Raw genomic sequence first — 57,277 nt, forward strand, 5'->3', positions numbered from 1 at the left:
AGGAAATCCTGCGCAAATACAATGTGCCGGTTCCGCGCGGTATCCCCGCATTCTCGGTTGAAGAAGCGCTGAAGGCAGCGGAACAGCTCGGCGGCCCGGTCTGGGTCGTCAAGGCGCAGATCCACGCCGGCGGTCGCGGCAAGGGTGGTGGCGTGAAGGTGGCCAAGAGCCTGGACGAGGTGAAGACCTACGCCAGCAACATCCTCGGCATGCAGCTGGTCACGCACCAGACCGGTCCGGAAGGCAAGAAGGTCAACCGCCTGCTGATCGAAGAAGGCGCCGACATCAAGAAGGAACTGTATGTGAGCCTGGTCGTGGACCGCGTCTCGCAACAGGTCGCGCTGATGGCTTCCAGCGAAGGCGGCATGGACATCGAGGAAGTCGCTGCCCACAGCCCGGAAAAGATCCACACGCTGATCATCGATCCGGCCGTCGGCCTGACCGATGCCGACGCTGACGACATCGCCCGCAAGATCGGCGTGCCCGACGCGAGCGTTGCGCAGGCGCGCCAGGCCCTGCAGGGTCTGTACAAGGCATTCTGGGATACCGATGCCTCGCTGGCTGAAATCAACCCGATGATCCTGACCGGCGACGGCAAGGTGATCGCGCTGGACGCCAAGTTCAACTTCGATTCGAACGCCCTGTTCCGTCATCCGGAAATCGTCGCCTACCGCGACCTGGACGAAGAAGATCCGGCTGAGATCGAAGCGTCGAAGTTCGACCTGGCCTACATCTCGCTGGACGGCAACATCGGCTGCCTGGTGAACGGCGCCGGCCTGGCCATGGCGACCATGGACACCATCAAGCTGTTCGGCGGCGAGCCGGCCAACTTCCTCGACGTGGGCGGCGGCGCCACCACCGAGAAGGTGACCGAGGCGTTCAAGCTGATGCTGAAGAACCCGAACGTGCAGGCCATCCTGGTCAACATCTTCGGCGGCATCATGCGCTGCGACGTGATCGCCGAAGGCGTGATCTCGGCTTCCAAGGCCGTGTCGCTGTCGGTGCCGCTGGTGGTCCGCATGAAGGGCACCAACGAAGATCTGGGCAAGAAGATGCTGGCCGAATCGGGTCTGCCGATCATCGCGGCCGACACCATGGAAGAAGCCGCCCAGAAGGTCGTGGCCGCTGCCGCCGGCAAGTAAGTACCACACGGGGAAGTCAGTCATCGTCGTCCCCGCGCAGGCGGGGACCCAGCGTCTTCACGGCTACCATGCGCGACGCCTACTACGTGTATATGCTGGCAAGCCAGCGCAACGGAACGTTGTACACCGGCGTCACCTCGGATCTGCTCAAGCGGGTCTGGCAGCACAAGGAAGGCCTGGCTGACGGTTTCACCAAGCAGCACGGCGTCAAGCAGTTGGTCTGGTACGAGGTGCATTCGTCCGCGGAAGCGGCGATCACCCGGGAGAAGCAGATCAAGAAATGGCGCCGCGACTGGAAGGTGAAGCTGATCGAGGACGGCAACCCCTACTGGAACGACTTGTACACCGGCCTAACCGCTTAAAGACACTGGGTCCCCGCCTTCGCGGGGACGACAGAGAGGAACCGCAAATGAGTATCCTGATCAACAAAGACACCAAGGTCATCACCCAAGGTATTACCGGCAAGACCGGCCAGTTCCACACCCGTGGCTGCCGCGACTATGCGAACGGCAAGAACTGCTTCGTGGCTGGCGTGAATCCGAAGAAGGCCGGCGAGGACTTCGAGGGCATTCCCATCTACGCGAACGTCAAGGAAGCGAAGGAACAGACCGGCGCGACCGTGTCGGTCATCTACGTGCCGCCCGCTGGCGCCGCTGCCGCGATCTGGGAAGCCGTCGAGGCCGACCTGGACCTGGTGGTCTGCATTACCGAAGGCATTCCTGTCCGCGACATGATGGAAGTCAAGGACAAGATGCGCAAGCAGAACAAGAAGACCCTGCTGCTGGGACCGAACTGCCCGGGCCTGATCACCCCGGACGAAATCAAGATCGGCATCATGCCGGGCCACATCCACAAGAAGGGCCGCATCGGCGTGGTGTCGCGCTCGGGCACGCTGACCTATGAAGCCGTCGGTCAGCTGACCGCCCTGGGCCTGGGCCAGTCGTCGGCCGTGGGCATCGGTGGTGACCCGATCAACGGTCTGAAGCACATCGACGTGATGAAGATGTTCAACGACGATCCGGATACGGATGCGGTCGTGATGATCGGCGAGATCGGCGGTCCGGACGAGGCGAATGCCGCCTACTGGATCAAGGAAAACATGAAGAAGCCGGTGGTCGGCTTTATCGCCGGCGTGACGGCGCCCCCGGGCAAGCGCATGGGCCACGCTGGCGCGCTGATCTCGGGCGGTGCCGACACGGCCCAGGCCAAGCTGGAAATCATGGAATCCTGCGGCATCAAGGTGACCAAGAACCCGTCGGAGATGGGTCGCCTGCTGAAGTCGATCCTGTAATCGACTGACGCGCTCCTCCGCGCCGGCTTCGGCCGGATCGGCAATGAAGCCCCCGCTCTGTGCGGGGGCTTTGTCGTTTCTGCGCCACCGTGGAGCGGTCAGACGGCGACTACGTCATTTACGAAAGGTTCAATCGATTTTTTGAAATGGAATCGAAAGGTTGGCGGAGTACAAGACCATGTCTTGGGGGCCAGACAGGTGAAAGCACGCAGTCGCCGCGCCGCAGCCCGCGCAGATCGCGCCCCTGCCAACACAAGACATCGAGGAGCCATACGTGGAATTGCTGTCGTCCACTTCATTCTGGATCGCCCTGGGATCCATCATCCTGACCAATATCATCCTGTCCGGCGACAACGCGGTGGTCATCGCGCTCGCCTCGCGCAACCTGCCGCCCGCGCAGCAGAAGCGCGCGATCTTCTGGGGCAGTGCCGCCGCCATCATCCTGCGGGTGGTGCTGACGGTTGCCGCGGTCAAGCTGCTGACGCTGCCGTACCTGAAGATCGTCGGTGCGGTGCTGCTGGTCTACATCGGGGTGCAGCTGCTGACCGGCGATGACGACGAGGAAGGCCACGACGCCAAGGACAATATCTGGGGCGCGATCCGCACCATCCTGATCGCCGACCTGGTGATGTCGCTGGACAACGTGGTGGCAGTCGCCGCTGCCGCGCAGAAGGGGCCGGAAGGCAGCCAGCTGCCGCTGCTGGTGATCGGCCTGGGCCTGTCGATTCCGCTGATCGTGTTCGGCAGCACGCTGCTGCTGAAGGTGATGGAGCGCTTCCCCGTCATCATCGTGCTGGGCGCAGCGCTGCTGGGCTACCTGGCCGGCGAGATGCTGGTCAGCGATCCGGTCGATGCCGCCTGGTTCGAAGTCCACGTGCCGCATGCCCACCTGGTGTTCGGCCTGATCGGTGCGGCGCTGGTGGTCGTGATCGGCAAGCTGCTGAAGAAGCGTAACGCACAGCTCGCCTGAGCGGCGCAGCCGTCCGCCGGCATCGCGCGGGCGGCGGTCAAAAAAAAGCCGGCGTCCCCCGAGGACGCCGGCTTTTTTGTTGGCAGCGACAGCGCCGCTACGCCAGTTGCACCTGCGCAATGGCGCCGTCCTCCCGATGCGCCACGATGGCGACCTTCGCGCGCTGCAGCTCCTGCAGCCGCTGGGGCGAGAGGGCGAAGCTGTCGGCCAGCTCGTCCTGGCGCAGGGCCGGCAATGGCCGCCGGCGGTCCATGCCGGAGAAGCGGTGCTGGTTGTATCGTGCCCAGGCCAGCAGCACCACGCCGTTGATGGCCGCGACCACGGCATAGACGGTCAGGGTGCCCATGGTCGGCAGCATCGCTTCCCAGAAGGGCACGCCCGGCCCGCGCACCTCGGCGTGCCGCAGCACGGCCGCCAGGCCGGTGACGCACAGGTACACGAAGCCGAGCCAGGCCAGCGCGGTGAGCAGGGCGTCGAGCAGCCAGCCCGGGCGCGAACGACGCGAATGAATGATCAGGTCTTGCGGATTCATGACTTACCTCGCGGAGTGGATGCCGCGATCGGGACTGGTCCAGCGTGCCCGTTCGCGGCGGGACTTGAGCATGACCTTGGGAAACGCCAGCAGGGTGCTGAGCATGCCGACCATCCAGAACGCCAGCGGATACCAGATGATCCAGACCATGGAGCGGCCCAGCCGCGGCTCGTAGCGCCGGTCGATCGCCGCGCTGATGGCGAACTGCAGCACGCAGACGGCGGCCAGCACCATGCCGGTGAAGCCGGGCGGGGCCAGCTTCTCGATGCGGATATTGGCGGGCAGTTCGACAAACAGGCCCAGCGTCCACAGTAGCAGCGACATCGCGAAGGTGAAGGCCCAGGCCGCCGACAGGCAGTACTCGGCCAGCAGCGGCCACAACCGCCGGTGGCGCCAGTTCCAGATCGATCGCACGTTCTTCAGGAAGACCTCGGCGCCGCCCTGCGCCCAGCGCAGCCGTTGCTTCCACAGCCCGCGCAGCGTCTCGGGCATCAGGATCCAGCACAGCGCACGCGGCTCGTAGAAGATCGACCAGTGATCGCGCTGCAGCTTCCAGCTGATGTCGATGTCCTCGGTGATCATGTCCAGGCTCCAGTAGCCCACCCGATCCAGCGCACGGCGGCGGAAGGCGGCGACCACGCCCGATACGGTGAACACCTGGCCGTAGACGCGCTGGGTGCGCTTGATCAGGCCGATGATCGAGGAGAATTCGCCGACCTGGATGCGCCCGATCAGCGTCGAGCGGGTACGGATGCGCGGGTTGCCCGTCACGGCGCCGACGCGGGGGTTGTCCACCATCGGTGCGACCAGATACGCGGCGGCGTCGGGGTCGAGCACGGCGTCGCCGTCGATGCAGACCAGATACTCGCCGCGCGCCGCCAGGGCGCCCATGCGCAGCGCCATGGCCTTGCCCTGGTTATGGGCCAGATGAACCACCCGCAGCCGCGAATGCCGTGCCGCCAGGGTATCGAGCAGCGCGGCGGTGCCATCGCGCGAGCCGTCGTTGATGGCGATTACTTCGAAGTTGGCATAGCGCTGGCCAAGCGCGGCGAGCAGCGTTTCCTCGCCGTGTTGCTCCTCGTTGTAGCAGGGCACCAGGATGGAAATGAACGGTTCGCCGTTGACGGGCGGCGGTGTGCGGGTTTCATCCCAGCGCCACTTTCGCTCCCAGTGCCACCAGAAGTAGATGCCGCCCGCCATCCACAGCCCCGACATGAAGAGCGGATAGAAGAAGACGAACGCCAGCAGGATTTCGCCGGTGGCGACCATGGCCAGCCCGAAGGGCAGGCCTAGCGCCACGCACAGAATGAAGAAGGCAAAGAGACGGTCGATCATGGCGCGGGGTACCAGTCGTTGGACAGCGCGGGCAGGATGGTCTCCAGGCGCGGCTGATTCTGATGGAAGTCGTCCGGGTAGTGGCCGAAGTTGCGGGCGCCGCGGCGCTGCAGGCGTTGCATCCAGCCGGCCAGCACCGCGCTGTCCACCGGCGGGGCGCCTTCGGCGCGCCAGTCGCGGCTCTGCAGTTCGAAAACGGTGCGGTCCAGTGCGCCGGGACGGCGCGCCACGGCATCGACCACTGCGTCGAGCCAGGCGTTTTCGCGGCCAGCGGGCACGTTCTCCATCCACGGCATTGCCATCGGGGCGGTCCAGTCGTAGGCGCCGAGGAAGTCGTCCAGGTTCTGCGCGAACCACGCTTCGCTTTCCGGCTGCAGGATCGGCGCGGCGAAGATGTTGCGCGCGGTCTTGATCTTCGGGCCGCGTACCTTGCGTACGCGCGCCGTCAGTTCACTGGTGAAGTCCACCAGGGCGCGGCTCTTGAAGCGAGTCCAGCGCTGCATGGCGGCGGGATCCGCCCGCAGCGCCTCGATGCTGCCGGGCAGGCCGGCCTGGCGGTACGCGGCCAGCGCGCCGGCACTGGCGTCCTCGAAGTCGCTCAGCAGCGCATCGTCGTGGAACAGGATGCCGTCGAAGGCGGCGTGGCGCGCCAGGTCCTCGTACAGGTCGCCGATCCGTGCACGGGCGACCGGATCGAATGGCGACAGGCGCCGGTACTGTTTCGGGTCCACGCTGGTCTGCCCGCTGGCCGGGTCCCAGCGCGTCACGCGCGCGATCGACGGGTCCAGATCGAAGCTGAGCACCGGCATCCACGCATAGACCGCAACGTCGGCACGCCGGGCCAGCTGCCATGCCACCCGGTTGAACAGGTCCGCGCGCATCGGCAGATGGCGGTTGGGAAAGTACAGCGAGCGGATCAGTCCGTCGCCGTCGGGGTCGGCGAAAGCCTGCAGGAAGACCGTGTTGATCTTCATCTCGAAGATCCGCTGCACGAGCTTGTCCAGGTTGCGTTCGAGCTGCGCCGGATCGGGATCGTAGACGTAGTCCAGATCGACATGGGCCAGGCGCATGGTGGGCAGGGCCTGCATATCGACCACCGAGCGCGCGAAGCTGCGCAAGCCGGGATCGTTGGCGACCAGCAGGCGCTGTGCCGACATCAGCCGGTCGACCGTGGCCAGACCGTCCTCCAGCGTGAAGGCCAGGCGATAGCCGTTCTCGCCGATGATCCGCAGCGAGGTGCCGCCTTCCGCCCCGTAGGGCCAGACCCAGGCGCGCACCGGTTTGCCGGTCGCGCGCTCGATCTTCGCGGTGATGCGCTTGACGTCGGCGCCGATCCGTTGCTCGAACGCGGCCTCCGACTCGTAGCGGCCAGTGGTGGGGTCGAACAGACGGGACGACGCGGCCGGCTGGGTGTTGCCCTGGGGATTGGCGACGATGCCGTAGTGCAGGTCATCGGTATGGGCGGCGATTTCGACCAGACCGCTTGCCGCGATCTCGCCCACCTGCTGCCAGGTCAGGAATCGCTCGCGCGCGGTCGGTGCCCCGCCGAAGTCCACCGGCTTGCCCTCGGGCGCGTCCAGCCACGCGCCGACGGGCGCCAGCACGGCGGGCCAGCGGTACGCCTTGAGGATTGGCAGCACGCGCGTGTAGAAGCTGCGGTAGCCGTCGTCGAAGGTGAGCAGCACCGCGCGCTCGGGCAGCGGCGCGCCGCCTTGTTGCGCGGCAAGGATCTGATCGACCGAGACGGCCTGGTAGCCGTTCTCGCGCAGCCAGGCAAGCTGGGCGATCAGATGGTCGGTGCGCACGCTCAGGTAAGCCTGGTCGGCGTCGGCGTCCTCGACATCGTGGTAGCCGAGCACCGCGACGTGATTGCGCGGCCAGGGCTGTTCGGCCCGCTCCACCGGGCGCTCGGCCGGTGCGGTGAAGCGCGGGATGTCCTTGGCGCAGGCGCCAAGCAGGAATGTTGCGCACAGCAGCAGCCACAGCAGCAGGGACCGCCATGCGGCGAGGGACCCGCGCGGCGCCTGCCGGCGACGCGGGGACGAGCAGCACCAATACGGGCGCAGCGTTGTCGCATTCATGACAAGCCTCCGTTCAGAATCGATAAGTCAGGTCGAACACGATGCGCAGTTCGCGCTCGCGCCGGCCGTCGTAGGGGCGGCTGGTGCCGGTCACCGTGGCGCCGACATCGAACACGTCGCTGGTGCGAAAGCGCTGGCCGTAGCCGAGCAGCAGGATCGCGCCGGTGCCGTAGTCGCGCTGGCTGTAGGTACCGGCGCCGGCGAGGAACTGCTGTTCCCAGGCGGTTTCGTAATGGCGATAGAGTGTGTGCGTCAGCCGCAGCGAAGGCAGCACCGTCAGGTCCGCGCGCGGGTTGAAGTACGGTGTGTCGTTGCGGTTGTTGCGCGAGGTCCAGACATCGAGCAGCAGGTCGCCTTTCAGATGGGGAGCGGTATAGACGCGCTGGAAGCCGGTGATGCCGGCCTCCAGCCGGTCGTTGCCGTCGCTGAAGCGCGAGGGCGCCACGGTCAGCATCCATTCGGCGCGCTCGCTGTGGCGCCAGCGTGCATACGCCGATACCGTGTCGGCGTAGATCCCCTGATTGAGCGCGCGCAGCGGCGTGCCGGTCGAGCGGATTGCAGCCGAGGAGCCGACCTGCAGCCGGTCGCCAAGGTCGTATTCCGCCGACAGCCTGGCACCGGGCTTGCCGCCCTGTCCGTAGAAGTGCGTCGACACTTCCCCTTCAACCGTCAGGTCGCGCACGCGCCATTGCGCACCGGCACGGGCCCAGGTGTAGTCCACCGAGCCTTCCTGGAAGCGGCCGGTCGCATATCCCACACCGGCGAAGGCGCGCCAGTCATAGGCGATCGGCGGGCTGTAGAGGATGGACTCGATGCCGAAGTTGCCGTTGCCGACCACCGCGCTGTCGTTGGCCAGACCGCGGTAGCCCTCGATGCGCAGTTCCGACTTGTTGTGCACGCGCCATTCCCGGTCCAGCCGCTGCGCGGAGAGGTCCTCGGGGAAGCGCGCCATGGTGTCGTCGCGCATCAGCTGTGCCTGGCGCCATTCCTGCAGCTCCAGCGCGGCATGTCCCTGCTGTACCTCGACCGACAGGCTGCGCGGCGACAGCGCTTCGGCCAGCTTCAATTCGTTCTCCGCGGCGCGCGGCCAATTGCGGGCGCGATAGACGTCGGCGAGCGCGGCGCGCAGCCCGGTGTGCCCCGGCGCCTTGCGCACCATCTCTTCCAGCCGCTGCTGGGCCTGGACCGTGTCGTCGGCTTGGCGCCGGGCCTGCGCCGCCACCATCTCGGCCTGCAGCCACAGGTCGCTACGCTGGCGCATCGGCTGACCGCGCGTCCACAGCCACGGACGCTGCTCGTCGCGCGCCTGGCGCACGGTGTCGCCAGCCGGGTCGAACGCCTCCGCTTCCGCGAACGCGTAGTACAGGCCGGTCTGCGTCTCCAGCCGCTCCTCGTTGTCGCCGCCGGCCGGCTGGGCATCGAGCACTTGCCGATACAGCGCTTCGGCGCGCTCGGGCTGGCGCAGATACAGATAGGCCGAGGCGACATTGGCCAGCGCATACGCCGGCACCTCGTTGCCCTCCGCCAGCAGCGCCTCGTAGCTGTCGACCAATTCCCGCATCCGCATGCGGGCATGCAGCGCGGCGAGGCGGTCGATGCGCGCACGGCGCAGCAGCGGCGCCCCGCCAGCGCCCATGTCGCGCAGCTGAGGCAGCAGCCGGTCGTAGTTGGCGAGCGCGCGGTCGGCAATCACGAAGCGTTCGGCCTCGCGCCGCGTCGGCATGCGGGCCAGGCGTACCTGCTCGGCGACGGCATCCAGTTGCAGTTCCAGCAGGGTTGGCGCTTCGAACAGGCCCGGTCGCTCCTTCGCCAGCCGCAGGGCGGGCTCGGGAAGACCGGCGCGCTGCAGTGCCCGCACGTACTCGCGCACCACGTCGTCGCGCTGTGGCGCAAGCGAGTGCGCCTGATCGGCTTCGAACAGCGCGTCGTACGGCTGCGCGGCGCGCGTGTAGGCGTAGACGAGCGCCAGGCGCGCGTCTGCGTCGGCCGGCCGGGCCTCCACCTGTTGCTTGCCCAGCGCGACGGCTTCGGCAGCATGGCCGCTGTCGGCCAGCACCAGTATCTCGCCGAGCGCAAAATCGGCGCGGTCCGGGAAGCGCGCCCGGCCTTCTCGATAGCGGGCCAGCGCATCGTCCCAGCGGGCGCTGTCGCGATAGGCGCGCGCAACGGCGGCCAGCGCCGGGGCAGGCGCATCGGACGGCTGGCCCATGGCGTCCCAGGCCTGCAACACCTCGTCGGATCGGCCAGCCCATCCCGCGATGACAATGCGGTCCCATGCCGCCCGGCGGTCTCCGGGATTTGACGCAAGACGCTCGCGCAGCGCCGCGAGCGCACTGTCGTGGTCGCCGGCACGGGCGCGCTGGATCCAGGTGTCGTAGGTCGGATCGGCATGCGCGATGCCGGGCAGGCAGCACAGCGCCGCCGCAACGCCGGCCGCCAGACTGCCGGCGAGCCTTGCGGCCGGCCGGTCGGCCGCATGCCGGCGCGTATTGAGTGAGTCCATTGAAAGCTCCGCAGCCGTCTCTCGAGGAGATGGCCGAACGCTCTCCGCCCGTGTTCGACACGAGGGAGGATGGTTATCGGCTGGAACGCGCGGCACGAGGGCACGGTACCCGGGGCCGTCCGGCCGGCGGGTCGCCGGAGCCGGGTCGGCAGGGGCCCGGCGGGCACCGAAGAACCGCACCGGAAGGCCATTGATCGGACGTAATGGCGTCGTGCTGCCGCAACCCGCTCGCTGGCGGGATGCGGTGCCGCAATAAGCCGCAAAGTGTAGCGAGCGGAGAAATTCGAATTGTTAATGATCTAAAACGGGGAATTGCCGCAATGGAGCCGCCTGAAAAACGCAATGCGGCAATGGCGCGGCGCTTCAATATCGCTGTGCTGGCGGGGATTTGCCCTTGTTTCAAGGGCCAGCGCGGGCGCGGACAACCCTCACCCGATGTCGATTGGATTGCGCAAATTCGCCCGCCATTGCCTTGCGCGTCGTTGTTTTCCAATTGCAAAAAATTGCAAAGGACGGAGTACGGACGCTGCAAGCGGATAAGCCAATTCTCAAACGGCGAGAAGCGAAAAATGCCGGTGCTTTCGTGATGTCGGTTCGCCGAGCACGCCAGCAGACTGGCAATGCAGTCGCCCCCGTCTTTACGCCTTCCGTCTCCTGGTCAGCAATCGCGAGGTTCCATGCCTTCTTTCCAGAACGCCACCTACTTGCCGGCGGCGCTTGCGCGCGGGTTCCAGCAGGGCTTTACGCTGCTCGAACTGATGATCGTGGTCGCGATCATCGGCGTTCTCGCCGCCATTGCGGTGCCGCAGTACCAGGACTACGTCGCCCGCTCGCAGGTCGCGCGCGCCGTCGGCGAGCTGTCGGCCTACCGCGCCGCGTTCGAAGACCGGCTCAATCAGGGGGATGCGACTGTGGACCGCGATGCGCTGGGCTATACCAGCTCGAGCCTGTATCCAGATCCCGCCTTTCCGGTTGCGCTCGCCGAATCGGGGGCCTTGCAATGGTCGGTGACGCTTGGCGCGGCATCGTCGCCGGCGGTGTCCGGATCGATCATTACCGTGGCCCGCGCGGCGGACGGGCAGTGGTCCTGCTCCATCGCGCCGGGGCCTCGCCTGAAGGACAGGCATGTGCCGAAAAGCTGTCCGCTGCGCGCGGGCTGATCCGCCCCTGCAGCTGTGCTGCGGGCAAAGGGCGAACGCATGCTGCCGGGGCGGGCGCTACGCTATCATGCGCGTTTGTCCCGACCCTGCCCGTCATGCCGTTGCGCAGATCCTCTTTCCTCGCGCCGCTTCTGGTTCTGTCGATCTGCGTGCCGCTGCTGGTTTCCCACCACACTCTGCCGCTGTCCACCTTCTACGGGGAGTGGGCGTCCGCGCTCGGTTTCGTGCTCGTCGTGGCGCTGACGCTCGCGGTCAGCCGGCACGAAGAACAAGCTGGGACGGGCGGCTTTCCGCTGGTGGCGCTGGTTCCGCTGTGGCTGATCGTGATGACCATGGTGGGCTGGGCCTGGCGCGGGCACGACATCACGGGCAGCGCAGCAATGACCGCCATCGCGCTGCTGCTCGCCACCGCCGTCATGATGGCCGGGTATCGCCTGCGCAGCGCCATGTCGGCGCAGGCCGCAATGGATACGGTTGCCACCGCGTTGCTGGTAGCCGGGCTGCTGGGCACGGTCGCCCAATGGGTGCAGGTGTTTCGCCTCGAACCCTACAGCTGGCAACTGGTGTCCGAGTATTTCTACGACAGCAATCGCCGCCTGTGGGGCAACCTGAACCAGCCCAATCATCAGGCGACCGTGCACGGCCTCGCGCTCGCCGCGTCGGTGTGGCTCGTCAGCCGGGGCAAGCTGCGTGTCACCCCCTGGCTGGTCGCCGTGGCGCTGATCGAAACCGGCGTGGTGTTGTCTGGTTCGCGCACCGGCGTGCTGCATGTCGGCATTGCCGCGCTGTACGCGCTGGTCGCGGCCTGGCAAGCCCGCAAAGCGCCGCGCTGGGCGGCTTTGATGGCCCGCCCTGTCGGCCTTGTATTTGCGGCCGCCGCCCTGGTCTCGCTACTGATGCTGATGCAGCCCGCCATCCGCAATGCCGGCCAGGTGCTCGGCTGGCAGCTGTTCGACACGGTCGCGCAATTGCAGGCGGCCGACCAGACCTCCGCCCGGCAAGCCCTGTGGGGACATGCGTGGGCCATGTTCCGTGCGCACCCCTGGCTGGGGGTGGGTTGGGGCGAGTTTGGCTGGGCGCAGTTCCAGCAGCTCGACCGGCTCGGCATCACCGTGGAGATGTCGCTGCACGCGCATAACGCGGTGCTCGACCTCCTTGCAAAGACCGGGGTAGCGGGCAGCGCCGGCGTGATTGTCGGGCTGGCATGGTGGTTCTGGCGGGTGGTGCGCTGCCGGCTGTGGCGGGCAGCGGAGGAAGAGACCGCGTCCGCGGCGCTGGCGCTGACCTGGCTGGCGATGCTGTGCGGGCATTCGATGCTCGAGTACCCGCTGCATTACCTCTATTTCCTGTTGCCGTTCTGCCTGCTGCTGGGCTGGCTGGAGCCGGCCGCGCTGACGCTGCCCATGCAGCGGGGCACCGGCAGGGCCGCGGTTGCCGTGTTTGTGGCGGTCGCGGCGGTGGTGCTCGCCGTGCTGTGGCAGGACTATCGGCGCGTCGAAGCAGCCGAATACGCCGAGCGCGGCGCGGAAACCCGCTTGCCGCTGCCACGGCTGCTGCTGCGCCCGTATGCGATGGCGAACCTGGCCGAGCGTGCCGAGCTGGCCCCGGAGAACGCGAGCCGATGGCTGGAGCCGCATATCCGGGCGGTGCACCTGCTGCCCACGCCCACCATGATCGGCCGCACCGCATGGCTCTTTGCGCTGCAGGGGGACGAGCAGGAGGCGCGCCGCTGGCTGGAGCGCCTGCGGTTCTATTACAGCGGCGACGAGGCGGCGCAATTGGGCCGGGTAGCCCGGTTCTGCCAACAGACGCAGGCGGCGGCGCGTCCGGAGGCGTTCTGCGCCTGGGTCAGCCGCCAGGCCGTGCGGTAGGTCGCATTTCTCTCCCCCGAAAGTTGGTCGCGTTTCGCGGCAGCAACCCAGCGGCCATTCTCTTGCCCAGGAATGAACGCTAAGCGCCACTTCAACCCTCTGCGGGATACGTAACTCGAGTAACACCCCCCTAGACTGCCCCCGTTCGCTGTCCGAAGCTGTCCGACATGTTGGGGGTAGTCGATGAAGGTGTCCAGGCGTGTGGCGGGAAGCCTGCTGGTGCTCGGCGTAGCGGCCGTGCTCGGGACCGAGGTCTTTGCGAGGGCGGCGCTCGGCCTGGGCGACCCGCCGTTGTATCAGGCCGACCCTGAAATCGAATATCTGCTGCAGCCGAACCAGAATGTCAGGCGGTTCGGCCATCTCTATCATGTGAACCAGTACAGCATGCGGTCGGCCGATTTCCCGGCCGCGCCGCAGGCCGGGGAACGCCGAGTGCTCGTCTTCGGCGATTCCGTCGTCAACGGCGGCGCCAGGGTGGACCAGACTCGCCTTGCCACCGAGCAGGTGCGCAACCGGCTGGGCGGCGCTGGCGGGCCGGCGACGGTTGGCAATGTCGCGGCGTTCAGCTGGGGGCCAGGCAACTGGCTGGCCTACGCCCGGCGCCACGGCTTCTTCGGCGCCGATACCGTGATCGTCGTGGTCAACGCTGCCGACTACGGGGACGTGCCGACTTTCGCGCCGCTCGATCCCGACACGCATCCGTCGCGGCGGCCCATCTCCGCACTGGTGGAAGGGGCGACACGCTATCTGCCCGAGTTCCTGGGGCTGGATTCGGCCGCGCCGCTGCCACCGCCGGCCGTCAGAGAGCAGGACCGGGAGGCGTCGCTGCGGGATTTCGACGAACTGCTCGCCATGGCCCAGGCCGCTGGCGTCAAGGTCCGTCTGGTCCAGCACTTCCAGCGCCACGAGCTCGATGCCCCCGAGACGCCGGCAGGGCTGCAGGCCTTCGCCCGCCTATGCGAGCAGCGGCAGATTCCGGTGGTCAGCCTGCGCGACGCCGAAGCGCGCTCGCGCGACATCGCCTATCTCGACGAGATCCACCTGACCGAGGCAGGACAGGACATCCTGGCCGAGGGGCTGATGACGGCGCTGGACGATTCCGTAACCCAGTTGAGCGCGATGCGCTGATCCTTGCGGCACCGCTGCGCCGTCAGTCGCGCGCCGCCACCCAATCCCCCGACTTGCCGCCGTGCTTCTCCAGCAGGCGGATATCGCCCATCGTCATGCCCCGGTCCACCGCCTTGCACATGTCGTAGATGGTCAGCAGTGCGACCTGCACGCCGGTCAGCGCTTCCATCTCGACGCCGGTCTGGCCACGCGTTTCCGCGCGGACGGTACAGCGGACGGTGCTGGCGGTCTCGTCCAGCGCAAAGTCGAGCGCCACCTTGGTCAGCGCCAGCGGGTGGCACAGCGGAATCAGGTCGGCGGTGCGCTTGGTTGCCATGATGCCGGCGATACGGGCGATGCCGAGTACGTCGCCCTTCTTCGCGGTGCCGTCGCGCACCAGCGCGAAGGTGGCGGGCGCCATCGCGATGGTGCCGGTGGCGATGGCGACGCGGTGGGTCGCCTCCTTGGCGCCGACGTCGACCATATGGGCCTGACCGGCGGTATCGAAGTGGGTGAGGTTGGTCATGGGAATGAATCCAGGAGGGCGAGAGCGGCGCCGGAGACAGCGCGCAAAACAGAGCCGAAGGGCGACGCTGTAGACAGCGGCGGACGCCGGTCCGCAAGGGACCGCGCAAGGGGCGGCACGGCCTTTGCGGAACGGTAGCCGAGGGCCGCTATCATAGCAACATGCTTGCCCACCGCCCCGCAGCCCATCGTCTCTTCGCCTTTGCCGCCAGGCGTGCCCGCGACGGCGTCCCGACGCCGGCGCCGCAGCGGCCGGTGCAGGCGGCGATGCCACGCCTGCTGCGGCAGTCGGTGGCCGTGCTGCTCGCGCTGAGCGTGGCGTTGCCCGCGTGGCCGCAGGCCAGCGCGGTGGCGCCATTGCCCGGCTTGTCGCTGGATCCGGACGGGGCCAACGACCAGGTGTTCGACAACCTCAATCGCAGCGTCCGCGCCGGTCAGCAATCGGAATTCGGGCTGCGCAATCCGAACCCGGTCGTTGAGAGCAACGGCATCCAGCTGCCGGACATGGGCGACCCGTCCACCGCCTCGCTGTCGCCCGACATGGAGAAGCGGCTGGGCGACCGCATCATGCGTGATATCCGGCGTGATCCGCAGTACGTCGGCGATGCGCTGCTGGCCGACTATCTGAACGCACTGGGCTACCGGCTGATCCACGCGGCGCGACGGCAGAACCTCGCTGGCACTGGTGGCGGCGGCACCTTCGCCTCCGGTTTCGAGCTGTTCGCCATCCGCGACCGCACCATCAATGCCTTTGCGCTGCCAGGCGGCTATATCGGCGTGCACACCGGGTTGCTGGTGCAGTCGGAGACCGAGTCGGAACTGGCGTCGGTGGTCGGCCACGAGATCGGTCACGTGACGCAGCGGCATATCGCGCGCGGCATCGGCAGCAGCGACCAGTCGATGTGGATCGCATTGGCGTCGATGGTGCTCGCGGGCCTGGCGGCAACCGCGAGCCCCGATGCCGCTGCCGCGGTGGCGATGGGAGGGCAGGGTGCCGCGCTCGCCCATCAATTGTCGTTTTCGCGCGGTGCCGAGCGCGAGGCGGACCGGGTCGGCTTCCAGATCCTGTCGGCGGCGGGCTTCGACCCGCAAGGCATGCCGGACTTCTTCCGGCGCCTGCAGCGGGTCACGGGCATCTCCGAGAATGCGGTTCCCGGTTACGTGCGCACCCACCCGCTGACGTCGGAGCGGATCGCGGACATGCAGGACCGCGCCAGCCACATCCCCGAGCGCAAGGTCCCGAGCACGCCAGAGTACGAATTCGCACGCGCACGGGCCCGGGTGCTGCAGGAGTCCAATCCGAGCGACATCCAGAATGCGCGCGCCGCGATGGAAGCGCAGCTTGCCGGCGCCTCCCCGATGCGGCGTCCCGCGCTCTACTACGGCATCGCGCTGGCCGAGCAGCGGCTGGGACGGCTGGCGCAGGCCGAGCAGGCGCTGGCGGAGGCGCGGCGCCTGTACGGCAATATTCCCGGGGTGACGTCCGGCAGTCCGATGCTCGACGTGATGACGAGCGAGCTGGCCCGCGCCAGGGGCCGGGTGCCGGAAGCGCTGGCCCAGGCACAGGCCTCGATGCGCGCCTTCCCGCTGTCGCGGGCCGTCGCGCTGAGCTACGCGGAAACGTTGCTGGGAGCCGGGCGCGGCAACGAACTGGTGGAATTCCTGCGCGCCCGCACCCGCGAGGAAGGCTCCCGGGCCGAATGGTGGGAGCTGCTCGCCCGCGCGTATGCGGCGCAGGGCAAGCGCGTGCAGCAGCATCAGGCACTGGCGGAGAAGTACGTGCGCGACGGCGCGTGGCAGGCGGCCATCGAACAGCTGCGCATCGCGCGCAATGCCGGCGACGGCGACTTCTATACCCTGTCCGAGGTCGATGCCCGCCTGCACCAGCTGGAGCGGCAATACCGGGAGGAGCGACAGGACGACAAGGGCTTGCCGAACTGAGCGGCAGTCGCGTCAATTGGCCGGCTCTGTGGCCGGCCCTGCGGCCGGGGCCGGCTTGCGCACGAAGCCGTAGCGACGTGGCACGTCGTCTGCGGCGATCGGTTCGATCGACAGCTCCAGTCCCGGCAGGCGCAGGCGGCCCAGTTCCGCACCGCATGCCTCGCCATGCCACTGGCACAGCGCGGTGAAGCCGTCCAGGTCGTGGTCATGCAGCAGCGCCGCGTGTGTTCCGGTTTCGCCTTCCACTTCACCCGCCATCACCACGTTGCCCTGCTCGTCGACATGGCAGGCCGAGGCCGTAAAGGCGCGATCGGTGGTGGTGCGCAGCGCGTCGCCGTGCAGGCGCAGGATCCAGGGGGAGTAGTCCAGCGCGACGAAGACACGTTGCGGACCGTTCTGGAAATACCAGGCGCCGCTGTCGTCGCGCAGGTAGTTGCGCTCGATGAAGGCGATCAGCGCGGGCAGCCGGATGGGGTCGCCGGACAGGCCGTTCTGCTGGGCGTACTCGTTGCGCAGCCGCCATTGTCCGCGCCGGTCCAGTCCCAGCCAGCCGTAGCAATACGGCACGTTCGGCCAGCGGGCCATCGCTTGCTTGACGATATCGTCCATTGCCTGGTCTCCGGTTGCGTCGCGACGACGGGCGGTCTCAAATCCCGCGTCCGTCTCGGTCGAGGCTGTCGAAAAAGCCGAGGATGCGCTGGGGCAGCCAATCGGCGGCGCCGGGCAGCACGCCGGCCTGCTCCAGCGACCGTGCCGGGATGCGGATCACCGGCAGATGCCGGCGCCAGCCTGACGGCGGGGTCAGGAAGCCGACATGGCCGCCGTGCTCGGGCTGGTCCAGCACGATGTCCGCGCTGACCTCGCCCGGACCAGGCAGATGACGCCCCGGCAGGAAGGGGTCGTTGCGTGCGTTGAGCACCAGCGTCGGCACCGCCACCGCACGCAGCACCGGTTTGCTGGCCGCCCGCGCCCAGTAGTCGTCGGTGTCCCGAAACCCGTGCAGCGGTGCGGTGACCACGTTGTCGAAGGCGTACAGGTCGCGGCTCGCCATCAGGGCGTGGCGGTCGAACAGACCCGGATACTGCGCCAGCTTGGCCAGCGACTTGCGCTTGAGCGTGCGCAGGAACATCCGGGTGTAGACCATGTTGAAACCGGCGGACAGGGCCGCGCCGCCGGCAGCCAGGTCCAGGGGCGCGGACACGGAGGCTGCCGCCCGCAGATAGCGCGCGCTGCCGCCCGCCTCGCCCAGATAGCGCAGCAGCGCATTGCCGCCCAGCGAGATACCGACCGCATAGAGCCGGCGCCGCGCACCGTGCCGTTCACGCAGCCGCTGCAGGATCCAGCCGATCTCTTCGTAGTCGCCGGAATGATAGAAGCGCGGCGCCAGGTTCAGCTCGCCGGAGCAGCCGCGGAAATGCGGGATCACGCCCTGCCAGCCGCGCGGGGCCAGCGCCTGCATCAGCGACTGCGCATAATGGCTGCGGGAGTCGCCCTCGAGCCCGTGGAACATCACCAGCAGCGGCGCATCGGCCGCGGCGGGGTGGGTGGTCCAGTCGAGGTCGATGAAGTCGCCGTCGGGTGTGTTCCAGCGTTCCCGGCGGAAGGATACGCGCTGCCGGCGCACCAGGCGGGCCGGGATGATGGTCTGCGCGTGGCCGTCGCGCAGCCACCACGGCATGCTCCGCCCGGCGCCGAACGAGGCGGCGGCATCGGCGCGGTCGGCCACGGTGGCGAGCAGGGAGTCTGGCGAGCGGTCGGTCAGGCGGGGCATCGGCAGCGGCGGCGCAAGGGCAAGCCCGCGCCCGGGGCGAGCGGAGTCAGTGCAGCGCCTGCTTCGAGGTGGCGGTCGAGATGGCCACCCGGGCGGCGTTGGCCTGGCTGCAATGGATATGGGCGATACGCCAGCCTTCGTGGTTCTGCATCAGCACGTAGGTGGTATGGACGTAGAGATCGGCCTCGACCCGGTTGGCGCCGAAGCGCAGCGCCTCCGTCACGTCGAAGATCGACACGCCAAGGGTCGAATGGCTGCTGGTTTCGAGCACGTCGATCAGGATCGGCTGCCGCTCCAGCATCTCCAGGAACATCTGCCGCAGCGGCTCATGCCCGATCAGTCGTTTGCCGTCGGGCATCACGCAGGTAATCGAGTCCTCGTCCAGCCACAGGCGCAACGCGCCGTCGGCGTCGCGCATCTTCAGGGCTTCGCGGAAGGCTTCGACGATGTCTTCTGCGGAATCGAACAGGCGGGCAAAGCGTGGCATGGAGGAATCGGTCGTTGCGGGGGCGTTTGCGACGCCAGGCGGTTGGACGCAGGAAGAGGCTTCAGGGGCGCTGCAGCAGCCTGCGCAGCTCGACGAACACCATTTCGGGCTCGATACCACGCAGGCAACGGAGGTGACTCAACGGGCACTCCCGCTCGAAACACGGGCTGCACTCGAGCTGGAGCCACATGATACTCGCAGCTTGTGACAGCGGGGGCGTATGGCGCGGGTCGCTCGAACCGAACACAGCCACCTGTGACCGGTTCAGCGCGGCGGTGACGTGCATGAGCCCCGAGTCATTGCAGACGGCTGCTTCCGACATGGCCAGCAGGTCGATCGCATCGTCCAGCGAGGTCTGCCCGCACAGGTTGCGCACGAACGGCGCCTCCTGGCAGATCGCGTCCGCGGTTTCCGCATCCTTGGCCGAGCCCAGGGCGACGATCTGCGCATAGGGGAAGGAGCGGCGCAGCATCTGCGCGAGCGCGGCGAAGTGCGAGGCCGGCCAGCGCTTGGCCGGGCCATACTCCGCGCCTGGGCAGAAGGCGATCAGCCGCGTATTGGCGGAGACGCCGAAGCGTTCGGCGGTGCGCGCCAGGCGCACCGGGTCGACGCGCAGCCTGGGGTCAGGCAGCGACTCCGGCAGCCGGGCGCCGGGCTTGAGCGCCAGCCGCGCGTAGTGCTCGACCATCGGCGGCCGGTTCTTGCGCGGCGGGTTGGCATGGCGCACGTTCAGCAGCCCGAAGCGCGCTTCCCCGCGGTAGCCGACCCGCAGCGGTATCCCGGCCAGCCACGGAATCAGCGCGGATTTGACCGAGTTGGGCAGCACATAGGCGACGTCATAGCCTTCGTTCTTCAGCTGCTGGGCAAACAGCAGCCGGGCGGACAGCTGCAGCTTGCCGTGCGCGAGCTCGCTGGGAAAGACACGGCCGACCTCCGGCATGCGGGCGAGCACCGGCGCCACCCACTTGGGGGCCAGGACATCGATGACGATCCTGGGGTACCGCTGCTTGAGCAGCGCGAACATGGGCTGTGCCATCAGGGCGTCGCCAATCCAGTTGGGGGCGATGACGAGGGCTTTCTTCATGGGCAATACTTGGCCGCCGCCGCATCACGGCGGGTCGGTCGAAAATGGCTGCGCTGCCGGGGGCCTGCGGGGCCTGGCAACAGCCGGGAGCGAGCCCGGCATGAACGAACCCCGGCGGGCGGCGGGCCGCGCCGGGGTCTCGGTGGAGGAACGAGCCGCCGTGCCGCCCGGACAGGGGCAGGGGCGGCGACGGGCGCAGGCCCGCGCAGGTTCAGTGGTGACCCTTCAGGACCACGCCTTCCTTCAGCTTGTACACCGTGCCGCAGTACGGGCACTTGGCCTGGCCGGTATCGCCGATATCCAGGAACACGCGCGGATGGTAATTCCACGCGGGCGTATTCGGGGTAGGGCAGTGCAGTGGCAGGTCTTCGGCGCCAATCTCTACGGCTTGTACGGTCTGGGTCATGGTGTTGCGTTTCGATGCGGCAGCGCCGCGACGGTTCGGTTGGATGGGGGTTATCGTTTTTCGTGCAGCCTGATGCCGGGCCTCATACGTGCGTCAGCCAGTGCCGGTACTTCTCGTCATTGCCGCCGACCGCGGAGAAGAAGGCGTCCTGGATCTGCTTCGTGATCGGCCCGCGCCGGCCTTCGCCGATGATGCGGTCGTCCAGTTCGCGGATCGGCGTCACCTCGGCGGCAGTACCGGTGAAGAAGGCTTCGTCGGCACAGTAGACCTCGTCCCGCGTGATGCGCTTCTCGCGCACCTCGATCCCCAGGTCGCGGGCAATCGTCAGCGTCGCGTCGCGGGTGATGCCGTCCAGGCAGGACGCCAGGTCCGGGGTATAGATCACGCCATTGCGCACGATGAAGACGTTCTCGCCGGAGCCCTCGCTGACGTAGCCATCGGTGTCGAGCAGCAGCGCCTCGTCGTAGCCCAGGCCGGTCGCTTCCTGGTTGGCCAGGATCGAGTTGATGTAGTAACCGCTCGCTTTCGCCCGGACCAGCGACACGTTGACGTGGTGGCGGGTGAACGAGGAGGTCTTGACGCGGATGCCGCGCTCCATGCCTTCCTCGCCCAGGTAGGCGCCCCACGGCCAGGCCGCGATGGCGACGTGGATGGTGTTGCCGCGTGCGGAGACGCCCAGCTTTTCCGAGCCGATCCACACCAGCGGGCGGATGTAGCAGGACTCCAGCCGGTTGGCGCGCACCACCTCGCATTGGGCCGCTTCGAGCGTGGCCTGATCGAACGGGATCTCCATCTGGAAGATCTTGGCCGAGTTGAACAGCCGCCGGGTGTGCTCTTTCAGGCGAAAGATCGCCGTGCCGGCCGGGGTCTTGTACGCCCGCACGCCCTCGAACACGCCCATGCCGTAGTGCAGGGTGTGCGTCAGCACGTGGATTTTGGCGTCGCGCCACTCGATCAGCTTGCCGTCCATCCAGATCTTGCCGTCACGATCGGCCATCGACATGCTCGTCTCCCGCGAAATCATCAAACGATGCAAAGGCAACATTGTAAGCCCGGGCATCCCGGGTGCCAACGCAGGACGATGCCACCGGACGGCGCCGACCGGCAGCCAGGCGTTCCCTTTATGCTCCTCGGGCATACCTTAAGTGAAACTTGATCGTTGGTGATGTGGCGGTTGCTTGGTATCGTACTTGCTATTGGCGTACGGTGGCCCAGGTGCCGCTGCTGCCGCTGTTCAACCGCATACCCGATCACTGCCGTCATGATTCGTACCGCCCTTCGCCTTGCCGCTCTTGCCACCATCGGTCTTTCTGCCGCCGCGCCCGCCGCCGCCGAGGATGCGGCGCACTGGCCCGGCAACAAGCCGGTCACGATCCTGATGGGCTTTACCGCAGGGTCGGGCGTCGATATGGTCGGCCGCATCCTGCAGCAGTCGCTGCAGCAGTCGCTTGGCACCACCATCGTCTACGACTACCGGCCGGGCGCGGGCGGCAATGTGGCGTCGGAAGTGGTCGCCAATGCACGCCCGGACGGCCATACCCTGCTGCTTGGCACCGCTGCCACGCACGGCATCAACCCGGCGCTGTACAAGACGCTGCCGTTCAATGCCGCCACGGACTTCACCCCGATTGCCCCGCTGGTCGAGGTCTCCAACGTACTGACCGTCAATCCGGCAGTGATCGACGTCAAGACAGTCAAGGAATTCATCGCCAAGGTGAAGGCCAACCCCGGCAAGTACAACTATGCGTCGACCGGCAACGGCACCGGCACCCACCTGGCGTTCGCCGAGTTCAACGCACGCGCCGGCCTCGACATGGTGCACGTGCCCTACAAGGGCGGCCCCGATGCGCTGCAGGCGGTGGTCAAGGGCGAGGTCTGCTGCATCTTCAACCAGGTGCAGAGCGTGCTGCCGCAGTATCAGGCCGGCAAGGTCCGGCTGCTGGGCGTGACCACGGCCAAGCGGGTACCGGTGATCCAGGACGTGCCGACGATCGCCGAGAGCGGCGTGCCGAACTACAACAGCACCATCTGGTTTGGGCTGTTCGGGCCGAAGGGCCTGGATCCGCAGATCACCCGCAAGATCAATGACGCGGTTCGCGTCGCGCTGGAAAACCCGGCGCTGCGCCAGCGACTGCTGGACGCCGGCAACACGCCGCGCGTGGAGTCGGTGGAGCAGTTCCAGGCAACGGTGAAGAACGACCGGGAGAAGTGGGCGAAGGTGGTGAAGACGGTGGGGGCATCGATCGATTGATGCGTTGGTTTGGGGGCGAGCGCTCGAATGCCCTCTCCCCGACCCTCTCCCGCAAGCGGGAGAGGGGGAACACCGACGGTCTGCTCCCCTCGCCCGCTCGCGGGAGAGGGGCCGGGGGAGAGGGCCAGGGTGCGCAAGCATCCCGGAAATGCCTTCCGAGCCCTCGAAATAACCAGTTAAGCCCCCACTTAACTACCAACGCGCCGGCGGCCATCCCCCTATAATGGTGCCCTTGCCCGCCGCCCGCTCGCGGCGGCGCGCCTGCCGGCCGCGGGGCGACGGTGTTCGCCGCATCCGATGAGGCCAGGCGGGTCTTGCTCGTGCCTGCCCCATGACTTCCCCCCAGCCTTCGGCCTTGCCGCGCTTGTGGCAAAGCCTTTGGTACCGCCTTTGGCTCCGTTACCCCACCGCCGAGCGCGCCGGCTTCCTCGAAGGCTTGCGCCGCTTTGCGCCGGCGCTGCCCGCTACCTTCTCCTGGGGGCTGGTCACCGGCGTGGCGATGAGCAAGTCGGCGCTGACCGTGCCCGAGGCGATCGGCATGAGCCTGCTGGTCTACGCCGGGTCGGCGCAGCTGGCGGTGCTGCCGCTGTTTGCCGCGGGCATGCCGCTGTGGACGGTCTGGCTGACGGCGCTGGTCGTCAACCTGCGCTTCGTCATCTTCAGCGCCGCGCTGCAGCCCCACTTCAGCCACCTGCCGCTGTGGCGTCGCACCATCCTCGGCTCGTTCAACGGCGATCTGCACTTCGTCTTCTTCATGCAGCGCTATCCCTCCACCGCGCGCGAGCCGGGGAAAGAGGGCTTCTTCTGGGGCATGGCACTGGTCAACTTCGCCATGTGGCAGGTCGCCTCGATCGCCGGCATCCTGCTGGCCAGCCTGTTCCCCGACGCCTGGGGCCTCGCGCTGGCCGGCACGCTCGCGCTGATCCCGATCATGATTTCCACCATCAGCTCGCGCTCCCTGCTGATGGCGGTCTTCGTCTCGGCGGTGCTCGCGCTGCTGTTCTTCGACTTGCCCTACCGGCTGGGACTGGTGGTGGCAGTGACCGGGGCGATCGCCGCCGGCATGGCCAGCGATGCCCTGATGGCGCGCGCCACGCTGGGCCGCATCGGCCGGCGCGGAGAGCGTCGATGAGCCATCTCGAGATCTGGGTCGCGCTGGTTGGCATGGCGGTGGTCACCATCGTGACCCGCGCCTTCTTCCTGATGGCAGGCGAGCGGGTGACGCTGCCGGATCGGGTACAGCGGGCGCTGCGGTATGCCCCGGCGGCGGCGCTGGCCGCCATCATCCTGCCGGACCTGATGACCTGGCAGGGCCATTTCACCGCCGGTCTGGAAAACCACAAGCTGCTGGCCGGCATCGCCGCCGCGCTGTTCTACCTGGCCACGCGCAAGATGCTCGGGATGATCGCGGTCGGCATGGCGGTCTATACCGCGCTGCGGCTGCTGACCTGACCGCGGCGGGCCTTGTGTGCCCGAGCGGACACGGGAACGCGGCCGTGCGCGGTGCCGCGCCCGCTCCGGCCGCAAAAGGGGGGCGTCATTCAGGTAAAATGAGGACTTTTCAGAACCGTCCCCCGCCAGAGCCATGACCTCCGTGCTGCGTCTTACCGATCTGATTTCCCAGGGCAAGCTGTCCGGCAAGCGTGTTTTCATCCGCGCCGACCTCAATGTGCCGCAGGACGACGCAGGCAATATCACCGAAGACACCCGCATCCGCGCCTCGGTGCCCGCGATCCGCGCGTGCCTGGATGCCGGCGCCGCGGTCATGGTGACCTCGCACCTGGGCCGTCCCACCGAAGGCGACTTCAAGCCCGAGGATTCGCTGGCGCCGATCGGCAAGCGGCTGTCCGAGCTGCTGGGCACCGACGTCCGCCTGGCGCAGAACTGGGTCGATGGCGTCGACGTCGCCCCGGGCCAGGTCGTGCTGCTGGAGAACTGCCGCGTCAACAAGGGCGAGAAGAAGAACAGCGACGAACTCGCGCAGAAGATGGCGAAGCTGTGCGATGTCTATGTCAACGACGCGTTCGGTACCGCGCATCGCGCGGAAGCCACCACCCACGGGATCGCCAAGTACGCCCCGGTGGCCTGTGCCGGTCCGCTGCTGGCCGCTGAAATCGACGCGCTGGGCAAGGCGCTGGGCCAGCCGCAGCGCCCGCTGGTGGCGATCGTCGCCGGCTCCAAGGTGTCGACCAAGCTGACCATCCTCAAGTCGCTGGCCGACAAGGTGGACAACCTGGTGGTGGGCGGCGGCATCGCCAACACCTTCATGCTGGCTGCCGGCCTGAAGATCGGCAAGTCGCTGGCCGAAGCCGATCTGGTCGCCGACGCCAAGGCCATCATCGACATGATGGCTGCGCGCGGCGCCTCGGTACCCATCCCGGTCGACGTGGTCTGCGCCAAGGAATTCAGCGCGACCGCGGCAGCCACCGTCAAGGACGTGGCCGACGTCGCCGACGACGACATGATCCTCGACATCGGCCCGCGCACCGCGGCGATGCTGGCCGAGCAGCTGAAGGCGGCCGGCACCATCGTCTGGAACGGCCCGGTCGGCGTGTTCGAATTCGACCAGTTCGGCGAAGGCACGCGCGTGCTGGCACAGGCCATCGCCGACTCGAAGGCGTTCTCCATCGCGGGTGGCGGCGATACGCTGGCCGCGATTGCCAAGTACGGCATTGCCGACCGCGTCGGCTATATCTCGACCGGCGGCGGCGCCTTCCTCGAATTCCTCGAAGGCAAGACGCTGCCGGCCTTCGAAGTCCTGGAGCAACGCGCCGCCGGCTGAACGGGCAAGGCGCGGCCAGCCCCGGCCGCCATCGCCCCCGCCACGCGCCCCCGCCAAGGACAAGGAATCGAGATGACCCGCTCCACCAAGATCGTCGCCACCATCGGCCCCGCCTCCAGCACGCTGGAAATGCTGACCCGCATGATCGCGGCCGGCGTGGACGTGGTGCGGCTCAATTTCTCCCATGGCACCGCCGAGGACCACATCGAGCGGGCCCGGCTGGTTCGGGAGGCGGCGCAGTCGTGCGGCCGCGAAGTGGCGATCATGGCCGACCTGCAGGGTCCGAAGATCCGCGTCGGCAAGTTCGAGGAGGGCAAGGTCAGCCTGAAGACCGGCGACGCCTTCGTGCTCGATGCCGACTGCAAGCTCGGCAATCAGGAGCGCGCCGGCCTGGATTACCGCGACCTGCCGCGTGATGTCGGCCCGGGCGACCTGCTGCTGCTCAATGACGGCCTGATCGTGCTGGAAGTCGATCGCGTGATCGGCAACGAGATCTTCACCACCGTCAAGGTTGGCGGCGACCTGTCCAACAACAAGGGCATCAACCGCCAGGGCGGCGGGTTGTCGGCGCCGGCGCTGACGGCCAAGGACATGGACGACATCAAGACCGCGATGGCGCTGGGCGCCGACTATATCGCGGTCAGTTTCCCCAAGAACGCCACCGACATGGAAATGGCGCGGCAGCTGGCGGCCGTCGCCGGCCAGCAGTTCGGCCACAAGGCGCGCATGATCGCGAAGATCGAGCGTGCCGAGGCGATTCGGCCGGGCGTGCTGGAGGAAATCCTGGCGGCGTCGGACGGCATCATGGTGGCGCGCGGCGACCTCGCCGTCGAGGTGGGCAACGCGGCGGTACCGGCGCTGCAGAAGCGCATGATCCGGCTGGCGCGCGAAGCCAACAAGCTGGCCATCACCGCGACACAGATGATGGAGAGCATGATCGTCAACCCCGTGCCGACGCGCGCGGAGGTGTCGGACGTCGCCAACGCGGTGCTGGACGGCACCGACGCGGTGATGCTGTCGGCGGAGACCGCTGCCGGCCGCTATCCCGTGGAGACCGTCGAGGCGATGGCGGCGGTGTGCATCGAGGCCGAGAAGTCCGAGGTCGTGCAACTGGACACCGACTTCCTGAACCAGACCTTCACCCGCATCGACCAGTCGATTGCGATGGGGGCGCTATTCACCGCCTATCATCTGCAAGTGAAGGCCATTGCCGCGCTGACCGATTCCGGCGCCACTGCGCTGTGGATGAGCCGTCACCGCATCCATGTGCCGATCTACGCGATGACGCCGAACCTGGCCTCGCAGCGCAAGATGCAGCTGTATCGCAATGTGGTACCGCTGGCGCTCGAATCGAGTACCGACCGGGACACCGCGCTGGAGCAGGCGGAGGAATTGTTGCTGGCCCGCGGCGTGGTGCAGCGCGGGGACTTCATCGTATTGACGATCGGCGAGCCGATGGGGCAGCCCGGCGGCACCAATACGCTAAAGATTGTGCGAGTGGGTTTGTAATGCAGCAGCAAGCGCGCCGAACGCTGCCGAACGAAGGCGGCCGCCGGCACGATCGACACGGTGCGGCGGGAAATACAGCGAAAGGCCGGGGGCGGTCCAGTGGACGGCCCGGCAAGCCCGAATGACACGAGAGGAATCGCAGCGCGCGCCGAGCGCGGCGCCGCAGCGGCATAACAAGGGCGAATCCAGGGCGGCAGCCAGCATCGCCGTCCGCGGCCACTCAATACGACACTACAGAACACCCATTCTTTTTTCAGGAGTCTGACATGCCACTCGTTTCGATGCGCCAGCTACTCGACCACGCCGCGGAGAACGGCTACGGTCTGCCGGCATTCAACGTCAATAATCTGGAACAGGTGCAGGCGATCATGCAGGCGGCGGACGAGGTCAACGCGCCGGTGATCATGCAGGCTTCGGCCGGCGCCCGGAAGTATGCAGGCGAGCACTTCCTGCGTCACCTGATCGAGGCGGCCGTGGAAGCGTATCCGCATATCCCCGTCGTGATGCACCAGGACCACGGCCAATCGCCGGCGATCTGTCAGGGCGCGATCGACCTGGGCTTCTCGTCGGTGATGATGGACGGCTCGCTGCGCGAGGACGGCAAGACCCCGGCGGAATACGACTACAACGTCGAAGTGACCCGCAAGGTTGTGCAGATGGCCCACGCCGTCGGCGTGACCGTGGAAGGCGAACTGGGCTGCCTCGGTTCGCTGGAAACCGGTGAGGCGGGCGAGGAAGACGGCATCGGCGCGGAAGGCAAGCTCGACCACTCGATGCTGCTGACCGACCCCGAGCAGGCCGCCGACTTCGTCAAGGCCACCCAGCTGGATGCCCTCGCGATTGCCATCGGCACCTCGCACGGCGCCTACAAGTTCACCCGCAAGCCCACGGGCGACATCCTGGCGATCAGCCGCATCAAGGAAATCCACGCTCGCATCCCCAACACCCACCTGGTGATGCACGGCTCGTCGTCGGTGCCGCAGGAACTGCTGGAAGAGATCCGCCAGTTCGGTGGCGACATGAAGGAAACCTACGGCGTGCCGGTCGAGGAAATCCAGGAAGCGATCAAGTACGGCGTGCGCAAGATCAATATCGACACCGATATCCGCCTGGCCATGACCGGTGCGATCCGCCGCTTCTTCGTCGAGAACCCGAGCAAGTTCGACCCGCGCGAATACCTGAAGCCGGCCCGCGAGGCGGCCAAGCAGGTCTGCAAGGCGCGCTATGTCGCCTTCGGCTGCGAAGGCCAGGCCGGCAAGATCAAGCCGGTTTCGCTGACCGACATCGCCGGCCAGTACAAGTCGGGCGCGCTGGCGCAAGTGGTGCAATAAGGTTGCAATAAGCCGGTTATCGGCTGACCGAAGGTACGCGGGCCACTCCGGCACATTCGGAGCCGGCCCGCGGATGGGGCTTCGCTACCGCACGAAGCCCCTCATTGTTTTCTCCCGTCCTCGATTTTCGCAGGAAGGGCCGGGGCAGAGGGCAGGCGGTAGCCCGGTCACCAAGCCGGCTGGCTGCCTGCTCCCGTTTCTCCCGTTCCGTTCATCATGTCTGACGCCCTCTACGAATCCTCCATCCGCTCGCTGCCGCTGCTTGGCCATGGCAAGGTCCGCGACAACTATGCCGTCGGCGACGACAAGCTGCTGATCGTCACCACCGACCGCCTGTCGGCGTTCGATGTGATCCTCGGCGAGCCCATTCCCGGCAAGGGCCGCGTGCTGAACCAGATGGCCAACTTCTGGTTCGGCAAGCTCGCGCACATCGTGCCGAACCACGAGACCGGCATCGCGGCCGAGAGCGTGGTGCAGCCGGACGAAGTCGCGCAGGTCCAGGGCCGGGCCGTGGTGGTCAAGCGCCTCAAGCCCATCCTGGTCGAAGCGGTGGTACGCGGCTATCTGGCCGGCAGCGGCTGGAAGGACTACCAGGCGACCGGCAGCGTCTGCGGCATCGCGCTGCCCGCCGGGCTGCAAAACGCCCAGAAGCTGCCCGAGCCGATCTTCACGCCCGCGGCCAAGGCCGAGATGGGCGAGCACGACGAGAACATCAGCTTTGCCGAGGTCGAGGCGCGCATCGGCAAGGACCTGGCTGCGCAAATGCGCGACATTTCCATCCGCCTGTACCAGGAAGCGGCGGACTACGCTGCCACGCGCGGCATCATCATCGCCGACACCAAGTTCGAGTTCGGCCTCGACGAGAACGGCACGCTGACGCTGATGGACGAAGTGCTGACCGCCGATTCGTCGCGCTTCTGGCCGGCCGACTCCTATCAGGTCGGCACCAACCCGCCGTCGTTCGACAAGCAGTTCGTCCGCGACTGGCTCGAAGCCGTGCGCATCGACGGCAAGCCCTGGCCCAAGACCGCGCCGGCGCCGGCGCTGCCCGCCGACGTCATCGAGAAGACCGCGGCAAAGTACCGCGAAGCGCTGACCCGCCTGACGGGCCAGGAACTGCAGTAACGCAAAGGAATGGAAGTGAGCCAGACGAACAAGCCGCTGGTCGGCGTGGTGATGGGCAGCAGCTCCGACTGGGACGTGATGCAGCACGCGGTGGCGATGCTCAAGGACTTCGGCGTTCCCTTCGAGGCGCAGGTGGTATCGGCGCACCGGATGGCCGACGACATGTACCGCTATGCCGAGACCGCGCGCTCGCGCGGGCTGCGCGCCATCATCGCCGGCGCGGGCGGCGCCGCCCATTTGCCGGGCATGATCGCAGCGAAAACCATCGTGCCGGTGTTCGGCGTGCCGGTGCCGTCGAAGTACCTGCGTGGCGAGGACTCGCTGCTGTCGATCGTGCAGATGCCCAAGGGCGTGCCGGTCGCGACCTTCGCCATCGGCGAGGCGGGAGCGGCCAATGCGGCGCTGCATGCGATCGCTACGCTGGCAGCGACCGATGACGCGCTGGCCACTGCCCTCGAAGCGTTCCGCGCCCGCCAGACCGAGGCGGCGCGTGCCATGACGCTGCCTCTGTAACGCCGCGGCCGGCCCTCACAGCCGGCTGCCAGCATCCTTCGTTCTCTCCGCCGCAGGACCACCCGCATGCCTACCGACCTTCACCCCCATCTCGCCGAGGCGCACACCCCTGAATCGCTGCACGAGGCGGGCCTCGACAATCCGCAGGCGCCGATCCTGCCGGGCGCGTGGCTTGGCATGCTGGGCGGCGGCCAGCTCGGCCGCATGTTCACGCACGCCGCGCAGGCGATGGGTTACAAGGTCTGCGTGCTCGATCCCGACCAGGACAGCCCCGCAGGCGCGGTCGCGGACAAACATATCTGCGCCGGCTACCACGATGACGCGGCGCTGGCCGAAATGGGCCGGCTGTGCGCCGCGGTCAGCACCGAATTCGAGAACGTGCCGTCGATGTCGCTGGACCGGCTGGAACAGCTGGGCGCCTTCGTCGCGCCGCGCGGCTACTGCGTGTCGATCGCGCAGAACCGCATCGGCGAGAAGAAGTTCTTCGCCAGCTGCGCCGAGCGCACCGGCGTTTCGACAGCACCGCACTGGGTCATCCAGCACGATGCCGATATCGACCAGCTGCCCGAGGGCCTGCTGCCCGGCATCCTGAAGACCGCGCGCATGGGCTATGACGGCAAGGGTCAGGCTCGTGTCAAGTCCCGTGACGATGTACGTGCCGCCTGGAAGGCGATGCAGCAGGTGCCGTGCGTGCTGGAGAAGATGCTGCCGTTGGCCTACGAAGTGTCGGTGCTGGCCGCTCGCGGCGCCGACGGCCAGACCGCCACGTGGCCGCTGGCGGAGAACGTGCACCGTGACGGCATCCTGTTCTCGACGGTGATGCCCTCGCGCCAGGTCTCCCCGGAGATCGCCGCCCGCGCACGCGAAGCCGCCGCCATCATCACCGGCGAGATGGGTTACGTCGGCGTGCTCTGCATCGAGTTCTTCGTGCTGACCGACGGCTCGCTGGTCGCCAACGAGATGGCGCCGCGCCCGCACAACTCCGGCCATATCACCATGGATGCGTGCGAGACCAGCCAGTTCGAGCAGCAGGTGCGGGCGATGGCGCGCCTGCCGCTGGGCAGCACCCGCCAGCATTCGCCGGGCAAGATGCTGAACCTGCTGGGCGATGTCTGGTACGAATTCGGGCTCGAGCGCACGCCCGCATGGCACGAGGTGGTCGCGCACCCGGGCGCCAGGCTGCACCTGTACGGCAAGAGCGATGCCCGGCCCGGCCGCAAGATGGGCCATGTCAACTGCGTCGGCGAACGGGCAGAGGACGCCGACCGCGCCTTCGATGCGGCGCTGGCCGCGCTGCATATCGCGCGCTGAATCTCGCCGCCCGCTACGTTTTTCACGGTTCTTCGCCGCCCCTGCATTCCATGATGTCGCGCCAGCCTACCGCCGCCGAACTCGACCACGCCGCCCGCCTGCTGGAATCCGGCGAGCTGGTCGCCTTTCCGACCGAAACCGTCTACGGCCTGGGTGCCGATGCGGAGAACCCGGAAGCGGTGGCGAAGATCTTTGCTGCCAAGGGGCGGCCCTCGAACCATCCCATCATCGTCCACGTGGTCGATGGCGCGGATATCGGCCACTGGACCGATGACGTGCCCGAGGCCGCGCAGAAGCTGATCGACGCCTTCTGGCCCGGTCCGCTGACGTTGATCCTCAAGCGCGCCGCGCATATCCCTGCCGCCGTTGCCGGCGGGCAGGACAGCATCGGCCTGCGCTGCCCCTCGCATCCGGTGGCCCAGGCGCTGCTGTCGCGCTTCCGGCGCGGCCGCGGCGGCATCGCCGCGCCGTCGGCCAACAAGTTCGGCCATGTCAGCCCGACCACCGCACAGCACGTGCGCGACGAGTTCGGCGACAGCATCTACGTGGTCGAGGGCGACGGCGTCGAAGTCGGCATCGAGTCGACCATCGTCGATCTGTCGCGCGTCGATCAGGGGGTTGGTCCCGTGCTGTTGCGTCCTGGTGCCATCACGGCCGACATGATGGCCGCCGTGCTGGGCGCCGCGCCGCTGCCGCCCGACACTGCCGCCCCCCGCGCTTCCGGCACGCTGAAGGCGCATTACGCACCACGCACGCCGCTGGTGCTGGCCGACGCGGCGACGCTCGTGGCGCATCTTGATGGGCTTGCCGCCGACGCGCGCATCGCCTGGGTTGCGCGCGCGCCGGCCGGGGATGCCCGCTGTGTATGGGTGCACGCACCCTCAGACCCTGCTGCCTACGCGCGCGAGCTGTACCGGCTGCTGCGTCGCCTCGACAAGGAGGGCTTCGTTCGCCTGGTCATCGAGCCTGTCCCCGACAGTGAGGAATGGGCCGGCGTTCGCGATCGCTTGCAACGCGCTGCCGCAGCCTTCTGCAGCCAGGGCTGACGCTCACCACCCTGGACACGCTGGCATTCGGCTGCCTCTTTCACATGAGTGCCGGTGCAATGCTGGGCGTAACCTAAAGTGTACGGTCTTGAGCGAAAGCAATTTGCTTTAATCGCAAGCAAGCTGGCGATATGTCTTCCGCCGGCCACGGTGCCTGATCGAAGCCGCCTCCGGGCGCGGCGGAAGTGTTTTTCATATCTTCACGTCGCCAGAAGTCGCATGCCAGAAATCGCATCCCACCGTGTCAATCGCGTAGAACCGCACACCCCATCGCCGCTCCCGCCTGACGGCACCAATGCCACCGACCCTTCTGCACACAAAGCTGCCGGGAACACGGCGCTGCCAGGCAAGGTGCAGGATCTCGCCCCGCAGGAAGACGCGTCGCTATCGTCGACGAGCCATGTCTGCGACATATGGTCGAGATGCTCGGAGCCCCTCACCGCATTGAAAAAAGAGGCCGAGCTGATTCCGGACGCGCGTTCCCGGGAGCGACTGTTGCGCGAGATCGACGCCTGCCGGAGGAAGCTGGAGGCCGCGGAAGCGCTGGCGCAGCGGCTCGTCAACCGCCTCTCGATGGCAAAAGATTCGTCGGCGGCGATGCCCGATGCGTTGATGCTGATGCCGCGCGAGATACGCCAGCTCGACATGCGTGCCTTCACCGAGCTCGAGCAACAGCTGTCGGCGCTCGGCGAAGCGGTACGCAAGGCACGCATGCCAGCAGGGCCACTGAAGATCTCCATCCTCACGCTGGCTGTCACGGCGGCCACCATGGTAGCTGCTGCGCTCGCAAGTTTCGCGTTGCCGCCCCTGGGCATCGCCCTGATCTTTGGTGCCGGGGTATTGATCGGCACGGGCGGGTTCGGCTATCTAGGCGTGACGTCCTGGCGCAGCGATCGGCTGGACGAAGGGCACCTTCGCGACCTGCATGCCGGTATCAGGAACGCCATCGAGGGCACGCGCAAAACACATCAGTCACTGCTGCCATTGCTCGACGCAGCGGTTGATCCGCTCTTCAATACGCACGCAAACCGTGTCGCACGGGAGACCTGCCAACGGCTGCTGGACCGCGGGATCGGTAGGTGGGATCCGCGGCTTGCGACGGACTGCGATTGGGGCCCCAACTACCCCTACCTCCACGATGGCAAGCCAGTGGTATCGGACGCCACCATCGCCGCCGTGCAGCATGGGTGTCGCGACGAGCGCGCACGGATCGATAGTGTCAAGAGCGAACTGCGTGAAGTTGCGCGGGCGGAGGTCGCGCTGGGGAAAACCGGCGCTGCGGATGGCGACGCTGCGGCATTGGTTAGGAAGCGATACGATCTTCAAAAGCAGCTGCTGGAAGCCAAATCCACGCTGGAAGGAGCACTGCGCGGAAAGATGGAGGCGATGGAGGGCGAGATCGACGACTTTATCCGAACGCAGAGCAAGGGCGACTCCGATATTGCCGCCGCTCTTGACTTCCTGTTGACGCAGGCCCCCCAACGGTATCTGCGCGCGGCCATGGTCGATTTTCTCGCGGCCCGTGTCGGCCTCCGTCCGGGCGAGCAGAACCCGCTGTTTCTGCACGTCGACGAGGATGTCGCCCAAACAGAGGTAAGGGTAGCGCCGGACGGCACCGTTCTTGCGCGTGTCGGCGTGGTCGTACCTGTCAGGGTCGATGGCGACGTCAGCCTGGGTGCGTCCGGGAAGACCGTCTCCGTCAAGTCGGGAGAGGTCATTCGCGGCGAGGCCAACCTTAGCATCTTGGGGAATCACGGCGTGGTTTCCAGCCTCACAGTGAAGGCAAGCGACGGCATGCTGCGGGCAGCACGCGAAGCTTACGCCCCGGAGATCGATCGCAACTTGATTGCGACCCGATATTCCGATCCGAGGACGGATCCGAATATCGGATTGTTTTCCTTGAGGGGGGCCAGACCTCCTGCGACGGCGGCTAGCGCGCGTGACTTGGGCGAGGCAGTGCAAGAGGAAAACAGGACCTTGGGAGAGAACCTTGCCGAGCTGGAGCGGCTGTTCTCCATCGCGCAAGCGCCCGACTCCGCCAAGGGGGGGCCGGCCGAAGGAGGGGCCATCGAGGCCGAGCGCCGCGTGAGCGCGAACGAGCAGCGCGCTGCCGATCTTCTGGCATGGGCGGACAGCGAGATCCAGGCCTTTTCGCAGGCCTTCCTCGAGTCGAGCGGAACGCCTGCGTCCGTGGACACCATGGCCACCGGCCGGCAGTGGCTGGCAAGGCTGAGAGCAGTGCGAAGCGCGCTCAATGTCAATTACACCGACCGGTTTGACGAGCCTCTGTACCAGTCCGCCCTCGATTTGCTGAGCAAGCCTCAATCCGGCATCGAACCCAAGGGGGCGGTTCCCATGGCTGGCGTACCTCCCATCGATGCGGAGCTGCAACACCAGCTTGACCATGCCCGGTCCAAGGTCGACATCATGATGGCGACGTTGACGTTCACGCTGGACGCCGCGACAGGAGTACCTGAACCTAGGACGCCCTCGCCATTCCAGCCGTCGGCGCAAGCCGATGGCACTGCTCTCGCTCCGATCGGGAATCTGGCCTGACGAAACGCCATCATTGCCGCGCTGGAAGGAAGCGCGGCAATGAGGCACCGGGTATCGCATGGCACAACGACAACTAGCGGAAGGCCTGCGCTGCCCGGGCCTGTCCTCGATACACCCACTCCAGCAACGCGTCCTGCGCCTCCTGGGCGCGGGCCGCGTTGTCATGATTGACAAGATTGACGACCACATAGCGGCGCCCGTCCATGGCGTCGACGTAGCCGGCAATCGCCTTGACGTCCGCCAGCGTGCCCGTCTTCAAGTAGCCATGTCCAGCCGCCGGACTGCCGGTCAGCCGGTTGCGCAGCGTGCCGTCGACTCCCAGCACCGGCAGCGATTGCAGAAAGACCGTCGCCGCTTCGCTGGCCAGCGCCTGCTGCAGCAGCCGGGCCATGTCGTAGGCGCTGATCCGTTCCTCCCGCGACAGGCCGCTGCCGTTGTCGAGCACCAGCGTCGGCATGTCCAGCCCCTGATGCGACAGCCATTCCTGGATTGCGCGCGCAGCCGTTGCCGTACTGCCTGGACCGCCGTCCTCGATCTCCGCGCCGATGGTCAGGAACAGCTGCCGCGCCATGACATTGTTCGAGAACTTGTTGATGTCGCGGATGATGTCCGCCAGCGGCGGGCCGTAGTGCCGCGCCACGCGGAAGCGCAGCCGCGGCACGCGACCAGCGCGGATACGAGGCGGCCTGGCAAACTGGCCGCCGGAGGCAAGCCACTCGGCGACGAAGCCGCCACCGATGAAGTCGTCATGCGTCAGGGCGGCGATGTTGATCGACTGTTCGCCGCAATCCGCGGCGTAGCGCCCCTCAAAGACCGCCTGCACCGTGCCGTCCGCGCGCGGCAGGATCGCTGGACCCGCCTGGGACCTCCAATCGCCGCAGCGGCCGTTGGTGAGCGTCAGCCGGTTGTCGATCCGCAGCTGGGCCAATGCCGGCGTGGCGGCGACTTCCACGCCTTGCCCGCCGGGCGCCGGGCGCAACGTAAAGGATAGCGTCTTGAAGGAATAGAGCAGCGCGTCAGGCTTGACGTTATAGGCTCGCTGCACTTCACCGTCGATGGTTTGGCCGTTGTCCAGCCCTTCGACGAAGTAGCTGCGGTCCAGGATCAGATCGCCGGCAATGGTCTCCACGCCGGAGCGCTTGGCATTGGTCACCAGTCGCGCCATCTCCTCCGGTACGAGCTTCGGGTCACCGTGTCCGCGCAGATAGAGATTGCCGACCACGCCGTTCTCGTCCGGCTGCCGCTCGGCATACAGCGACGTCTGCCAGCGGAAGCTCGGACCGAGCAGCTGAAGGCCGGCGAAGGTGGTGACCAGCTTCATGGTCGACGCCGGATTCATCGCGGCCTGCGCGTTCCATGACACGAGCGGCGCTGGCGCGCCGACTTCGACCACATAGAAGCTGGTCGACGAAAGCGGGATGCCGGCTTTCTGCAAAGCCGTCAAGACCGGCACCGGCAGGCCCCCGGGCAATTGCCGGGCGGCAGCCGAGGTGTCAGCTGAGGTGCCGGGGGATGCGCCGGCCGAACCGGCCGCCGTAGCAGCGGCCGCTGACTGGGAAGTGGGAGGTTTGATGGCGCGTACGCGCTTGCTCGCAGCGTCGGCGACGGAGGAGAACGCCAGGCTGCACGCAAGAAGCGCCGACAGGCGGCGAAGTCGGGGTCGATCGAGCGGCATGCCCGGCATGGTACCGCAAGGTGCGGCTTAACTCCTGGCGGGGGCCTCCATGCGCGATGTCAGTTTGGCAGCGCGTTGCGCCATTGCTGCAAGGTGGTCGGATGCCGCCTTGCCGGCAGCCCAGCAATCGACGCGCCGGTCCACGCGGTCGCTGTATTCCGCGATGAGGCCAACCACGCCGACAAGGCCGCCAATCGCCACGGCGCCGCCTGCAATCACACCCAATGGGGGGAAGACAACCATGAGCGCCAGCGCCAGTAGCGCCGCCACTACAGTTGCAATTGCGGCGCGAACGGCGGCGCCGGTGCCGGGGAAGTCGGCGCAATGACCTTCAACGGCTTTGTCCAGCGTGTCGAGCGCGCGCACCGCGCTGTGGATGGTGGCGAGACAATTGTTCAGCTCCTTGTGAAGCGCAACGGAATTTGGCGCCGACTGCACGTTCGACTGGTTGGCTAGTTCCCGATCGATCCGTTGCACATCCTCCCCGGCCTTCTGTGCGGCCGCGGCAAGTTTGAGGGCTTCGGCTGCCTGCCCCACGATCTCGTTCCTGCGTTTGCCTTTGGGTAGCTGCTCGATGGCCAGACTCAGCCTGTCGAGCTCCTGTTGAAGCCCGCACGGCCCGTCCCGCAGGGCAGACAACCGTTCGCCGGCTGCCGCGCCAGTCGCCGCCGCATCACCGGACGGCTCAGCGATCGTAGCGTCGGATACGGGCCGTGCAGGCTCCGTCTCCACAGCCTGGGCGGATTCACTAGCGGACTGCGCTGGCGGAGAATCCGCTGAAGCGGCTGTCGTGCCGGATACCGGCGTCTTCTCGGGTTTCTCGGTGTCGTCCGCCGAAGGGTCGGAACGCCTGAAGTCCGACGCCTGATTTGCTCCGATTGCGCTCAATGCCATACCAACTCCAAACCTCTCTTGATCCAGGGGCCCTTGAGGCCCGCAACAGTCGGCTCTCGCGCCCGGCATCTCCTGCCCGGCGGAGCCGATCTGTAATGGTCATTGAGATAGGCAATCGACCGCTTTCACAAAGCGCCGTGAATCTCAGGTTTGCAGCGCGTGAGGCCCGGCACGGATGCGGAAGAACGGCAGGCAGGTCTGAAAACAGTATGTCCGCGATCCGCAGGGGCTAGCCGATTCGATCGAGCATCCGCCGCAGGGCTTCCTTCTCCTCGGGCGACAGCTCGCGGGAGATCCGGGCATCGTGCTCCATCACGGCTGCTGTCGCTGCTTCCAGTGTCTTTCTCCCGGTGGACGTGAGTGCAAGGCTGTAGGCCCGCTTGTCCTTCAGGGCAGGACGCCTTGCCACCAGCTTCATCTCCTCCAGTGCGTCGACCAGCAACACCGCGCCGGAGCGTGCAATGCCCATCAGCCTTGCCAGATCGGTCAGCTTCAGGCCGGGATTGGACGATATCAGCACCAGCGCGGAGAAGCGGGGCGGGGTGATGTTCCACTGCGCCAGCGAGCGCACGAAGTCTTCGTACAGGCGGATCTGCGCGCGGCGAATCGCATAGCCGACCAGCGTGTCGAGCACGCCGTAATCGAAGCCCGGCAGATGCGGCTCGAAGCCGCTTGACTCGCCGGCAGGATCGGGGGCAAGCGGGCCGGCTGGCCGCCGTGAGGAGGGGGGAAGGGTCATACGATGGCGGGCGCCGCCCGCGTTGGCTACTACGTCACCTTGAAGTATCGCATCCTCACCTTGTTCGGCAGCCGCTGTCCGGTGGCGACGAAGGTATGCCGCATCAGCCAGCGATAGGCGGGCGCGTCGGTTTCGAAGCGCGGCGCGGTACGGAAGTACACCTGCTGCGGATCGACCGGTTCGCCAGCGGCAAGCCGGGCGATGATTCCCTCGGGACCGCTGCGCAGCCCGCTATTGACGATGTAGATGCGCGCGCCGTCGCCAGTCTCCAGCACATAGCGCGCTTCGATATCGGCGACAGTGAAGCCGTCGCCGCCGGCGTGCCGCACCAACTGGAAATCCGCGCCGCCGGGCAGGATGCGTCCCTGGAGCAAGGGACCGTCCACCACCCCGGCGAGGATCGGAATGACACGCCGCTGGCCCAGCGCACTGACGCCGGCCTCCAGCGGTGCGGCGAGCTCGAACTCGAAATCGGCAACATGCTCGAGTGCCGGCGTGGGCAGGGCGAACGCGGGGTTCACTTGAGCAGCCTCCAGTCGCCCTTGTCGATGGTCAGCATCACGCGCCCGCGCTCATCGAAGCCGAAATGGTCCTGGCTGGTGTAGTTGAGCACGCCGTGCGAGACGACGATCTCGCGTTCGGTCTCCAGCGCGCGCTTGAGTGCCGCGCGAAATTCCGGCGTGCCGGGTTTGGCCTGCTTGAGCGCCACCGGGACGATCCGCTGCAGCACCAGGCCGGCATCGTAGGGGTGCGCACCGAATTGCGTGCGGCTGTCGGCCCCGAACTGTTTCTCGTAGCGGCTGACATAGTCCAGACCCGGTTTCCTGGTGGCTGCCGTTTCCGCAAGCTGCTCGGCCACGATGACCGGCCCGGCGGGCAGGATGGTGCCATCGACCGCCTTGCCGCCGATGCGGATCAGGTCCTTGGTGGCAGCGCCGTGCGTGTGATAGACCGGGCCGCGGTAGCCGCGCTCGCGCAACGTGGTGTGCGGCAGTGCAGCGCCGGTTCCCGCGCCGGCAATCAGCATCGCGTCGGGACGCGCGGCCATCATTTTCAGCACCTGCGCCGTCACGGCGGTATCGGAGCGGGCATAGCGCTCGTTGGCGAGGATGCGAATGCCGTTGGCGGCTGCGGCGGAGGAGAAATCCTTCCACCAGGTTTCGCCGTAGGCGTCGGCAAAGCCGATGAAGGCAACGCTCTTGACGCCGTTGGCCTTCGCCGTGCTCGCGACCGCCTCTGCCATCAGCCTTACTGGCTGCGCCAGGCGATAGGTCCACTCGCCCCGGCCGGGCTTGAGTTCGATCGGCGAGAACGCCAGCTGTACCGTCCTGCTTTCCTCGGCGACTTCGGAGATGGCAATGGATGGGGCGACGGCAGAGGAGCCCAGGATGATGTCGACCTTGTCCTCGGTGACGAAGCGCCGCGCCACGCGCGTGGCCTGGGTGGGATCGGAGGCGTCGTCCATCACGATATAGCGAATGGTTTCGCCGCCGATCCGCTCGGGCATCAGGTTCAGCGACTGCTTCTGCGGGATGCCGAGCGATGCCGACGGACCGGTCGACGAAATGCTGATGCCGACGGTCACGTCTGCCATCGCACCGGCGCAGTACAGCGCGCCGGCAACGGCGGCAACGGCCATTGCCAGGCGCGCGTGCGACGGGATGGGGCGGTGCGTCATGGTGTCTCCTCTTGTCATTGTCATATCGGGATGGCGGCAGCTGCTCAGCGGGGCGGTGCCCGCACCGACTGCCGGTCGAAGCCGGCGAGCTGCTTGTAGCGCGCCGCGATCGCTTCCAGTTCGGCGCGGGGAATTACCTGCTCGATATCGGAGAAGCCTTGCGGCGCGCGCAACTCGGCCAGCTGCATCACCTGTTCCGGGCCGTTCAGCCGATTGCGCAGCACGATCCCGGCCGTGCGCGGCAGCCGCTCCGCTTCGTACTCGCGCAGTGCATAGCCGGTGTCCTCCGTGCCGGTCAGGCAATCGACCAGATGACGTGCGTCGACGATAGCCTGGGCACTGCCGTTCGAGCCGATCGGATACATGGGATGAGCGGCATCGCCCAGCAACGTCACGCGGCCGAAGGTCCAGCGCGGCAGCGGGTCCTTGTCGACCATGGGGAATTCATAGATGGCCCGCGCGCCGTCGATCAGCGCGGGGATGTCGATCCAGTCCCAGCGCCAATGCGAGAAAGCGTCGGCAAACACCGACTTGTCGACGGCCCGGTTCCAGTCGCTGCGCGGCGGGGCTTCGTCGGCTTCAGCGGGGACGCGCAGCTCGGCGATCCAGTTGATCAGTGACCGTCCCTGTCGTCGCAGCGGCTCGGAAATCGGATAGGCGACGAACTTCTGGTCCTGGTGGCCGGCCATGAACATCGAGCGGCCGTCAAGGAACGGCGGCGCTTCCGTGACTCCGCGCCACAGCATGCGCTGGGAGAAGCGCGGCGCATCGCCGAGTGGATAGAAGTGGCGGCGCACCGCCGAATGGATGCCGTCGGCGCCCACCAGCACATCCGCCTGCCCCTGCACGGCCTTGCCGTCTGCGCGGCGCCGCAGCGTGAACAGGACGGGCGCATTCGCGTGCGAGCCGGTCGTGGCCAGCGATTCGAATGCATGACCGGTATGAATGCGCTCGGTCCCAAGGCGCTCGCATGCCACGCGGTACAGCAGCATCTGCAGCTCCCCTCGATGTACCGAGAACTGCGGCACCGGGTAGCCGGCAGCCAGACCCCGCGGTTCGTGCCAGATACGTTGGCCATGCTTGTTGAAGTAGGAGAGCGAGGCAGTTTCGATGCCCATGGCCGCGATCTCGTCCTGCAGGCCCAGTTCGGCCAGTTCGCGGACGGCATGCGGCAGCAGATTGATGCCGACCCCGAGCGGTCGCAGGGCATCGCTCGCCTCCCATACTTCCGCTTCCAGGCCGGCACGATGGCACATCAGCGCCAGCGTCAGGCCGCCGATGCCGCCCCCCATGATGGCAATCGTCATTGCAGTTCCTCCCGGCGTACCCGCGACGCCGCAATATATTGTTGCAGACTATAACGATATGGGGGCGTGGATCAACCCGGCAACGGTCGGGAAAAACCCTCGCCATAGGAGCGCAGACAGACTTTGCGGATTTCGACCTTTCCATTCAAAAAACGAAAGCACAGAAGCACGGCGTCCACCACTATCGGCTTTTGCTGTTGGGATGGTGAATTGGCAATGTCTGTTTTCCAGTATCTTTCGAGCTTCCTGGGCGTCTATCGTCAACAACAAGCGCGCCAGGGGGCCGATTTTCCCGAGGCCAGAGTCACACGCAACGCCGCAAGCGACGCGGTGCGGCGCTTGCTGCTTCAGGAGTATCGCGGCTGCATGAACGACCTGCTCGCCTGCATCGCGGAACAATGTGGGCGCCTGGAGGAGAGCCCCGATGACGCTTCCATGGTCGGCCAGCGCCCGCGAATGGAGGAGCTTTTCGGCAAACTGCGCGCACTGGACGAGGCCGGGAACCAGCACGTCGACGCCTGGCATGTGGACACGCAAGGCGTCATCGAGGATGCCGTGCAGACCAGCGCGGGGAAGGCCGTATTGGCGGCCATGGCGGTACCCATTTGGAACCACCTGACGCAACAGGTGGCCGACAACGCTTCGCTGGGCGAGGCTCTGCAGGCGCTCGGCCCGCGACTGGCGGAAGCAGCCGATGCGGGGCGCGCAAGGGCGCTGCAGAGCGAGGCGCAGGCGGTCGGCCGGTACTGCGGCGAGATGGCCGATTGGCTCATGCCGCGGGAGTCGGGAAGGTCGGCACAGTCGGTTCCCCTGCCCGATCTCGCCGGTATCCACGGACCGGACGGCAAGCCTGCGGCAGGGCTTGGGTGGCCGGAGCTAACGGCCCTGCCAGAAGTGCATGCGTTGCTGCTGCGGCTTCGAACCATGAGGCCGTACCAGGACTTTCTTCGACTCTCGATCATTTCGCTGGAACAGGTGAAGAGAGCGCTGTGCGGCCCGAAACCCAACGGTCTGCAGGCTGGCCATAGCGCGCTGTCGTTTCTGGTGAAATTCGCGGCGGAGTTCGTCCAGTTCCGGAAAGGCGAGGCGAACTTGCTGTCGAGCCAGATTGGCTGTGCTCTGGCCGAGCTGAAGGCGTGCCTCGACGAGGTTCCGCGCGTCAAGCCTGGCATGGAGGAAGTCGTTGCGACCGAGATCGCGAAGGTGCTGTGCAGCCTGGAGGAACTCGCGCAGTTACAGTGCGTGCTGGGTCCGGAGACGCAGCTGCTGGCGCCAGACGTGCGTGCCGACCTGCTAGCCGCGGTCTACAGCGTTGGGCCGCTGCTGTCGGCAGAGGAGATTCAACAGCTTGAACGATGTCGCGTGCTGGATTCCAGCTTGCCCAAGGCCGCCCGCTGGTGTCGCGACATGCGCGATGCGCTGGCTTCGTTGAGGCAGGTGCCCGACTCTGCGTCCAGCTACCTGCGGAGCCTGCGCCGGCTGGAACACCAGTGCGTGCGCGGCGAAATGCTGCTGGCGGAAGCGACCGGGAAAGAGGTAACAAGCGGCGTTCCGCAAGTGAACAGGTCCGAAAGGATGCGGTTCCTGTATCGCGCCGAGGTCGCCGGACACCCGGACACTGACGCGCTCGCGTTGCAGCGCCGTCTGGAGCGCCCCGAGTTTGCCGGCTGCCTGCAGGTACTTGACAGGCTGACCCCGGCGATCGGCGCGGCGTTGCCCAAGTGGACCGATCCGGGTGTGGTCGAGACGCTGCAGGATAGCCTGATGGCCTGGAGTGCCTGTGGCGCGATGGCATTGTCCGAGCTGGCCAAACGCAACGGGCGCCCCGTGAAGGTAGGCAACGACCTGCGCCGCCATCGCAGGGCAATCGAAGCCGCCGTGCACGAGGCGTTCGGCATTGCCGTCGCCCTCGACGGGCACGGCAATCCGTCAGTACGCAGCATCCCCGGCTTGACGTTCGTCATGGGAGCAGGCGCGAATGCCCGGGCGGCCCGCGTGTGCTCCGGCGAGTTCGATGCGGCAGGGCGCGAGCTTGTTTCCGATGCGCTGGCGTCACCGCCCGAGGCGTCCCTTCGTGGGCGGGCCCGACTGACGTTCGCGGACGGAGAAGAATTCGAGGTCTCCACGGGATGGCTGTCGGATGTGGGACGCTGCGTGATGGTGGCCAACAAGGTGAAGATTCCAGCGGGCGGGCTCGGCGACAAGAACGCAGTGCAGGGGGCCGCCGAGCAGACGGGTTCCGCCGTGTTCGCCGATACGCCCACCCAGGTAACGCAGCTGTACAAGTCCAGTTGCGAGACGCTGCTGAATTTCCTGCGCGAGCTGCTGGGTAAGGTTTGCGGCGGCGATCGGCTCAGGCTGTTTCACGCGACCCAGCAGATGAACCAGGCGGCGTTGGCAGGCGCCTGTGCAGCGGAGCTGAATGCGGGATACGGCGGCTTTGGACGCGGCATTCTGGTGGAGAGACCCCCGGTGGAGGATGGCCACGCCGTGGAGGGCAGCCGCACCGATGCGCTCGCCGACCGCAGAGAGAGCCGCCTGCAGCATTCCTGCCGATTGGGAGAGGACGGGTCGCTGCATTTCGCCTCGTCACAGGTGAGGCTGAATATCTGGCAGCTGCGCCGCATGGGAGTGAAGGACGCCGAGCAGAACTTCAACCCCCAGTTGTCGGGTGCGAGCTTCAAGATAAGGTGGAAGCTTGGTACGGACGGGCAGATCACGCTGCTGCATGCTGGGCGTGAGCATGTCCTCGTTGAAGCGCTGGAGCCGCTCTCAGCCGATATGGCACAACCGCTGGGGAATGTATGCAGGATCGCTTGAACTTTCGTAAGCGAGATTCGTCAGACGGACGCCGACAGCCGGTTCGGTCTGTGCCGCCTACCGCGCACGCGGTCACGGACCGACAGTATTCATACCACCAGCAAAGAACAAGGAGCTCTCGATGCGTCCCCTTACCCGAACCATCACGCGCATCATCGCCGTGCCTGTTGCCGCCGTCGCCCTGCTCGCCAGCGCCGGTTGCAGCAACATGACCGAGAAGCAGCGCAATACTGCCATCGGCGCCGGTGTCGGCGGCGTCGCTGGCGCCACCATCTTCGGCGGCACCGGTGCGACGCTCGGCGGCGCTGCCCTCGGGGGCGTGGTCGGCAACGTGCTGACCGACGACCGCAAGGGCCGATAGGACGGTCCCATACCGCCGGTCTGTCCGTCGTTCCCGTCCAGGGATGGGCAGCAAGGCAGTCGGGCACTGACGTGCGCGTCAGTGCCAACGAAAAGCCCCGGCCGTCGCCGGGGCTTCTGCTTCAGGGCGTCAGGAAGACTGCGCCGATGACTGGGGACACTCCACGGCTTCCCGCTCCGGAATCGGAAACACGATGTCGTAGAGCCAGTTGTAGACGAACGCGTAGACGACATAGAACGCGGCCACGGCGAGGTCCATGATCAGCGCATCGAGCAGGCTGATTTTCAGATACCAGGCGACCGAAGGCAGGAACACGATCAGCAGGCCCAGCTCGAACAACAGCGCGTGCAGCACGCGGATCCGCGGCGACTTGCGCACCTGGCCGGTGAAACGGACCATGGCGCGGTCGAACATCAGGTTGTAGATGTAATTCCAGATCGCGGCGATCAGGGAGGCCACGGCGCCGATGATGCCCATCTGGTGCAGCTCGTAGCCGAATACCCAGCTGCCGAGCGGCGCGAAAATGGCCAGCCCGAACACCTCGAACCCGACGGTATGGCGAATCCTGTCCAGCGTGCCACGCATACATCTCTCCTAAACATGATGGGCACGAGTCTATCTGGAATGCCGGGATAGTAAAGTTGGGTACTATCGCTTTACCCGATAGAAGAGGATAAGGGCATGAGCCTTTCGTTCGAACAGCTACAGGCCTTCGTTGCCGCAGCGGAGACCGGATCCTTCTCGGCGGCGGCCAGGCGGCTGGGCAAGGCACAGTCGGTGGTCAGCACGGCGGTGTCCAACCTCGAAATCGACCTGGGCAACGCGCTGTTCGACCGCGCTGCGCGCTATCCGGTGCTGACCGCCGCCGGGGAGCGCCTGCTGGCGGAAGCGCGCGTGATTCTGGAGCGGTGCGAGCACTTCCGGGGCGTCGCCAAGAGCCTCGGGGAAGGTGTGGAGAGCCGCCTGGTGCTTGCAGTGGATGAGCTGTATCCGGAGGAAACGCTGGGCGTGATGCTGGAGGAGTTCTCTCACCGCTTCCCGGCGGTCGAACTGGAGTTGCTGTTCCCGCTGATGGAAGACGTCAGCCGGCTGGTGCTGCAGGGAGCCGCCGACCTTGGCATCATGTGGCGGCAGGAGGTACTGCCGCCAGCGCTGGGGTTCCGGGGGCTGGGCTGGGTACCGATGCAGATCGTCTGCTCCCCGGAGCATCCTCTCGCCAGCCAGCCGCGGGTCGGCTGGGAAGAGCTGAAGCGCCATCGGCAATTGCTGGTGGCGGTGCGCAGCAGCGACAGCGAGGAGAAGATGCGGCTGCGCGTGGCCGCCGACGTGTGGTGGGTCGAGAGTCAGTGGGTGATCGTCGAGCTGGTCAAGCGCGAACTGGGCTGGGCATTCGTGCCCTGGCATGTGGTCGCCAACTCGCCCGCGGCGGCCGATCTCGTTTCCCCAGAACTCGATTTCGACGATCAGGACTGGCCGGTCGCGCTGGAACTGGTGTGGCAGAAGCAGCGTCCGTTGGGCAAGGCGGGCACATGGTTGAAGGACAGGGTCAGCCATCAGCCCTTGCCCGCGCCCTTGCGGCGGCGGCGCGCCCTGGAGGGCGAACCGCAGCAACCGGCATGACGCATGCCGTTGCATGGCCAGTTCTGCGAGAAATCTGCGGAATGGAACGGGCTTGCCCAGCGACTACGGTGCCACCGGCGCTGGCACGGAGCCCGGCGCGGGCGAGTCCGACACGCCGGTGGGCACACCGGCCACCGCCTGCGGCCCTTCCCATCCACCGCCGAGGGCGGCCACCAGGGTGACGCTGGCCGTCAGCTGGCGGCCCAGCAGGGACAGCGCGGTGCGCTCGGCGGTATAGGCGGCCGTTTGCGCGGTCAGCACTTCCAGCAGGCTGGCCGTGCCAGCGCGGTAGCGGTTGGTGACGAGCTCGCTGGCTTCGCGCGCGGCCTGCAGCGCTTCGTTCTGGACGACCGCCTCCTGCTCGAGCAGGCGCGCGGCGGCGAGGTTGTCCTCGACTTCCTGGAAGGCGTTGAGCACGGTCTGCCGGTAGTTCGCCACGGTTTCGTCGTAGACGGCAACTGCCTGTTCGCGCGCGGCACGGCGCGCGCCGGCGTCGAACAGGGTGGCCGCCAGCTGCGGACCGAACGACCAGATCCGGTCGGGCAGCGACAGCCACCGGTCCAGCGAGCCGGCGGTCAGGCCGGCCGTGGCGGACAGCGACAGCGTGGGATAGAACGCGGCCTGCGCGATGCCGATCGCGGCGTTGGCGGCGGCCATGCGCCGCTCGGCGGAGCTGATGTCCGGCCGGCGTTCCAGCAGTTGGGAGGGCACGGCGACAGGAACCTGCGGCACCGATGCCGCCGACACGGTGAAGTTGCCCGCGGGCAGGTCGAACGCAGCGGGCGGCTGGCCGGTCAGCACGGCCAGCGCGTGTTCGTACTGGGCCCGGTCGATCTGGATGTCGATCAGCTGCGCCTGCGCGCTCTTGAGCTGGTTCTCCGCCTGCAGCACGTCGGATCGCTGCGCAATGCCGGCGCGATATTGATTGGTAACCAGTTGCAGGGAGCGCTGGTAGTCCGTCACGGTCCGTTGCAGCAGCGCCTGCTGGGCGTCGGTAATGCGCAGCAGGAAATAGGTCTGCGCCAGCGTGGCCTGGGTGGACAGCAGCGTCGAGGCGAGGTCGGCTTCGCTGGCCTGCGCGCTGGCGCCGCTGCTTTCGACCTGGCGGCGGATGCGTCCCCACAGGTCCAGCTCCCAGCTGGCGCCGAGCGAGACAGCCTGGCTGCTGCCCACGCTGCCCGTCGCGCCGCGTGCGCGGCCGGCGCTGCCCTGCACGGAGACCAGCGGGAACTGGCCGGCGCGGGCGCCGCGCAGGATGCCGATCGCCTGCCGATACTGCGCCTCCGCGGCGCGCACCGTCTGGTTCGAGACCTGCACCTGCGCCATCAGCGTATCGAGCCGCGGGTCGTTGAAGATGGCCCACCAGGGGCCGCGATGGGCGGCGTCCTGGGGCGTCGCCGGTTTCCATTGGCCCCATTCGGCCGGCGCCTCCTTGAACGCCGGGGTCAGCGGCGCATCGGGGCGCTGGTAGTCGGGACCCACCGCGCAGGCGCTGGTCAGCAGCGCGAGCGCGAGGGCCGCGGCGGGACGCATGCGGCGGTTCCGCAGGGCGAGACAGTGTTCGAGCTTCATGTTGGTCGTCAGGATTCAGCGGGGCGTGGATGGCCGTCATTGCCGTCGCCAGGGCCGCCACGGCGGCGCTGCCAGCGCTGCCGCGCGGACTGCCAGCGCAGCCGCCAGCGGTCGAAGGTCAGGTAGACCACCGGCGTGGTGTACAGCGTCAGCAGCTGGCTGACCAGCAGGCCGCCGACGATCGAGATGCCAAGCGGTGCGCGCAGTTCGGCGCCGTCACCGCTGCCCAGTGCCAGCGGCACCGCGCCCAGCAGCGCCGCCATGGTGGTCATCAGGATCGGCCGGAAGCGCAGCAGGCAGGCCTTGTAGATGGCGTCGCGCGGCGACAGGCCTTCGCTGCGTTCGGCCTCGATGGCGAAGTCGATCATCATGATGGCGTTCTTCTTGACGATGCCGATCAGCAGGATCACCCCGATCAGCGCGATCACGCTGAATTCGGTCTTCGACAGCAACAGCGCCAGCAGCGCGCCGACGCCGGCCGAGGGCAGCGTGGACAGAATCGTCAGCGGATGGACATAGCTCTCGTAGAGGATGCCGAGCACGATATAGATGGTGATCAGCGCGGCGAGAATCAGCAGCGGCTGGTTGCGCAGCGACTCCTCGAACGCACTGGCGCTGCCGCCAAAATCCGCCTGCAGCGATTCGGGCGCGCCGATGCGCGCCACCTCGTGGCGGATGCGCTCGGTCGCCTGCGACAAGGACACGCCCTCGGCCAGATTGAAGGAAATGGTCGACGCGGCGAACCCCGCCTCATGGCTGACCCCGAGGGGCGCGTTGCTTGGCAGGAAGCGGGCGAACGCGGACAGCGGCACCCGGTTGCCCGCACCGGTCACCACGTAGACATCCTGCAGCGCGGTGGGACCCTGCAGGTATTCCTCGCTCAATTCCATCACCACGCGGTACTGGTTGAGGGGGTGATAGATGGTCGAGACCAGCCGCTGGCCGAAGGCGTCGTTCAGCACCGCATTGACCTGCTGCATGGTCACGCCCAGTCGCGCGGCGGCGTCGCGGTCGACGATCACCGAGGTTTGCAGGCCACGGTCGCTGGTGTCGGTGTCGATGTCCTCCAGCTCGCGCAGGTTGGACAGCGCGTTGCGGATCTTGGGCTCCCATTCGCGCAGCACTTCGAGGTCGTCCGAGCGCAGCGTGAACTGGTAGGACGAGCTGCTCTGGCGCGCGCCGATGCGGATGTCCTGCACCGGGGCGAGGAACAGGCGCGCGCCCGGCTCCTGCGCCAGCGCGACACGCAGCCTGCCGATCACTTCCATCGCCGTCTCCTTGCGCTCGGACAGCGGCTTGAGGGTGACGAACATCTGCCCGCTGTTGCGCTGCGAGCCGCCGGTGAAGCCGGTGACGTTTTCCACGGCGGGATCGGCCTGGACGATGCGGATGAAGTTGTCGAGCTTGCCGCGCATGGCCTGGAACGAGGTGGCCTGGTCGGCGCGGATGAAGCCGATCAGTCGACCGGTGTCCTGCTGCGGGAAGAAACCCTTGGGCACGATCACGTAGAGCCAGACGTTCAGGCCGACGGTCACCAGCAGCACCAGCCAGACCAGCTTGCCGTGCCGCAGCGCGACCGACAGCGAGCGCGCGTAGCGGTCATTCATCCAGCCGAACACCCGCTCGGTGGCGCGGTAGAAGCGGCCGGGTTCCCGCTGGCGCGCCGGGCGCTTGAGCAAGTGGGCGCACATCATCGGCGTGGTGGTCAGCGAGACCACCAGCGACACCAGGATCGCCACCGACAGCGTGATGGCGAACTCGTGGAACAGGCGGCCAACGATGCCGCCCATCAGCAGCAGCGGAATGAAGACCGCGATCAAAGACAGGCTCATCGAGATGACGGTGAAGCCCACCTCGCGCGCGCCGCGCAGCGCCGCCTGCACCGGCTTCATGCCGGCCTCGATATGGCGCGAGATGTTCTCCAGCACGACGATGGCATCGTCGACGACGAATCCGGTGGCGATGGTTAGCGCCATCAACGACAGGTTGTTCAGCGAGAAGCCGGCCAGGTACATCACCGCAAAGGTGCCCACCAGCGACACCGGTACCGCCACGCTTGGAATCAGCGTCGCCCGCACATTGCGCAGGAACAGGAACACCACCATGATGACCAGCGCCACCGACAGCATCAGCGAGTGTTCGACTTCGCGCAGCGAGGCCCGGATGGTCGGGGTGCGGTCCATCATCACGTCCATCGAGATCGCCGCGGGAATCATCTGGCGCAGCGTCGGCAGGACCTCGTAGACGCGATCGACGGTCTCGATGATATTGGCGCCGGGGGTGCGATTGAGCACCAGCAGCACCGAGGGCTTGCCGTTGGCCGAGCCGGCATTGCGCACATCCTGCACCGAGTCGGTCACGGTGGCGACATCGGACAGCCGCACCGGTACCGGCAGGCTGGCCGGGCCGGTCGCGGCGGCGCCGGTGCCAGGCGCGTTGGTCACCGTGGTACTGGTGGTCCCGCCCGACGTCACGGTGGTGGTGGTCACGCCGTTGACCGTCTGCGTCCGTACCGAGCCGCCGGAGGTGGCGCTGGCGGTGGTCGCAAGCAGCGCGCCCGCCGACGTGGTGGCGTAGCTGCCCGGGGTCGCATAGCGGATGATCAGCGGCAGATAGTCTTGCGCCTTCATCGCCTGGTCGTTGGCGTAGATCTGCCAGCTGTTGGCCTCGTTCTCCAGCAGGCCAAGCGGCCGGTTCGCGTTGGTGGTGCTGATCGCGTTGCGCACGTCGCTCAGCGAGATGCCGTACTTGTTCAGCGCGGTCGGGTTCAGCGACACCCGCACTGCCGGCAGCGACGAGCCGCCGATGCTGACCTGGCCGACCCCCTCGATCTGCGACAGCTTCTGCGCGAGGATGGTGGAGGCGGCGTCGTACAGCTGGCCCCGCGTCATCGTCGGCGAGGTCAGCGCGATGATCATGATCGGCGCATCGGCCGGGTTGACCTTGCGGTAGGTCGGGTTGCCCGGCAGGCTGCTGGGCAGCGTGGCGCGCGAGGCGTTGATGGCCGCCTGCACGTCGCGCGCGGCGCTGTCGATGTCGCGCGACAGATCGAACTGCAGAGTGACCCGCGTCGAGCCCAGCGAACTGCTGGAGGTGATTTCATTGACGCCGGCGATGGCCCCCAGCGCCCGCTCCAGCGGCGTGGCAACGGTGGCGGCCATCGTCTCGGGGCTGGCGCCGGGCAGCGACGCCGAGACCGAGATGGTGGGGTAGTCGACCTGCGGCAGCGGCGCGACCGGCAGCATGCGGAACGCGGCCAGGCCAGCCAGCAGGATGCCCAGCGTCAGCAGCGCCGTGGCGATGGGCCGGTGGATGAAGAGGGCGGACAGGTTGCTCATGGCCGGTCCGGCTGCGGTTGGACCGGGCTGTCGGGGCCGCCGACCGGGCCTTCGCCCTCGCGGTCGTCATCGTCGCCGAAGCGGCGCCGGCGCCAGCCGTGGAAGCGTTGTCCGACGCGGTCGAAGGCCAGGTAGATCACCGGGGTGGTGAACAGCGTCAGCACCTGGCTGACCAGCAGGCCGCCTACCATGGTGATGCCCAGCGGCCGGCGCAGTTCGGAACCGATGCCGGTACCCAGCATCATCGGCAGCGCGGCCAGCAGCGCCGCCAGCGTGGTCATCAGGATCGGGCGGAAACGCAGCAGGCAGGCCTCGAAGATCGCGTCGCGCGGCGACATGCCGCGTTCGCGCTCGGCCTCCAGCGCGAAGTCGATCATCATGATGGCGTTCTTCTTGACGATGCCGATCAGCAGGATGATGCCGATGATGGCGATGATGCCCAGGTCGTGGCCGGCGACCAGCAGGGCCAGCAGCGCGCCCACGCCGGCGGACGGCAGTGTCGACAGGATCGTCACCGGGTGGATCGCGCTCTCGTACAGCACCCCGAGCACGATGTACATCGTCACCACCGCGGCCAGGATCAGCCACAGCGTGTTGGACAACGAGGCGCGGAACGCCAGCGCGGCGCCCTGGAAGGTGGTCTGCATCGATACCGGCAGGCCGATCTCCTGCTCGATCTGCGTGACCTTGTCCACTGCATGGCCGAGCGAGGCGCCGGGCGCGAGGTTGAACGAGATGGTCGCGGCCGGGAACTGCCCCTGGTGGTTGATCACCAGCGGTCCGGTGCGCTCGCTGATGCGCGCGAACGAGCCCAGCGGCACCTGGCCGCCGGAGGAGGAGGGCAGCCGCAGCTCCGCCAGTGCCTGCGGGTTGTCGCGGAACGACGGCATCGCCTCGAGCACGACGCGATACTGGCTGGCCTGGGTGAAGATGGTGGAGACCAGCCGCTGCCCGTAGGCGCTGTACAGCGCGCTGTCGATCACCGCCGTGGTGATGCCGAAGCGCGCGGCGGCGTCGCGGTCGATATCGACGTAGACGCGCAGGCCGTTGTTTTGCTGATCGCTGGCGACGTCGCGGAATTCGGGTTCCTGCTGCAGCCGTTCGACCAGGCGTGGCACCCAGGTGGCCAGCGTCTGCGGGTCCGGGTCCTCGACTGTGAACTGGTATTGCGTGCGCGAGACGCGGTCCTCGATGGTCAGGTCCTGCACCGGCTGCAGATAGAGCGACACGCCGCCCACGTCCCGCGCCGCCGCCTGCAGCCGTTCGATCACCTCGTCCAGCGAGCCGTCGCGCTCGCCCTTTGGTTTCAGGTCGATCAACATCCGGCCCGCGTTCATCGTGGTATTGGTGCCGTCCACGCCGATGAAGGCCGATACGCTGCGCACCGCGGGGTCGCGCAGCACCACATCCGCCACCGCGCGCTGCTTCTGCGCCATCGCGGTAAAGGAACTGCTCTGCGCCGTCTCGGTAATCCCCTGCAGCACGCCGGTATCCTGCGACGGGAAGAAGCCCTTGGGAATCGCCAGGTAGAGCAGCACGGTCAGCACCAGCGTGCCGAGCGCGACGAGAAGCGTGGCGGTCTGCCGCGCGAGTACCCATTGCAGCCACTGCCCGTAGCGCTCGATGACGCGGTCGAAGAAGCGCCCGGTCGCCTGGTGATAGCGCGGCAGCTGGTCCTCGGGCACATGGCGCAACAGCCGCGCGCACATCATCGGCGTCAGCGTCAGCGATACCACCGCGGAGATCAGGATCGCCACGGCCAGCGTCACGGCGAATTCGCGGAACAGCCGGCCCACCACGTCGCTCATGAACAGCAGCGGGATCAGCACCGCGACCAGCGAGAAGGTCAACGAGATGATGGTGAAGCCGATCTGCCTGGAACCCTTGAGCGCCGCCTGGCGTGGCGATTCGCCGCGCTCGATATAGCGCATGATGTTCTCGATCATCACGATGGCATCGTCGACGACGAAGCCGGTCGCGATGGTCAGCGCCATCAGCGTCAGGTTGTTCAGCGAGAAGCCGGCCAGGTACATCACGCCGAAGGTGCCCACCAGTGACAGCGGCACGGCGACGCCGGGAATGATGGTGGCCGGGATGTTGCGCAGGAACAGGAAGATCACCATCACCACCAGCGCGATGGCCAGCAGCAGCTCGAACTGGGTGTCGTGCACGGAGGCACGGATGGTGGTGGTGCGGTCGGTCAGCACCTCGACCTGCACCGAGGCGGGCAGGGAGGCTTCCAGCTGGGGCAGCAGCGCGCGGATGCGGTCGACCACCGCGATCACGTTGGCGCCGGGCTGGCGCTGGATGCTCAGCACGATGGCCGGCTTGCCGTTGGCCCAGGCGGCCAGCCGCGCGTTCTCGGGGCCGTCGACGATGGTGGCGACATCGGTGATGCGGATCGGCGCGCCGTTGCGGTAGCCGATGATGATCTGGCGGTATTCCTCGGCCGAGCGCAGCTGATCGTTGGCGTCGATGGTCGACGCACGGGTCGGGCCGTCGAAGCTGCCCTTGGCGCCGTTGACATTGGCCGAGCCGATGGCCGTGCGCAGATCGTCGATCGACATGTCCAGCGCCGCCAGCGCGGTCGGGTTGGCCTGGATCCGCACTGCCGGCCGCTGCCCGCCGCTGATGGTGACCAGGCCCACGCCAGCGATCTGCGAGATCTTCTGCGCGATGCGGGTATCGACCATGTCCTGCAGTTGCGGCAGCGGCAGTGTTTCCGAGCTCATCGACACCGTCATGATCGGCGCGTCGGCGGGGTTGACCTTGCTGTAGACCGGCGGCATTGGCAGGTCGTTGGGCAGCAGGTTGCCGGCCGCGTTGATGGCCGCCTGCACCTGTTGCTCGGCCACATCCAGCGGCAGGGTCAGGTCGAACTGCAGGGTGATGACGGAGGCGCCGCCCGAGGAGGACGACGACATCTGCTTCAGGCCCGGCATCTGGCCGAACTGGCGCTCCAGCGGCGCGGTAACCGCCGAGGTCATGACGTCGGGGCTGGCGCCGGGGTACAGCGTCTTCACCTGGATGGTCGGGTAATCGACTTCCGGCAGCGCCGACAGCGGCAGCATGCGGTACGCCACCAGCCCGGACAGCAGGATGGCGAGCATCAGCAGCACGGTGGCGACCGGGCGCTCGATGAATAGGCGGGACGGGTTCATGCGTGGTCCTTCGGCGCGCGGGCGCCGTTACTGCGGGCGCTGGGCGGTGGCGCTGGCCTGCGGGGCGGAAGCCGCCGCGCGCGGGGCACTGCTTGCGTGACCCTGGGCAGCGCCTGGCGCCGACGCCGCCTGGGCTTCGGAGGCGCCGCGATGGCGCCGGCCGCGTGCGCGCGGCTGGCTGGCCGGCGCCACCGCGGCATCGCGGGCGGCGGGATCGACGGTCTCGACGGTCATGCCTTCGCGCAGGCGGTCCGCGCCGTCCACCACTACCCGCTGGCCCGGCCGCACGCCTTGCAGGATCGCGGTGTGCTGGCCGTCGCTCGGTCCCAGTGTGACAGTCTGCACGCGCACCTTGTTGTCCTGGTCTACCACATAGACGAAGTTGCCCTGTTGGCCCCGCTGCAGCGCGGCCACCGGCACTACCGTGGCGTTCTTCAGCGTATCGACGCGCATGCGTACGTTGACGAACTGGTTGGGGAACAGCATGCCGTCGTCATTGCGGAACACCGCCTTCAGGCGCACCGTGCCGGTGGTGGTGTCGATCTGGTTGTCCGTGGTCAGCAGCGCGCCGTCGGCCAGCTTGTTGCGCGCCTGGCGGTCCCAGGCCTGCACCGGCAGGGTGTTGCCCGCGTTCAGCTGCCTGAGCACGCTGGGCAGGCTGTCCTCGGGGATGGAGAACAGCACGGCGATGGGCTGCACCTGCGTGATCAGCGCGATGCCATTGGTGTCGCCCGTGTTGACGATATTGCCGGCGTCGACCTGGCGCAGGCCGATGCGGCCCGAGACCGGCGCCTTGATGCGGGTGTAGCTCAGTTCCAGCCGGGCGGTATCGACGTTGGCCTGGTCTGTCTTGACCACCCCCTCGTACTGGCGCACCAGCGCGTCCTGCGTGTCCACCTGCTGCTTGGCGATCGAGTCCTGCTCGAGCAGGGTGCGATAGCGTTGCTGATCCAGGCGCGCGTTCTGCAGCAGCGCCTGGTCGCGCGCCAGCTGCCCCAGCGCCTGGTCCAGGGCCGCCTGGAAGGGGCGCGGATCGATCTCGGCGAGCACGTCGCCGGCCTTGACCATCTGTCCCTCGCGGAACAGCACGCGCAGCAGCGGGCCGGAAACCTGGGCGCGGACGGTGACGCTGGCCACCGGCGTGACATTGCCCAGGCCGTTAAGGACGATGTCCATGTCCCTCTGCGCGGCCTGGTTCACCACCACCGGCGCCGGCGCGCCGACAAAGGGGCTGGCCGGTCCGCGTCCGCCGGCGCCACCCGGACCGCCGGGCCGGCCCGGGCCTGCCGGCACGCGCCCCCCTGCGCCAACCTGCGCCTGCCCTTCGGCCGGCTTGTCGCGGCCGGCGAACCAGTACCAGGCGGCGCCCGCCACCAGCAGCACCAGCAGCGCGATCAGCCAGCCGCGGCGCCGTCCGCGCGGCGGGCGGGGCTCCCCGGGACCCTGCGGTCCCTGGGGCGCGCCCGGGCCTCCAGCGGAAGCGCCGGGCCGCGCGTGCGAGGCGCTGGAGGCAGCGAAGGAAGGAGCGGACGGGTTGGCTTGCGGGGTCGCGCCGGTGGCGTTGGAGGCTTGATGTTCTACGGGTTTGGCCATGTCCTGCAGGCGCGCCATGGCGGACGCGCGGTCGCTAGTCGAAAATGGAGGCAGCAGTATGCCGCAACCGCCGCCCGGCGCCGGCACGGCGGCGGACGTCTCGGGATAAGGGTGGATTCCAGCGATCGGGTGAAAATGCCGGCCGGCGTGACATGCCGGAAGGCTTCGTCTTGCCCGAGGCAATGTCCGCAAGGATACGGGGCGAATCGGGCCGCCGATATGTCGGGCGGCTGCGACATTATTACAGTCCGTTACGACAGGCCCCGCTGTAACTTGCCGAAACAACCTCGGCGGCGCCCGCGCCGGGGTGTCTGATTATCATCGCACCATGCGACCGAACCAGCCTACCCAGATTCTCGTCGTCGACGACGACCCCGACCTGCGCGACCTGCTGCGCGAATACCTGACCCAGCAGGGCTTTGCCGTTTCCGTGCTGCACGATGGCGACGGCCTGCAGGCGCGCCTGGAGCGCGAGCGGCCCGCGCTGATCGTGCTGGACCTGATGATGCCCAAGGTCGACGGCCTGACCGCGCTGCGCAAGCTGCGCGCGCGCAACGACGATATCCCGGTGATCCTGCTGACGGCCCGCAGCGACGAGATCGACCGCATCGTCGGCCTGGAGATCGGGGCCGACGACTATCTGGGCAAGCCATTCTCCCCGCGCGAATTGCTGGCACGGATCAATGCGGTGCTGCGGCGCAAGCAGGCGCGGCCGGCGGCGGCTCCCGAGGACCGCGACGGCGCCAGCTTCGGCCCCTTCCGCGTCGATTTCCGCCAGCGCACGCTGATGCGCTCCGGCCAATCGCTGGCCATCAGCGATACGGAGTTCGCGCTGCTCAAGCTGCTGCTGATGCATCCGCTCGAAGTGCTGTCGCGCGAGCGCATCGTCGAGTTGATGTATGGCGCGGCCAGCGGCGTCAGCGACCGCGGCATCGACGTGCAGATCTGGCGCCTGCGCCGGCTGCTGGACGAGGATGCGCAGCGGCCGCGCTATATCCAGACGGTGCGCGGGCGCGGCTACACCTTCGTTCCTGACGAGGCGGCGCAAGCAGCCCCAGCGGTGGAAGACGAGGCATGAAGCTGCGCATCGACACCCTGTTCGGCCGCATGGCGCTGCTGATCGCCGCCGTGCTGGTGATCAGCCATTTCTCCTGGCTGACGATCCTGCGCATGGATCGGCGCGAGCAGCGCATCGAGTATTCGGTGGAGCAGATGCTGTTCCAGCTCGACAGCATCCAGCGCGCGCTGGACGCGCGTCCGCCGGCGCCGCTGCCCAGCCTGGTGGAGATCGCTGGTGAGGCCACGGCCGAGGAGTATGCGCGCGCGCCGACCGAGCGCTCGCGCCGGCTGGTCGAGCGGTTCTCGGCCCGGCTGCCGGCGGGCACCGAAATCCGGATCGAGGACGAGAGTACGCCCCGGGTGTGGATCAAGCTGCCGACCAGGCAGGACTGGATCGCCATGCCGATCCTGTGGGTCCACAATCCGCCTTCCGATAGCCGGATGATTCCCGGCGCGATCCTGGTCGTCAGCGTGGCGATCGTGTTCGCGCTGCTGATCGCCTGGCAGATCCAGCGGCCGGTGCGCGAGATGGCAGTGGCGGCGGGGCGCCTGTCGCGCCAGCAGCCGGTGCCGCCGCTGCGCGAGCGCGGCCCGCTGGAGCTGCGCCAGCTGATCGAGCGCTTCAACCGGATGGTGGCGGACCTCGCCCGCATCGATCAGGAGCGCAATACCATGCTGGCCGGCATCGCCCATGATCTGAAGACGCCGCTGGCGCGGCTGCGGCTGCGTGCGGAAATGCTGGGGGACGCCAAGGCAGCGGCCGGCGTGACGCGGGACGTCGAATCGATGTCGGCCATCGTCGAGCAGTTCCTCAGCTTTGCGCAGACGGG

General features: G+C 67.4%; 47 protein-coding genes (2 of these 47 only partly in view). 25 read left to right on the forward strand and 22 right to left on the reverse strand.

Features of this window, described 5'->3' with window-relative positions; genetic code table 11:
- The 4 genes from sucC to K6V06_RS00290 all read left to right on the forward strand — a co-directional run.
- A protein-coding gene (sucC, locus tag K6V06_RS00275) for an ADP-forming succinate--CoA ligase subunit beta (RefSeq protein ID WP_222239573.1) crosses the window boundary here: on the forward strand, positions 1-1,142 show its 3' portion. It extends 25 nt beyond the left edge of the window; 1,142 of the gene's 1,167 nt are visible here — the last part of the coding sequence; its start codon lies beyond the left edge, outside the window; the stop codon is at positions 1,140-1,142.
- Positions 1,143-1,210: 68 nt separating this feature from the next.
- Entirely contained in the window at positions 1,211-1,504 is a 294-nt protein-coding gene (locus K6V06_RS00280) for a GIY-YIG nuclease family protein (RefSeq protein WP_222239574.1), read from the forward strand.
- Positions 1,505-1,551: 47 nt separating this feature from the next.
- Positions 1,552-2,433 (forward strand): succinate--CoA ligase subunit alpha, encoded by an 882-nt coding sequence (gene sucD, locus K6V06_RS00285; protein WP_222239575.1) that lies wholly within the window; start codon positions 1,552-1,554, stop codon positions 2,431-2,433.
- A gap of 274 nt (positions 2,434-2,707) precedes the next feature.
- Positions 2,708-3,403: a TerC family protein gene (locus K6V06_RS00290; protein WP_222239576.1), complete on the forward strand. Its 696-nt coding sequence runs from the start codon at positions 2,708-2,710 to the stop codon at positions 3,401-3,403.
- A 97-nt stretch (positions 3,404-3,500) separates the two neighbouring features.
- On the opposite strand, the gene pgaD is transcribed toward K6V06_RS00290, so the two are convergent.
- The 4 genes from pgaD to pgaA are packed head-to-tail and all read right to left on the reverse strand — an operon-like array spanning position 3,501 to position 9,854.
- Positions 3,501-3,935 (reverse strand): poly-beta-1,6-N-acetyl-D-glucosamine biosynthesis protein PgaD, encoded by a 435-nt coding sequence (gene pgaD, locus K6V06_RS00295; protein ID WP_222239577.1) that lies wholly within the window; start codon positions 3,933-3,935, stop codon positions 3,501-3,503.
- Positions 3,936-3,938: 3 nt separating this feature from the next.
- Positions 3,939-5,270, reverse strand: coding sequence for a poly-beta-1,6-N-acetyl-D-glucosamine synthase (gene pgaC, locus K6V06_RS00300; protein WP_222239578.1), 1,332 nt, complete (start codon positions 5,268-5,270; stop codon positions 3,939-3,941).
- Positions 5,267-7,351, reverse strand: coding sequence for a poly-beta-1,6-N-acetyl-D-glucosamine N-deacetylase PgaB (gene pgaB / locus K6V06_RS00305; protein WP_222239579.1), 2,085 nt, complete (start codon positions 7,349-7,351; stop codon positions 5,267-5,269). The genes pgaC and pgaB overlap by 4 nt, the downstream gene beginning before the upstream one ends.
- 13 nt (positions 7,352-7,364) lie before the next feature.
- Positions 7,365-9,854 carry a poly-beta-1,6 N-acetyl-D-glucosamine export porin PgaA gene (gene pgaA, locus K6V06_RS00310; RefSeq protein WP_222239580.1) on the reverse strand — a complete coding sequence of 830 codons (2,490 nt, stop codon included), beginning with the start codon at positions 9,852-9,854 and terminating at the stop codon, positions 7,365-7,367.
- Positions 9,855-10,174: 320 nt separating this feature from the next.
- Here pgaA and K6V06_RS00315 point away from each other — a divergent pair, with 320 nt between their 5' ends.
- The 4 genes from K6V06_RS00315 to K6V06_RS00330 all read left to right on the forward strand — a co-directional run bounded on the left by K6V06_RS00315 (position 10,175) and on the right by K6V06_RS00330 (position 14,013).
- Positions 10,175-10,441, forward strand: coding sequence for a hypothetical protein (locus K6V06_RS00315; protein WP_222239581.1), 267 nt, complete (start codon positions 10,175-10,177; stop codon positions 10,439-10,441).
- 90 nt (positions 10,442-10,531) lie between these two features.
- Positions 10,532-11,014, forward strand: coding sequence for a pilin (locus tag K6V06_RS00320; protein WP_222239582.1), 483 nt, complete (start codon positions 10,532-10,534; stop codon positions 11,012-11,014).
- Positions 11,015-11,109: 95 nt separating this feature from the next.
- Positions 11,110-12,885: a PglL family O-oligosaccharyltransferase gene (locus K6V06_RS00325; RefSeq protein ID WP_222239583.1), complete on the forward strand. Its 1,776-nt coding sequence runs from the start codon at positions 11,110-11,112 to the stop codon at positions 12,883-12,885.
- 183 nt (positions 12,886-13,068) lie between these two features.
- On the forward strand, positions 13,069-14,013 hold the full coding sequence (locus tag K6V06_RS00330; RefSeq protein WP_222239584.1) for an SGNH/GDSL hydrolase family protein: 945 nt from the start codon (positions 13,069-13,071) through the stop codon (positions 14,011-14,013).
- 22 nt (positions 14,014-14,035) lie between these two features.
- Here K6V06_RS00330 and moaC read toward each other — a convergent pair whose 3' ends face one another.
- Positions 14,036-14,518 carry a cyclic pyranopterin monophosphate synthase MoaC gene (moaC, locus tag K6V06_RS00335; protein ID WP_222239585.1) on the reverse strand — a complete coding sequence of 161 codons (483 nt, stop codon included), beginning with the start codon at positions 14,516-14,518 and terminating at the stop codon, positions 14,036-14,038.
- 266 nt (positions 14,519-14,784) lie between these two features.
- On the opposite strand from moaC, the gene K6V06_RS00340 reads away from it, so the two are divergent.
- The gene (locus K6V06_RS00340) at positions 14,785-16,458 is read left to right on the forward strand and encodes a M48 family metalloprotease (protein WP_222239957.1); all 1,674 of its coding nucleotides are present in this window, start codon (positions 14,785-14,787) and stop codon (positions 16,456-16,458) included.
- Positions 16,459-16,470: 12 nt separating this feature from the next.
- On the opposite strand, the gene K6V06_RS00345 is transcribed toward K6V06_RS00340, so the two are convergent.
- The 6 genes from K6V06_RS00345 to K6V06_RS00370 all read right to left on the reverse strand — a co-directional run bounded on the left by K6V06_RS00345 (position 16,471) and on the right by K6V06_RS00370 (position 21,209).
- The gene (locus K6V06_RS00345; protein ID WP_222239586.1) at positions 16,471-17,067 is read right to left on the reverse strand and encodes a DUF2946 family protein; all 597 of its coding nucleotides are present in this window, start codon (positions 17,065-17,067) and stop codon (positions 16,471-16,473) included.
- Between the two features lie 37 nt (positions 17,068-17,104).
- Positions 17,105-18,136: a hydrolase gene (locus tag K6V06_RS00350; RefSeq protein ID WP_255581517.1), complete on the reverse strand. Its 1,032-nt coding sequence runs from the start codon at positions 18,134-18,136 to the stop codon at positions 17,105-17,107.
- A 139-nt stretch (positions 18,137-18,275) separates the two neighbouring features.
- On the reverse strand, positions 18,276-18,716 hold the full coding sequence (locus K6V06_RS00355) for a nuclear transport factor 2 family protein (RefSeq protein WP_222239588.1): 441 nt from the start codon (positions 18,714-18,716) through the stop codon (positions 18,276-18,278).
- Between the two features lie 61 nt (positions 18,717-18,777).
- The gene (gene waaF, locus K6V06_RS00360; protein WP_222239589.1) at positions 18,778-19,800 is read right to left on the reverse strand and encodes a lipopolysaccharide heptosyltransferase II; all 1,023 of its coding nucleotides are present in this window, start codon (positions 19,798-19,800) and stop codon (positions 18,778-18,780) included.
- 211 nt (positions 19,801-20,011) lie between these two features.
- Positions 20,012-20,206, reverse strand: a complete 195-nt coding sequence (locus K6V06_RS00365) for a zinc-finger domain-containing protein (protein WP_222239590.1) — start codon at positions 20,204-20,206, stop codon at positions 20,012-20,014.
- Between the two features lie 82 nt (positions 20,207-20,288).
- Positions 20,289-21,209, reverse strand: coding sequence for a branched-chain amino acid transaminase (locus K6V06_RS00370; protein WP_222239591.1), 921 nt, complete (start codon positions 21,207-21,209; stop codon positions 20,289-20,291).
- 258 nt (positions 21,210-21,467) lie between these two features.
- On the opposite strand from K6V06_RS00370, the gene K6V06_RS00375 reads away from it, so the two are divergent.
- The 11 genes from K6V06_RS00375 (at position 21,468) to K6V06_RS00425 (ending at position 34,630) form a co-directional block, all read left to right on the forward strand.
- Positions 21,468-22,457, forward strand: coding sequence for a tripartite tricarboxylate transporter substrate binding protein (locus tag K6V06_RS00375; protein WP_222239592.1), 990 nt, complete (start codon positions 21,468-21,470; stop codon positions 22,455-22,457).
- A 331-nt stretch (positions 22,458-22,788) separates the two neighbouring features.
- Positions 22,789-23,589, forward strand: a complete 801-nt coding sequence (locus K6V06_RS00380) for an AzlC family ABC transporter permease (RefSeq protein WP_222239593.1) — start codon at positions 22,789-22,791, stop codon at positions 23,587-23,589.
- On the forward strand, positions 23,586-23,909 hold the full coding sequence (locus K6V06_RS00385; protein ID WP_222239594.1) for an AzlD domain-containing protein: 324 nt from the start codon (positions 23,586-23,588) through the stop codon (positions 23,907-23,909). Before K6V06_RS00380 ends, K6V06_RS00385 begins: the two co-directional genes overlap by 4 nt.
- A gap of 133 nt (positions 23,910-24,042) precedes the next feature.
- Positions 24,043-25,239 carry a phosphoglycerate kinase gene (locus K6V06_RS00390; RefSeq protein ID WP_222239595.1) on the forward strand — a complete coding sequence of 399 codons (1,197 nt, stop codon included), beginning with the start codon at positions 24,043-24,045 and terminating at the stop codon, positions 25,237-25,239.
- 72 nt (positions 25,240-25,311) lie between these two features.
- Positions 25,312-26,748: a pyruvate kinase gene (gene pyk, locus K6V06_RS00395; protein WP_222239596.1), complete on the forward strand. Its 1,437-nt coding sequence runs from the start codon at positions 25,312-25,314 to the stop codon at positions 26,746-26,748.
- Positions 26,749-27,014: 266 nt separating this feature from the next.
- Entirely contained in the window at positions 27,015-28,079 is a 1,065-nt protein-coding gene (gene fba, locus K6V06_RS00400) for a class II fructose-bisphosphate aldolase (RefSeq protein WP_222239597.1), read from the forward strand.
- 216 nt (positions 28,080-28,295) lie between these two features.
- Positions 28,296-29,204 (forward strand): phosphoribosylaminoimidazolesuccinocarboxamide synthase, encoded by a 909-nt coding sequence (locus K6V06_RS00405; protein WP_222239598.1) that lies wholly within the window; start codon positions 28,296-28,298, stop codon positions 29,202-29,204.
- A gap of 9 nt (positions 29,205-29,213) precedes the next feature.
- Positions 29,214-29,717 (forward strand): 5-(carboxyamino)imidazole ribonucleotide mutase, encoded by a 504-nt coding sequence (purE, locus tag K6V06_RS00410; RefSeq protein ID WP_222239599.1) that lies wholly within the window; start codon positions 29,214-29,216, stop codon positions 29,715-29,717.
- A gap of 66 nt (positions 29,718-29,783) precedes the next feature.
- Positions 29,784-31,028, forward strand: coding sequence for a 5-(carboxyamino)imidazole ribonucleotide synthase (locus tag K6V06_RS00415; RefSeq protein WP_222239600.1), 1,245 nt, complete (start codon positions 29,784-29,786; stop codon positions 31,026-31,028).
- Between the two features lie 50 nt (positions 31,029-31,078).
- Positions 31,079-32,074, forward strand: a complete 996-nt coding sequence (locus K6V06_RS00420; RefSeq protein WP_222239601.1) for an L-threonylcarbamoyladenylate synthase — start codon at positions 31,079-31,081, stop codon at positions 32,072-32,074.
- A gap of 219 nt (positions 32,075-32,293) precedes the next feature.
- Positions 32,294-34,630, forward strand: coding sequence for a hypothetical protein (locus tag K6V06_RS00425; protein ID WP_222239602.1), 2,337 nt, complete (start codon positions 32,294-32,296; stop codon positions 34,628-34,630).
- A 73-nt stretch (positions 34,631-34,703) separates the two neighbouring features.
- Here K6V06_RS00425 and dacB read toward each other — a convergent pair whose 3' ends face one another.
- The 6 genes from dacB to K6V06_RS00455 all read right to left on the reverse strand — a co-directional run bounded on the left by dacB (position 34,704) and on the right by K6V06_RS00455 (position 40,923).
- The gene (gene dacB / locus K6V06_RS00430; RefSeq protein ID WP_222239603.1) at positions 34,704-36,314 is read right to left on the reverse strand and encodes a D-alanyl-D-alanine carboxypeptidase/D-alanyl-D-alanine-endopeptidase; all 1,611 of its coding nucleotides are present in this window, start codon (positions 36,312-36,314) and stop codon (positions 34,704-34,706) included.
- Between the two features lie 18 nt (positions 36,315-36,332).
- Positions 36,333-37,199: a hypothetical protein gene (locus K6V06_RS00435; RefSeq protein ID WP_222239604.1), complete on the reverse strand. Its 867-nt coding sequence runs from the start codon at positions 37,197-37,199 to the stop codon at positions 36,333-36,335.
- Between the two features lie 229 nt (positions 37,200-37,428).
- Entirely contained in the window at positions 37,429-37,938 is a 510-nt protein-coding gene (locus K6V06_RS00440) for a MarR family winged helix-turn-helix transcriptional regulator (protein WP_222239605.1), read from the reverse strand.
- A 29-nt stretch (positions 37,939-37,967) separates the two neighbouring features.
- The gene (locus K6V06_RS00445; protein ID WP_370637340.1) at positions 37,968-38,459 is read right to left on the reverse strand and encodes a DUF3237 domain-containing protein; all 492 of its coding nucleotides are present in this window, start codon (positions 38,457-38,459) and stop codon (positions 37,968-37,970) included.
- On the reverse strand, positions 38,456-39,577 hold the full coding sequence (locus K6V06_RS00450) for an ABC transporter substrate-binding protein (protein WP_222239959.1): 1,122 nt from the start codon (positions 39,575-39,577) through the stop codon (positions 38,456-38,458). Before K6V06_RS00450 ends, K6V06_RS00445 begins: the two co-directional genes overlap by 4 nt.
- Before the next feature lie 83 nt (positions 39,578-39,660).
- A complete protein-coding gene (locus tag K6V06_RS00455) occupies positions 39,661-40,923 on the reverse strand; it encodes a flavin-dependent oxidoreductase (protein WP_222239606.1) in 1,263 nt (420 codons plus the stop codon).
- A 216-nt stretch (positions 40,924-41,139) separates the two neighbouring features.
- Between K6V06_RS00455 and K6V06_RS00460 the strand changes: the two genes are divergently transcribed.
- On the forward strand, positions 41,140-43,743 hold the full coding sequence (locus K6V06_RS00460) for a hypothetical protein (RefSeq protein WP_222239607.1): 2,604 nt from the start codon (positions 41,140-41,142) through the stop codon (positions 43,741-43,743).
- A 121-nt stretch (positions 43,744-43,864) separates the two neighbouring features.
- The gene (locus K6V06_RS00465; protein WP_222239608.1) at positions 43,865-44,104 is read left to right on the forward strand and encodes a glycine zipper 2TM domain-containing protein; all 240 of its coding nucleotides are present in this window, start codon (positions 43,865-43,867) and stop codon (positions 44,102-44,104) included.
- Positions 44,105-44,233: 129 nt separating this feature from the next.
- Here K6V06_RS00465 and K6V06_RS00470 read toward each other — a convergent pair whose 3' ends face one another.
- Positions 44,234-44,689: a PACE efflux transporter gene (locus tag K6V06_RS00470; RefSeq protein WP_222239609.1), complete on the reverse strand. Its 456-nt coding sequence runs from the start codon at positions 44,687-44,689 to the stop codon at positions 44,234-44,236.
- Between the two features lie 96 nt (positions 44,690-44,785).
- Here K6V06_RS00470 and K6V06_RS00475 point away from each other — a divergent pair, with 96 nt between their 5' ends.
- Positions 44,786-45,724 (forward strand): LysR family transcriptional regulator, encoded by a 939-nt coding sequence (locus K6V06_RS00475; RefSeq protein ID WP_222239610.1) that lies wholly within the window; start codon positions 44,786-44,788, stop codon positions 45,722-45,724.
- A 63-nt stretch (positions 45,725-45,787) separates the two neighbouring features.
- Here K6V06_RS00475 and K6V06_RS00480 read toward each other — a convergent pair whose 3' ends face one another.
- From K6V06_RS00480 to K6V06_RS00495, 4 genes are read right to left on the reverse strand one after another with little or no spacing between them, the layout of a single operon-like run.
- On the reverse strand, positions 45,788-47,257 hold the full coding sequence (locus tag K6V06_RS00480) for an efflux transporter outer membrane subunit (protein WP_255581492.1): 1,470 nt from the start codon (positions 47,255-47,257) through the stop codon (positions 45,788-45,790).
- 47 nt (positions 47,258-47,304) lie between these two features.
- On the reverse strand, positions 47,305-50,634 hold the full coding sequence (locus K6V06_RS00485) for an efflux RND transporter permease subunit (RefSeq protein WP_222239612.1): 3,330 nt from the start codon (positions 50,632-50,634) through the stop codon (positions 47,305-47,307).
- A complete protein-coding gene (locus K6V06_RS00490; RefSeq protein WP_222239613.1) occupies positions 50,631-53,795 on the reverse strand; it encodes an MdtB/MuxB family multidrug efflux RND transporter permease subunit in 3,165 nt (1,054 codons plus the stop codon). Before K6V06_RS00490 ends, K6V06_RS00485 begins: the two co-directional genes overlap by 4 nt.
- A gap of 27 nt (positions 53,796-53,822) precedes the next feature.
- Entirely contained in the window at positions 53,823-55,388 is a 1,566-nt protein-coding gene (locus K6V06_RS00495; RefSeq protein WP_222239614.1) for an MdtA/MuxA family multidrug efflux RND transporter periplasmic adaptor subunit, read from the reverse strand.
- 328 nt (positions 55,389-55,716) lie between these two features.
- On the opposite strand from K6V06_RS00495, the gene K6V06_RS00500 reads away from it, so the two are divergent.
- Together K6V06_RS00500 and K6V06_RS00505 are read left to right on the forward strand one after the other, a co-directional pair.
- On the forward strand, positions 55,717-56,466 hold the full coding sequence (locus K6V06_RS00500; protein ID WP_222239615.1) for a response regulator: 750 nt from the start codon (positions 55,717-55,719) through the stop codon (positions 56,464-56,466).
- Positions 56,463-57,277 carry the 5' portion of an ATP-binding protein gene (locus K6V06_RS00505; RefSeq protein ID WP_222239616.1) on the forward strand. The gene runs 463 nt beyond the window's last position, so the window shows 815 of its 1,278 coding nt (coding positions 1-815); its start codon is at positions 56,463-56,465; the stop codon falls past the right edge of the window. The genes K6V06_RS00500 and K6V06_RS00505 overlap by 4 nt, the downstream gene beginning before the upstream one ends.

The sequence above is a fragment of the Cupriavidus sp. AU9028 genome (genome assembly GCF_019795295.1).
Taxonomy (GTDB): Bacteria; Pseudomonadota; Gammaproteobacteria; order Burkholderiales; family Burkholderiaceae; genus Cupriavidus.

Excerpts from the sequence above, each read along its gene's own strand:
- moaC (WP_222239585.1), bottom strand. The coding sequence starts at position 14,518 with ATGACCAACCTCACCCACTTCGATACCGCCGGTCAGGCCCATATGGTC.
- sucD (WP_222239575.1), top strand. The coding sequence starts at position 1,552 with ATGAGTATCCTGATCAACAAAGACACCAAGGTCATCACCCAAGGTATT.
- pgaB (WP_222239579.1), bottom strand. The coding sequence starts at position 7,351 with ATGAATGCGACAACGCTGCGCCCGTATTGGTGCTGCTCGTCCCCGCGT.
- pgaC (WP_222239578.1), bottom strand. The coding sequence starts at position 5,270 with ATGATCGACCGTCTCTTTGCCTTCTTCATTCTGTGCGTGGCGCTAGGC.
- fba (WP_222239597.1), top strand. The coding sequence starts at position 27,015 with ATGCCACTCGTTTCGATGCGCCAGCTACTCGACCACGCCGCGGAGAAC.
- K6V06_RS00325 (WP_222239583.1), top strand. The coding sequence starts at position 11,110 with ATGCCGTTGCGCAGATCCTCTTTCCTCGCGCCGCTTCTGGTTCTGTCG.
- K6V06_RS00330 (WP_222239584.1), top strand. The coding sequence starts at position 13,069 with ATGAAGGTGTCCAGGCGTGTGGCGGGAAGCCTGCTGGTGCTCGGCGTA.
- K6V06_RS00350 (WP_255581517.1), bottom strand. The coding sequence starts at position 18,136 with ATGCCGTGGTGGCTGCGCGACGGCCACGCGCAGACCATCATCCCGGCC.
- K6V06_RS00345 (WP_222239586.1), bottom strand. The coding sequence starts at position 17,067 with ATGGACGATATCGTCAAGCAAGCGATGGCCCGCTGGCCGAACGTGCCG.
- pgaD (WP_222239577.1), bottom strand. The coding sequence starts at position 3,935 with ATGAATCCGCAAGACCTGATCATTCATTCGCGTCGTTCGCGCCCGGGC.
- K6V06_RS00380 (WP_222239593.1), top strand. The coding sequence starts at position 22,789 with ATGACTTCCCCCCAGCCTTCGGCCTTGCCGCGCTTGTGGCAAAGCCTT.
- K6V06_RS00375 (WP_222239592.1), top strand. The coding sequence starts at position 21,468 with ATGATTCGTACCGCCCTTCGCCTTGCCGCTCTTGCCACCATCGGTCTT.
- dacB (WP_222239603.1), bottom strand. The coding sequence starts at position 36,314 with ATGCCGGGCATGCCGCTCGATCGACCCCGACTTCGCCGCCTGTCGGCG.
- K6V06_RS00450 (WP_222239959.1), bottom strand. The coding sequence starts at position 39,577 with ATGGCCGTTGCCGCCGTTGCCGGCGCGCTGTACTGCGCCGGTGCGATG.
- K6V06_RS00425 (WP_222239602.1), top strand. The coding sequence starts at position 32,294 with ATGCCAGAAATCGCATCCCACCGTGTCAATCGCGTAGAACCGCACACC.
- pyk (WP_222239596.1), top strand. The coding sequence starts at position 25,312 with ATGACCCGCTCCACCAAGATCGTCGCCACCATCGGCCCCGCCTCCAGC.
- K6V06_RS00440 (WP_222239605.1), bottom strand. The coding sequence starts at position 37,938 with ATGACCCTTCCCCCCTCCTCACGGCGGCCAGCCGGCCCGCTTGCCCCC.
- K6V06_RS00415 (WP_222239600.1), top strand. The coding sequence starts at position 29,784 with ATGCCTACCGACCTTCACCCCCATCTCGCCGAGGCGCACACCCCTGAA.
- K6V06_RS00355 (WP_222239588.1), bottom strand. The coding sequence starts at position 18,716 with ATGCCACGCTTTGCCCGCCTGTTCGATTCCGCAGAAGACATCGTCGAA.
- purE (WP_222239599.1), top strand. The coding sequence starts at position 29,214 with ATGGAAGTGAGCCAGACGAACAAGCCGCTGGTCGGCGTGGTGATGGGC.
- pgaA (WP_222239580.1), bottom strand. The coding sequence starts at position 9,854 with ATGGACTCACTCAATACGCGCCGGCATGCGGCCGACCGGCCGGCCGCA.
- K6V06_RS00500 (WP_222239615.1), top strand. The coding sequence starts at position 55,717 with ATGCGACCGAACCAGCCTACCCAGATTCTCGTCGTCGACGACGACCCC.
- K6V06_RS00385 (WP_222239594.1), top strand. The coding sequence starts at position 23,586 with ATGAGCCATCTCGAGATCTGGGTCGCGCTGGTTGGCATGGCGGTGGTC.
- K6V06_RS00460 (WP_222239607.1), top strand. The coding sequence starts at position 41,140 with ATGTCTGTTTTCCAGTATCTTTCGAGCTTCCTGGGCGTCTATCGTCAA.
- K6V06_RS00470 (WP_222239609.1), bottom strand. The coding sequence starts at position 44,689 with ATGCGTGGCACGCTGGACAGGATTCGCCATACCGTCGGGTTCGAGGTG.
- K6V06_RS00420 (WP_222239601.1), top strand. The coding sequence starts at position 31,079 with ATGATGTCGCGCCAGCCTACCGCCGCCGAACTCGACCACGCCGCCCGC.
- K6V06_RS00315 (WP_222239581.1), top strand. The coding sequence starts at position 10,175 with ATGGAGCCGCCTGAAAAACGCAATGCGGCAATGGCGCGGCGCTTCAAT.
- K6V06_RS00465 (WP_222239608.1), top strand. The coding sequence starts at position 43,865 with ATGCGTCCCCTTACCCGAACCATCACGCGCATCATCGCCGTGCCTGTT.
- K6V06_RS00340 (WP_222239957.1), top strand. The coding sequence starts at position 14,785 with ATGCCACGCCTGCTGCGGCAGTCGGTGGCCGTGCTGCTCGCGCTGAGC.
- K6V06_RS00365 (WP_222239590.1), bottom strand. The coding sequence starts at position 20,206 with ATGACCCAGACCGTACAAGCCGTAGAGATTGGCGCCGAAGACCTGCCA.
- K6V06_RS00485 (WP_222239612.1), bottom strand. The coding sequence starts at position 50,634 with ATGAGCAACCTGTCCGCCCTCTTCATCCACCGGCCCATCGCCACGGCG.
- K6V06_RS00320 (WP_222239582.1), top strand. The coding sequence starts at position 10,532 with ATGCCTTCTTTCCAGAACGCCACCTACTTGCCGGCGGCGCTTGCGCGC.
- K6V06_RS00390 (WP_222239595.1), top strand. The coding sequence starts at position 24,043 with ATGACCTCCGTGCTGCGTCTTACCGATCTGATTTCCCAGGGCAAGCTG.
- K6V06_RS00490 (WP_222239613.1), bottom strand. The coding sequence starts at position 53,795 with ATGAACCCGTCCCGCCTATTCATCGAGCGCCCGGTCGCCACCGTGCTG.
- K6V06_RS00455 (WP_222239606.1), bottom strand. The coding sequence starts at position 40,923 with ATGACGATTGCCATCATGGGGGGCGGCATCGGCGGCCTGACGCTGGCG.
- K6V06_RS00495 (WP_222239614.1), bottom strand. The coding sequence starts at position 55,388 with ATGGCCAAACCCGTAGAACATCAAGCCTCCAACGCCACCGGCGCGACC.
- K6V06_RS00475 (WP_222239610.1), top strand. The coding sequence starts at position 44,786 with ATGAGCCTTTCGTTCGAACAGCTACAGGCCTTCGTTGCCGCAGCGGAG.
- K6V06_RS00480 (WP_255581492.1), bottom strand. The coding sequence starts at position 47,257 with ATGCGTCCCGCCGCGGCCCTCGCGCTCGCGCTGCTGACCAGCGCCTGC.
- K6V06_RS00280 (WP_222239574.1), top strand. The coding sequence starts at position 1,211 with ATGCGCGACGCCTACTACGTGTATATGCTGGCAAGCCAGCGCAACGGA.
- waaF (WP_222239589.1), bottom strand. The coding sequence starts at position 19,800 with ATGAAGAAAGCCCTCGTCATCGCCCCCAACTGGATTGGCGACGCCCTG.
- K6V06_RS00370 (WP_222239591.1), bottom strand. The coding sequence starts at position 21,209 with ATGTCGATGGCCGATCGTGACGGCAAGATCTGGATGGACGGCAAGCTG.
- K6V06_RS00405 (WP_222239598.1), top strand. The coding sequence starts at position 28,296 with ATGTCTGACGCCCTCTACGAATCCTCCATCCGCTCGCTGCCGCTGCTT.
- K6V06_RS00435 (WP_222239604.1), bottom strand. The coding sequence starts at position 37,199 with ATGGCATTGAGCGCAATCGGAGCAAATCAGGCGTCGGACTTCAGGCGT.